At 34.8% G+C, this 57,671-nt stretch carries 62 protein-coding genes (2 of these 62 cut by a window edge); 50 read left to right on the forward strand and 12 right to left on the reverse strand.

The window, feature by feature from the left end; translation table 11 throughout:
• The 4 genes from OMO38_RS10650 to OMO38_RS10665 all read left to right on the forward strand — a co-directional run.
• Window positions 1-385: the final stretch of a PhoH family protein gene (locus OMO38_RS10650; protein WP_264750159.1), read on the forward strand. 572 nt of this gene lie to the left of the window's left edge; 385 of the gene's 957 nt are visible here — the last part of the coding sequence; its start codon lies off the left edge, out of view; the stop codon is at window positions 383-385.
• 98 nt (window positions 386-483) lie between these two features.
• A complete protein-coding gene (locus tag OMO38_RS10655; protein ID WP_264750160.1) occupies window positions 484-1,149 on the forward strand; it encodes a porin family protein in 666 nt (221 codons plus the stop codon).
• 128 nt (window positions 1,150-1,277) lie between these two features.
• Window positions 1,278-1,781, forward strand: a complete 504-nt coding sequence (locus OMO38_RS10660; RefSeq protein WP_264750161.1) for a hypothetical protein — start codon at window positions 1,278-1,280, stop codon at window positions 1,779-1,781.
• A 210-nt stretch (window positions 1,782-1,991) separates the two neighbouring features.
• A complete protein-coding gene (locus OMO38_RS10665) occupies window positions 1,992-2,648 on the forward strand; it encodes a porin family protein (protein WP_264750162.1) in 657 nt (218 codons plus the stop codon).
• 277 nt (window positions 2,649-2,925) lie between these two features.
• Here the strand turns inward: OMO38_RS10665 and ffh are convergent, their stop codons facing one another.
• The 4 genes from ffh to OMO38_RS10685 form a co-directional block, all read right to left on the reverse strand.
• On the reverse strand, window positions 2,926-4,287 hold the full coding sequence (ffh, locus tag OMO38_RS10670; protein ID WP_264750163.1) for a signal recognition particle protein: 1,362 nt from the start codon (window positions 4,285-4,287) through the stop codon (window positions 2,926-2,928).
• 270 nt (window positions 4,288-4,557) lie between these two features.
• Window positions 4,558-5,394: a hypothetical protein gene (locus OMO38_RS10675; RefSeq protein ID WP_264750164.1), complete on the reverse strand. Its 837-nt coding sequence runs from the start codon at window positions 5,392-5,394 to the stop codon at window positions 4,558-4,560.
• Window positions 5,395-5,472: 78 nt separating this feature from the next.
• Window positions 5,473-6,447 (reverse strand): hypothetical protein, encoded by a 975-nt coding sequence (locus tag OMO38_RS10680; RefSeq protein ID WP_264750165.1) that lies wholly within the window; start codon window positions 6,445-6,447, stop codon window positions 5,473-5,475.
• A gap of 44 nt (window positions 6,448-6,491) precedes the next feature.
• Window positions 6,492-7,505: a hypothetical protein gene (locus OMO38_RS10685; protein ID WP_264750166.1), complete on the reverse strand. Its 1,014-nt coding sequence runs from the start codon at window positions 7,503-7,505 to the stop codon at window positions 6,492-6,494.
• 304 nt (window positions 7,506-7,809) lie between these two features.
• On the opposite strand from OMO38_RS10685, the gene OMO38_RS10690 reads away from it, so the two are divergent.
• Window positions 7,810-8,895 carry a hypothetical protein gene (locus tag OMO38_RS10690; protein ID WP_264750167.1) on the forward strand — a complete coding sequence of 362 codons (1,086 nt, stop codon included), beginning with the start codon at window positions 7,810-7,812 and terminating at the stop codon, window positions 8,893-8,895.
• Window positions 8,896-9,047: 152 nt separating this feature from the next.
• Window positions 9,048-9,599, forward strand: a complete 552-nt coding sequence (locus tag OMO38_RS10695; RefSeq protein ID WP_264750168.1) for a hypothetical protein — start codon at window positions 9,048-9,050, stop codon at window positions 9,597-9,599.
• Window positions 9,600-9,728: 129 nt separating this feature from the next.
• On the opposite strand, the gene OMO38_RS10700 is transcribed toward OMO38_RS10695, so the two are convergent.
• From OMO38_RS10700 to OMO38_RS10710, 3 genes are read right to left on the reverse strand one after another with little or no spacing between them, the layout of a single operon-like run.
• Window positions 9,729-10,079 (reverse strand): hypothetical protein, encoded by a 351-nt coding sequence (locus tag OMO38_RS10700; RefSeq protein ID WP_264750169.1) that lies wholly within the window; start codon window positions 10,077-10,079, stop codon window positions 9,729-9,731.
• 38 nt (window positions 10,080-10,117) lie between these two features.
• On the reverse strand, window positions 10,118-10,927 hold the full coding sequence (locus OMO38_RS10705; RefSeq protein WP_264750170.1) for an XAC2610-related protein: 810 nt from the start codon (window positions 10,925-10,927) through the stop codon (window positions 10,118-10,120).
• Window positions 10,928-10,986: 59 nt separating this feature from the next.
• A complete protein-coding gene (locus OMO38_RS10710) occupies window positions 10,987-11,433 on the reverse strand; it encodes a hypothetical protein (RefSeq protein WP_264750171.1) in 447 nt (148 codons plus the stop codon).
• Window positions 11,434-11,708: 275 nt separating this feature from the next.
• Here OMO38_RS10710 and OMO38_RS10715 point away from each other — a divergent pair, with 275 nt between their 5' ends.
• The 36 genes from OMO38_RS10715 to OMO38_RS10890 all read left to right on the forward strand — a co-directional run bounded on the left by OMO38_RS10715 (window position 11,709) and on the right by OMO38_RS10890 (window position 43,793).
• Window positions 11,709-12,152 carry a hypothetical protein gene (locus OMO38_RS10715; RefSeq protein ID WP_264750172.1) on the forward strand — a complete coding sequence of 148 codons (444 nt, stop codon included), beginning with the start codon at window positions 11,709-11,711 and terminating at the stop codon, window positions 12,150-12,152.
• 185 nt (window positions 12,153-12,337) lie between these two features.
• Entirely contained in the window at window positions 12,338-12,709 is a 372-nt protein-coding gene (locus OMO38_RS10720; RefSeq protein ID WP_264750173.1) for a hypothetical protein, read from the forward strand.
• Window positions 12,710-12,768: 59 nt separating this feature from the next.
• On the forward strand, window positions 12,769-13,860 hold the full coding sequence (gene atpB / locus OMO38_RS10725; RefSeq protein WP_264750174.1) for a F0F1 ATP synthase subunit A: 1,092 nt from the start codon (window positions 12,769-12,771) through the stop codon (window positions 13,858-13,860).
• 37 nt (window positions 13,861-13,897) lie between these two features.
• A complete protein-coding gene (atpE, locus tag OMO38_RS10730; protein WP_027384648.1) occupies window positions 13,898-14,089 on the forward strand; it encodes an ATP synthase F0 subunit C in 192 nt (63 codons plus the stop codon).
• 87 nt (window positions 14,090-14,176) lie between these two features.
• Window positions 14,177-14,674: a F0F1 ATP synthase subunit B gene (gene atpF, locus OMO38_RS10735; RefSeq protein WP_264750175.1), complete on the forward strand. Its 498-nt coding sequence runs from the start codon at window positions 14,177-14,179 to the stop codon at window positions 14,672-14,674.
• 2 nt (window positions 14,675-14,676) lie between these two features.
• Window positions 14,677-15,216, forward strand: coding sequence for an ATP synthase F1 subunit delta (atpH, locus tag OMO38_RS10740; RefSeq protein ID WP_264750176.1), 540 nt, complete (start codon window positions 14,677-14,679; stop codon window positions 15,214-15,216).
• A gap of 17 nt (window positions 15,217-15,233) precedes the next feature.
• Window positions 15,234-16,811 (forward strand): F0F1 ATP synthase subunit alpha, encoded by a 1,578-nt coding sequence (gene atpA, locus OMO38_RS10745; RefSeq protein WP_264750177.1) that lies wholly within the window; start codon window positions 15,234-15,236, stop codon window positions 16,809-16,811.
• 84 nt (window positions 16,812-16,895) lie between these two features.
• The gene (gene atpG, locus OMO38_RS10750; protein WP_264750178.1) at window positions 16,896-17,765 is read left to right on the forward strand and encodes an ATP synthase F1 subunit gamma; all 870 of its coding nucleotides are present in this window, start codon (window positions 16,896-16,898) and stop codon (window positions 17,763-17,765) included.
• A gap of 252 nt (window positions 17,766-18,017) precedes the next feature.
• A complete protein-coding gene (locus OMO38_RS10755; RefSeq protein ID WP_264750179.1) occupies window positions 18,018-19,379 on the forward strand; it encodes a hemolysin family protein in 1,362 nt (453 codons plus the stop codon).
• Between the two features lie 13 nt (window positions 19,380-19,392).
• A complete protein-coding gene (locus OMO38_RS10760) occupies window positions 19,393-19,698 on the forward strand; it encodes an ATP-dependent Clp protease adaptor ClpS (protein ID WP_264750180.1) in 306 nt (101 codons plus the stop codon).
• A 119-nt stretch (window positions 19,699-19,817) separates the two neighbouring features.
• A complete protein-coding gene (udk, locus tag OMO38_RS10765) occupies window positions 19,818-20,432 on the forward strand; it encodes a uridine kinase (RefSeq protein WP_050380023.1) in 615 nt (204 codons plus the stop codon).
• 3 nt (window positions 20,433-20,435) lie between these two features.
• A complete protein-coding gene (locus OMO38_RS10770) occupies window positions 20,436-20,792 on the forward strand; it encodes an FtsB family cell division protein (protein WP_264750181.1) in 357 nt (118 codons plus the stop codon).
• A gap of 102 nt (window positions 20,793-20,894) precedes the next feature.
• Window positions 20,895-22,055 carry a methylmalonyl-CoA mutase family protein gene (locus OMO38_RS10775; RefSeq protein ID WP_264750182.1) on the forward strand — a complete coding sequence of 387 codons (1,161 nt, stop codon included), beginning with the start codon at window positions 20,895-20,897 and terminating at the stop codon, window positions 22,053-22,055.
• A gap of 81 nt (window positions 22,056-22,136) precedes the next feature.
• Window positions 22,137-22,520: a GxxExxY protein gene (locus tag OMO38_RS10780; RefSeq protein ID WP_264750183.1), complete on the forward strand. Its 384-nt coding sequence runs from the start codon at window positions 22,137-22,139 to the stop codon at window positions 22,518-22,520.
• A 14-nt stretch (window positions 22,521-22,534) separates the two neighbouring features.
• Complete coding sequence (locus OMO38_RS10785; RefSeq protein WP_406567312.1) at window positions 22,535-23,668, forward strand: class I SAM-dependent methyltransferase; 1,134 nt, start codon at window positions 22,535-22,537, stop codon at window positions 23,666-23,668.
• 130 nt (window positions 23,669-23,798) lie between these two features.
• On the forward strand, window positions 23,799-24,059 hold the full coding sequence (locus OMO38_RS10790; RefSeq protein WP_264750184.1) for a hypothetical protein: 261 nt from the start codon (window positions 23,799-23,801) through the stop codon (window positions 24,057-24,059).
• A gap of 134 nt (window positions 24,060-24,193) precedes the next feature.
• Complete coding sequence (locus OMO38_RS10795; protein WP_264750185.1) at window positions 24,194-25,573, forward strand: dipeptidase; 1,380 nt, start codon at window positions 24,194-24,196, stop codon at window positions 25,571-25,573.
• 112 nt (window positions 25,574-25,685) lie between these two features.
• Window positions 25,686-26,690 carry a T9SS type A sorting domain-containing protein gene (locus tag OMO38_RS10800; RefSeq protein WP_264750186.1) on the forward strand — a complete coding sequence of 335 codons (1,005 nt, stop codon included), beginning with the start codon at window positions 25,686-25,688 and terminating at the stop codon, window positions 26,688-26,690.
• A gap of 148 nt (window positions 26,691-26,838) precedes the next feature.
• Window positions 26,839-27,600 carry a T9SS type A sorting domain-containing protein gene (locus OMO38_RS10805; protein ID WP_264750187.1) on the forward strand — a complete coding sequence of 254 codons (762 nt, stop codon included), beginning with the start codon at window positions 26,839-26,841 and terminating at the stop codon, window positions 27,598-27,600.
• 79 nt (window positions 27,601-27,679) lie between these two features.
• On the forward strand, window positions 27,680-28,387 hold the full coding sequence (locus tag OMO38_RS10810; protein WP_264750188.1) for an SDR family oxidoreductase: 708 nt from the start codon (window positions 27,680-27,682) through the stop codon (window positions 28,385-28,387).
• 144 nt (window positions 28,388-28,531) lie between these two features.
• A complete protein-coding gene (locus OMO38_RS10815; RefSeq protein WP_264750189.1) occupies window positions 28,532-29,278 on the forward strand; it encodes an electron transfer flavoprotein subunit beta/FixA family protein in 747 nt (248 codons plus the stop codon).
• Window positions 29,279-29,383: 105 nt separating this feature from the next.
• Entirely contained in the window at window positions 29,384-30,331 is a 948-nt protein-coding gene (locus OMO38_RS10820; protein ID WP_264750190.1) for an electron transfer flavoprotein subunit alpha/FixB family protein, read from the forward strand.
• A 189-nt stretch (window positions 30,332-30,520) separates the two neighbouring features.
• Window positions 30,521-31,120 carry a bifunctional nuclease family protein gene (locus OMO38_RS10825; protein ID WP_264750191.1) on the forward strand — a complete coding sequence of 200 codons (600 nt, stop codon included), beginning with the start codon at window positions 30,521-30,523 and terminating at the stop codon, window positions 31,118-31,120.
• A 17-nt stretch (window positions 31,121-31,137) separates the two neighbouring features.
• Window positions 31,138-32,520, forward strand: a complete 1,383-nt coding sequence (locus tag OMO38_RS10830) for a nucleoside permease (RefSeq protein ID WP_264750192.1) — start codon at window positions 31,138-31,140, stop codon at window positions 32,518-32,520.
• Window positions 32,521-32,628: 108 nt separating this feature from the next.
• Window positions 32,629-33,183 (forward strand): RNA polymerase sigma factor, encoded by a 555-nt coding sequence (locus OMO38_RS10835; protein ID WP_264750193.1) that lies wholly within the window; start codon window positions 32,629-32,631, stop codon window positions 33,181-33,183.
• The gene (locus OMO38_RS10840) at window positions 33,149-33,847 is read left to right on the forward strand and encodes a hypothetical protein (protein WP_264750194.1); all 699 of its coding nucleotides are present in this window, start codon (window positions 33,149-33,151) and stop codon (window positions 33,845-33,847) included. Before OMO38_RS10835 ends, OMO38_RS10840 begins: the two co-directional genes overlap by 35 nt.
• Before the next feature lie 77 nt (window positions 33,848-33,924).
• On the forward strand, window positions 33,925-35,007 hold the full coding sequence (locus OMO38_RS10845; protein WP_264750195.1) for a hypothetical protein: 1,083 nt from the start codon (window positions 33,925-33,927) through the stop codon (window positions 35,005-35,007).
• Window positions 35,008-35,166: 159 nt separating this feature from the next.
• Complete coding sequence (locus OMO38_RS10850; protein ID WP_264750196.1) at window positions 35,167-35,550, forward strand: hypothetical protein; 384 nt, start codon at window positions 35,167-35,169, stop codon at window positions 35,548-35,550.
• The gene (locus OMO38_RS10855) at window positions 35,547-35,951 is read left to right on the forward strand and encodes a hypothetical protein (protein WP_264750197.1); all 405 of its coding nucleotides are present in this window, start codon (window positions 35,547-35,549) and stop codon (window positions 35,949-35,951) included. The genes OMO38_RS10850 and OMO38_RS10855 overlap by 4 nt, the downstream gene beginning before the upstream one ends.
• Window positions 35,952-36,028: 77 nt before the next feature.
• Window positions 36,029-37,207: an acetyl-CoA C-acyltransferase gene (locus OMO38_RS10860; protein ID WP_264750198.1), complete on the forward strand. Its 1,179-nt coding sequence runs from the start codon at window positions 36,029-36,031 to the stop codon at window positions 37,205-37,207.
• Window positions 37,208-37,214: 7 nt separating this feature from the next.
• Complete coding sequence (locus OMO38_RS10865) at window positions 37,215-37,424, forward strand: hypothetical protein (RefSeq protein WP_264750199.1); 210 nt, start codon at window positions 37,215-37,217, stop codon at window positions 37,422-37,424.
• A gap of 203 nt (window positions 37,425-37,627) precedes the next feature.
• Window positions 37,628-39,106, forward strand: coding sequence for an MFS transporter (locus OMO38_RS10870; protein ID WP_264750200.1), 1,479 nt, complete (start codon window positions 37,628-37,630; stop codon window positions 39,104-39,106).
• A gap of 73 nt (window positions 39,107-39,179) precedes the next feature.
• Complete coding sequence (locus OMO38_RS10875; RefSeq protein WP_264750201.1) at window positions 39,180-40,106, forward strand: mevalonate kinase family protein; 927 nt, start codon at window positions 39,180-39,182, stop codon at window positions 40,104-40,106.
• 11 nt (window positions 40,107-40,117) lie between these two features.
• On the forward strand, window positions 40,118-41,047 hold the full coding sequence (locus OMO38_RS10880; RefSeq protein WP_264750202.1) for a UbiA family prenyltransferase: 930 nt from the start codon (window positions 40,118-40,120) through the stop codon (window positions 41,045-41,047).
• 363 nt (window positions 41,048-41,410) lie between these two features.
• A complete protein-coding gene (locus OMO38_RS10885; RefSeq protein ID WP_264750203.1) occupies window positions 41,411-42,577 on the forward strand; it encodes a proline dehydrogenase family protein in 1,167 nt (388 codons plus the stop codon).
• A gap of 187 nt (window positions 42,578-42,764) precedes the next feature.
• Window positions 42,765-43,793 (forward strand): T9SS type A sorting domain-containing protein, encoded by a 1,029-nt coding sequence (locus OMO38_RS10890; protein WP_264750204.1) that lies wholly within the window; start codon window positions 42,765-42,767, stop codon window positions 43,791-43,793.
• Between the two features lie 50 nt (window positions 43,794-43,843).
• On the opposite strand, the gene OMO38_RS10895 is transcribed toward OMO38_RS10890, so the two are convergent.
• Window positions 43,844-44,380 (reverse strand): helix-turn-helix domain-containing protein, encoded by a 537-nt coding sequence (locus OMO38_RS10895; RefSeq protein ID WP_264750205.1) that lies wholly within the window; start codon window positions 44,378-44,380, stop codon window positions 43,844-43,846.
• A gap of 233 nt (window positions 44,381-44,613) precedes the next feature.
• Between OMO38_RS10895 and OMO38_RS10900 the strand changes: the two genes are divergently transcribed.
• Window positions 44,614-44,781, forward strand: coding sequence for a hypothetical protein (locus OMO38_RS10900; RefSeq protein ID WP_264750206.1), 168 nt, complete (start codon window positions 44,614-44,616; stop codon window positions 44,779-44,781).
• A 454-nt stretch (window positions 44,782-45,235) separates the two neighbouring features.
• A complete protein-coding gene (locus tag OMO38_RS10905; RefSeq protein WP_264750207.1) occupies window positions 45,236-46,345 on the forward strand; it encodes a M14 family zinc carboxypeptidase in 1,110 nt (369 codons plus the stop codon).
• A 54-nt stretch (window positions 46,346-46,399) separates the two neighbouring features.
• Here the strand turns inward: OMO38_RS10905 and OMO38_RS10910 are convergent, their stop codons facing one another.
• Window positions 46,400-46,906 carry a DUF4920 domain-containing protein gene (locus OMO38_RS10910; protein WP_264750208.1) on the reverse strand — a complete coding sequence of 169 codons (507 nt, stop codon included), beginning with the start codon at window positions 46,904-46,906 and terminating at the stop codon, window positions 46,400-46,402.
• Window positions 46,907-47,129: 223 nt separating this feature from the next.
• On the opposite strand from OMO38_RS10910, the gene OMO38_RS10915 reads away from it, so the two are divergent.
• From OMO38_RS10915 to OMO38_RS10930, 4 genes are all read left to right on the forward strand, one after another.
• A complete protein-coding gene (locus OMO38_RS10915) occupies window positions 47,130-47,954 on the forward strand; it encodes a GLPGLI family protein (protein WP_264750209.1) in 825 nt (274 codons plus the stop codon).
• Window positions 47,955-47,988: 34 nt separating this feature from the next.
• Window positions 47,989-49,404 (forward strand): APC family permease, encoded by a 1,416-nt coding sequence (locus OMO38_RS10920; protein ID WP_264750210.1) that lies wholly within the window; start codon window positions 47,989-47,991, stop codon window positions 49,402-49,404.
• A gap of 450 nt (window positions 49,405-49,854) precedes the next feature.
• Window positions 49,855-50,295: a GPW/gp25 family protein gene (locus tag OMO38_RS10925; protein WP_264750211.1), complete on the forward strand. Its 441-nt coding sequence runs from the start codon at window positions 49,855-49,857 to the stop codon at window positions 50,293-50,295.
• 19 nt (window positions 50,296-50,314) lie between these two features.
• Window positions 50,315-52,198: a type VI secretion system baseplate subunit TssF gene (locus tag OMO38_RS10930; RefSeq protein ID WP_264750212.1), complete on the forward strand. Its 1,884-nt coding sequence runs from the start codon at window positions 50,315-50,317 to the stop codon at window positions 52,196-52,198.
• 56 nt (window positions 52,199-52,254) lie between these two features.
• On the opposite strand, the gene OMO38_RS10935 is transcribed toward OMO38_RS10930, so the two are convergent.
• The 3 genes from OMO38_RS10935 to OMO38_RS10945 form a co-directional block, all read right to left on the reverse strand.
• A complete protein-coding gene (locus tag OMO38_RS10935; RefSeq protein ID WP_264750213.1) occupies window positions 52,255-52,554 on the reverse strand; it encodes a putative quinol monooxygenase in 300 nt (99 codons plus the stop codon).
• Window positions 52,555-52,569: 15 nt separating this feature from the next.
• Window positions 52,570-53,250, reverse strand: a complete 681-nt coding sequence (locus tag OMO38_RS10940; RefSeq protein WP_264750214.1) for a type 1 glutamine amidotransferase domain-containing protein — start codon at window positions 53,248-53,250, stop codon at window positions 52,570-52,572.
• Window positions 53,251-53,668: 418 nt separating this feature from the next.
• Window positions 53,669-54,238 (reverse strand): Crp/Fnr family transcriptional regulator, encoded by a 570-nt coding sequence (locus OMO38_RS10945; RefSeq protein ID WP_264750215.1) that lies wholly within the window; start codon window positions 54,236-54,238, stop codon window positions 53,669-53,671.
• A 196-nt stretch (window positions 54,239-54,434) separates the two neighbouring features.
• Here OMO38_RS10945 and uvrA point away from each other — a divergent pair, with 196 nt between their 5' ends.
• Entirely contained in the window at window positions 54,435-57,263 is a 2,829-nt protein-coding gene (gene uvrA, locus OMO38_RS10950; RefSeq protein ID WP_264750216.1) for an excinuclease ABC subunit UvrA, read from the forward strand.
• Window positions 57,264-57,338: 75 nt separating this feature from the next.
• Window positions 57,339-57,671: part of an NACHT domain-containing protein coding region (locus tag OMO38_RS10955; RefSeq protein WP_264750217.1), annotated on the forward strand (this coding region is incomplete at its 3' end). 686 nt of the annotated region lie beyond the right edge of the window; the window shows 333 of its 1,019 annotated nt.

Raw genomic sequence — 57,671 nt, forward strand, 5'->3', positions numbered from 1 at the left:
GCTTCGGGACATGATTCCGCATGAAAAACTGGAAGGTTTTATGGAAAAGAAAGTAATTGAAGTGGCTCCGCTTGCATTTATGAGAGGTAGAACGCTTGATGATGCTTTTGTTATTCTTGATGAAGCTCAGAATACTACCCACGCACAGATGAAAATGTTCTTAACGAGAATGGGGATGAATGCTAAATTTATCATCACAGGTGATCCTACACAGATTGATTTGCCACCAAAACAGCATTCTGGTTTAAAAGAGGCGATGCGAATTTTGAAAGATGTAAAAGAAATTGGTTTTGTGTATTTAACAGAAGAAGATGTGGTACGTCATCCGGTGGTGAAAAAGATTATCCTTGCATACAACGAAGAAGATAAGAAAACCCGGGAATAATTTATTTGATATGTTTTTGTAGAAAAGTTTAAAAATATTTGGTGAATCCATAAAAAGTGATATATTTGAAATCATAAAATTTGTTAAAACTTTAAACTATGAAAAAATTATTATTGGTTGCTTCTGTTATTTTAATGGGAGTTTCAGTGAGTGCTCAGGAAGTGAGATTTGGTGTTAAAGCCGGATATTCTATGTCTACAATTAAATATGAAAGTGATTTGGGATCTGAAAGTTCCGATCCGGTACATACTTTTTATGCTGGAGGTTTAGTAGAATATAAGATTAGTGATAAATTTGGTCTTCAGGGAGAATTATTGTATTCACCACTGGGAGGGAAATATGTAATTAAGGAAGAGGATGAGGATGATCCGGATACTTTTTTCAATTTAAAAACAAAAACCACTTTAGGTACCTTATTGATTCCAGTTTCTGCGAAATATTTTATAACTGAAAATTTATCGGTTTCCGCAGGTGCCAGTTTCGGAGTCATTCTTTCAGCTAAGCAGGAAACTGTTTTTGATGCAGGTTTTAATATTCCTGGTGTAGAAATAGGGACTGATAATGAAATAGATATTAAAGATCAGACAAATACATTAAACATCGCTCCATTTATTGGTGCAGAATATATGTTGGAAAATGGTTTGTTCTTTGATGCAAGATATAACTTAGGAGTTTCTAATCTTGCTAAAAATCCAGAATTTAATGAAACCGCTAAGAACAGCTTTCTGCAGATTGGGGTAGGTTTCAAGTTTGGAGGAAACTAAATCAATTACAGATTAAATATACAAGGCAGAACAATTTGTTCTGCCTTTTTTTATGATGTGGTATGCAGCGGCATCTATTTTGCTGTTTAGTGAAACATTAATTCATAATAAACTTTAAGTAAAAAGAAATGAAAAAATTAATGTTATTAGGTGCGTTCGCATTGTTTGGAGGGTTGGCAAATGCTCAGTCAGGTTTTAAGTTGGGTGGTCATATTGGAGCTCCTGTAGGAGATGCTGCAGATTATGCATCATTTACTTTAGGCGTAGATGCTGCGTATATGTGGAACATCACGAAAGGTTTGGATGTGGGTGTTGCTTCAGGATATTCACACTTTTTTGGGAAAGACCGATGGGAAGATTTCGGATTTATTCCATTGGCTGCTTCCGGTAAATACAGATTCAGTGGTTTACCGCTTTTCGTAGGTCTTGATTTAGGAGGAGCTATATCTACGAAGGATGGTATCGACAGTGGTTTATACGTATATCCGAAAGTAGGATTTCAGTTGCCGAAAGCTGAACTGTATTTAGGATATCAGAACATAGGAAGTGAAAGAAGAGATTTTGACAGAGACAGAAGAATAGATTCTAATTTTGGAGCAATTAACTTAGGTGTTAATTTCTTTTTGAAGTAAAATATTTTAAATATAGGTCATATAGAACTCCAATTGAAGAATTGGAGTTTTTTATTTGATATTATTGAATTTAAATTATTTATATCTCGTTACTGCGAGTTTAATCCGAAAAAGTCAATATCCATGGGTGATTTTTATCATGTTAACAAATTTTAATATTAGATTTGGTCACTCTACATTTGCACCCAAGAAAGTATAAAATTATTCAAAATGAAAAAATTATTAATTGCAAGTGCTGTTGCACTTTTCGGTTTATCAAACGCTCAGATCGCTAAAGGAACTGTATATTTATCAGGATCTGTTGGGTATTCTCAAGAAGAAACTAACAACGGAAACTTGAAAACTGAAAACTTCAATGTTCTTCCTACAGCTGGATTTTTCGTAGCTTCTAACTTCGCAGTAGGTTTAGGTGTTGGTTACCAAACAGAAAAAACAACAGCAGTAAGCACTACAACTATCGGAAACGTTACTACAGTAAATAGTTCAGTTGAAAAATATCCTGCATTTGTTGTAGCTCCTTTCGCTAGAAAATACTGGACATTGTCTGACAAATTATATTTCTTCGGTCAATTAGCAGTACCAATGCAGTTTGGAAAAGCTGAATCTGAAGTTTCTTCTGTATCTACAAACGGAACAACTACAGTTTCTACTTCTACATCTGCAGAATCTAAATACACTCAGGTTGGTGTAACTGTTAAGCCAGGTTTAGATTATTTCTTAAACAAAAACTGGACTATCGAAGCTACAATCGGTGAATTCGGTTACAACAACTTCAAACCAAAAGAAGGTGATGCTACAAACAACTACAGCTTCGGTTTAAACCTTGCTAACGTTGGTATCGGTGTTAAATATGTATTTTCTAAGTAATTAGACAATCATTCAATTGATATAAATCCTGAGATTTTTCTCAGGATTTTTTTTGCTTTAAACTGAAATTGTTTTTTTTAGTTTAAAATGAAATAATCATTGAGATTTCAACAAACTCAATCTGACAAACGTTATACATACAGTTGGTAGTAGAATACTTGTCAATCTTTACCTTTCGAAGACTTAAATATTGTTTGTAAGTGAACTTACATAAGCATAAAACATAAAAAAACTCTCAGAATATTTTCTGAGAGTTCAATATTTAGTAAATGTTTAGTTATTTTCCGAACATTCCACCCATTCCAGGCATATTTGGCATTTTGCTCATCATCTGCATCATCTGTTTTCCCTGAGGTCCCTGCATCATCTTCATCATTTTACCCATTTGGTCAAACTGTTTCATCAACGCATTCACGTCTTCTATTTTTCTTCCTGCTCCCTTGGCAATTCTGTTTTTTCTCTGCGTATTGATAATAGAAGGTCTTCTTCTTTCGTCAGGCGTCATCGAGTGAATAATCGCTTCAATATGTTTGAATGCATCATCACTGATTTCAACATCTTTAATGGCTTTTCCAACTCCCGGAATCATTCCCATCAAGTCTTTCATATTACCCATTTTTTTGATCTGATTGATCTGCTTTAAGAAATCATCAAAACCAAATTCATTTTTAGCAATTTTCTTGTGAAGTTTTTTCGCTTCCTCTTCATCAAACTGTTCCTGAGCTCTTTCAACCAATGAAACAACATCTCCCATTCCCAAGATTCTGTCTGCCATCCTTTCCGGGTAGAAAAGGTCTAAAGCTTCCATTTTTTCTCCTGTAGAGATAAATTTGATTGGCTTTTCAACTACTGAACGAATCGTTAGAGCAGCTCCACCACGCGTATCACCGTCTAATTTAGTTAAAACAACACCGTCAAAATTCAAAGCATCGTTAAACGCTTTTGCTGTATTCACCGCATCCTGACCTGTCATTGAATCGACAACGAATAAAGTTTCGTTCGGCTTAATGAAATAATGAACAGATTTAATCTCATTCATCATCTGCTCATCAATTGCCAAACGACCTGCCGTATCGACGATTACTACATCATGACCATTAGATTTAGCAAAATTAATTGCGTTTTCAGCGATTGTTGAAGGATTAGTTGCTCCTTCTTCAGTATAAACAGGAACACCGATTTGTCCACCGAGAACCTTTAACTGATCGATTGCAGCCGGACGGTAAACATCACACGCTACCAACAAAGGCTTTTTAGATCTTTTAGTTTTTAAATAATTAGCAAGCTTTCCTGAAAAAGTGGTTTTACCAGAACCCTGAAGACCTGCAATCAGGATGACAGAAGGTTTTCCCGAAAGATTGATACCTTCCTGAGATCCACCCATCAAACCTACCAATTCATCATGAACAATTTTTGTCATCAATTGTCCAGGTGTAAGAGAAGTCAGTACATTTTCTCCTAAAGCTTTATCCTGAACTCTTTTGGTTAAATCTTTCGCAACTTTATAGTTAACATCGGCATCTACCAATGCTCTACGAATCTCTTTTACGGTTTCCGCAACGTTGATTTCTGTAATTTTTCCACGTCCGGAAAGATTGTGAAGTGCTTTATCTAATTTATCCTGTAAACTATTGAACATATTAATTGTAAATTATAGATTGCAAAAATAGGGAATTTCAGTCAGCTATAAAAGTGGTATTGAATGTTTTTGATAGCCAATACAATATTGAATTTTAAATGATTGACGATTTAAAACAGATAACAGTAATTTAGTCTTGACTTAGGGTGAAATTATTGCGCATCTGACTGTTGATGATCGGTAAATATGGAAACCCTGCCAGCGTTTCAAACGCTGGCAGGGTTAAGCATTGAAAAAGAATAATTAAATGAATCTTGAAAAAAAATAATCTTACCAGCTGGTAACGAGAAGATTCCTCGCCGCCTTCTCACTGCACTTTTGATATTTAGAATATGCTTTTGCCGCTCTTGTTCTGATCTGCCCGTTGGATTCGTTTAATAAATATCCTGAAATGGCGTCGTGCAAAGTGTATGCTTCGGGAGCCATCAAATTGATCGTCCAAACCAAAGGATTGACGTTGGCTTTTGCTAAATGTGGCGAAAAATAGTTCTTGCTGTAGCAAGCCAGAATAATCACGTCACGCTTTACTTTATCGGTGTTTTCGAAGGTCTCATTCAACTGGAAATCCATCAAACCGTCGTGACCCACATAAGCCAACAATTTGGAATTTCCACCGATTCCGATGGTTGTTTTTCGTATTTTTAAAGTGTCTTTGTTATTTCCGCTGCTGCTATTTAGAAAATCAACCGTTGCTTCTTTGATGAATTTTCCGTCGTAGGCATCGGCAACGAGATAGTAATTCTTGGTGATGTGTTTGAAAATAATTCTCTCTAACTTTTCGGATTTTAATTTTCTGGTTTCCACCAATTTCCACTCTTTGCTTTTCTTGAAATACGATCTCACTCCGAAAGCGCTACCCCAATACAAATTGTTGTCTGGGTCTTGTCCGTTACCAATTTTATCGGGAACAGGCACGATTCCTTGGTATTTATTGTCGCACAAAGCCACAAAAATATGAATGGTTTTGGCATCAGATTCGAAAGGAATTGTATTTTTTTCCTTTGAATTATTTTTAGAGATTTTGGCTGCTTTTTGCGATTTATCATTGCTGCAGGCAAGCATCAGAAAGCAGAAGAGAAGAATGGGGAAGTGGAGGAGTTTCATCATTATTTATTTGTATTTTCTAGCGAATAAAAATCTATGCTGTTTTCATTAAATAGATCAAAGAATTTAATTTTTAACTGACTATTCTGTTATCAATTCCAATTCAATTTCACCCCAATATTTTTTTGGTAGAAATATGGTTTTAGTATGTACATCTGTGTAAAAAAGCAACTGAGTGAAAATACTATTATCAATTCGGGTAGACAATTCTACTTTGTTGTTAAAAGAATCATTAGAAAGTCTGAAATTCTTCTTTTTAAACTTAAAAAACTTTTGAAAATCATTTCTTGACTGATAAATATTGTACACGACAGATTCTCCTTCGATTACAGCATTAATATGAGGATAATTTGGTCCTGGTCCAATAATCGCTTCATCTATAGGATATGGTTCTTCATTAATTTTAATATTCTTGGTTGCTAAAAATTTCTGAATTTCCTTAAAATCTTTGAGATTATTCTTTGCTGAAAAAAGCTGATTCAGATTTTCATCCAAAAACAGAGTCGTCTTATTTTGATTCACAATATAAACTCTTTGATGGTCACCAGTCTCATAACTGCTGAAGTCTGTCATTGACTTGTATTCTTTGAGTATTTTAAAATCTTTTTTAGATAAAATATCTGCGTTATTCTCTGACACATTGCCAATCAAAAATTCTCCTTCCTGCTTTACATCCTGATATATTTTGGGTAGCGCTATTCTTTTATTTAAATCTAAAGTATTCATCAAAAACGATTTATCTTTATTGTAAGCATAAAAATATTTTTCATCTGCAATATTTACAAGATAAGTGTCATACATAAAATCAAATTTTTCAATTTTTCCAGTTTTTGTATTTATTATCAATCCGCCTTCTTCGTACGAGTTCAATGCGATAAACTGTGACTGATCATGTAAAGTGTAAACCGCCCAAAGGTATGTTGGCGCTACGATTTCTTGACCTATGTCATCAACAATGCCATATTTTTGTTTCCAGCCGAATTCATGATACTTGCGGTCCTGAGCCTGTGAAAATTGAACCATAAAAATCAGGAGAAGAAAAAACAGTTTTTTCATATTGAGAGTGTGCTTTATTTTAGTTCTAAATGTTGAGATTGTTATCAATGCCTGTTATCGCATTTGGTGTAAATTTCAGAATAATTTTGGTCCAAAAAATCAATCGACGGACAGCCAAAAGATTGAAAAACAAATCCGAAAATTACGGGAGGTTTACCTTTAAACAAATTTCCTGTCCATAGATAATTGGGATATTCCATGTTTTCGATGCCATTTAATGATGCAAATCCAGAACCTTCGCCCAAAGTATAATTTTTCTCAAAAATCAGTTTTCTGTTTTTCAAAACTGCTAATTGTCTTTCAGTAACTCCAAATTCCCCGATTAAATCTAAAATAAAATACTGCAAATCTTCTGTCTGATATAGATACGCATTTCCCGTTTTCAAAGTTTTGTGTTGCGTTTTTACAGGAAATTTATCCAGAGAAACTTTCTTCCATTGTATTGAAGTCAAAGGTTTTTCGTTAAATGGATTCTGGTTTCCGAAATATGCGAAAACAAAATTGGCTTTTTCCATTGCTTTTTCTTCATATTCTGTTTTATTTAATTGAAATCCAATCATATAATCATATTCAGAAATTTCGTCGCCTTCACTGGCGTAAACATGTAGATTGGCAACCGCTTTCAAACTGTTTATCGGGAATTTTTCCAGCATATTCGCTTTGTAATTGTAGAGATAAAGCGTGTCTTTTTCCATGAGCTTAGTTCTTTTGAGGAGTTTTTCGCGATAAGTTAAAGGAAGTTCAATATGCTTTAATTCATCAAACGACATATTCTTCTGGTTTGTAATAATCTCTGGAGGAAGAGATAGTGAATCATTGTAAATGTCTGATAATGAAATGAAAATATCATATTCTTTACCGTTATCTATAGGATTGATTTCAAAAATATTAAAATCATTCAGATTAATTTTCGGAGAAATTAGGCTGTCTTTTTTTATTTCTGTTGATGCAGGTTTTGAAAAGGTTTTTTGTTCTTCTTTTTTGCAACTCAAAAGAAGTATGGTTAAAAAAATCAATAGAGAAAACAAAGATTGGGGTTTGATGATTGAAATTTTCATTTGTATTTTTTCTTAATCAAATATATTTAAAAAAACCAGCAACTTTTTATATATCATTAACAATTCGCAGTGTTTTATTTACGATTTGTAGTGAATTGAGTGATTTTTCCTTTAAATAATTATCTTAGAAATAAAACAATAGATTTTTGGTCTTCTTAGCCTTATCAGGGTAAAAGTTTGACAAGGATTAGTAAAAGATGATATAGGATCAGACTATATTTTTCGCGGAGCTGCTGGAAATCTCATTTGTCTTTTTATAATTAAATATACCAAAAATTTATAAATTTATCCCACAATATTGAAAATGAATCTATTCCCTCAACTGTGTAAAAAGAAAAAACTCTGGTTTCTGGCAATCTTGTTTATTCCTCTGTTAATCTTTGGTAATATGGCAAGTCCTTATATGGAAGGATCTTATCAGTCTTCGATGTATTCCATTAAAGATTGCAGAGTAGTCAAGGAGAAAATCTCTGTAAAATTCCGGAATGCCGATAGAGAACATTACAATCATTATGCTCATTATCATGTGATATATCAAATTATTTCAGATGTGGAAAGAGAAGTTCCTTTGGTCTTTGTTGGGAAAGAGCTTTATGCCAATCAAAATGTATTGGTAAACAATATTGCCGTGCAGCAGCTTGCTATTGATGAAAATTCGAAATCATTTATTAAAAAAAATCTCAATCAATTTGAAATAAAATTTAGTGAGCGTGATTCTTACGAAGTTCAGCCAAACGAACTTATCTATTTCAAAGCAAAATTAAGGAAGGGTGAAAATTTGATTGTCGTTGATTATGATGCAGAACTTGCTCAAAATCGCTCAGGCTTTGAGAAAAAATTCACCTTAGAATATGCTCTGTATCCATCAAAATTTTGGAAGTCATTTGACAACGTAGAATTTTTATTGGAACCGTCAGATAAAATAAAAATAGAATCTAGCAATGCGGGCAACTTTACGAAAACAGACAAAGCGTATGTATGGAAAATCAAAAATTTTGATGCAGATTTGATCATTGAATTCTCACCCGAATACAATTTCTTTGAAAAAATTCTTTTACTGTTACAGCCTTTAGGCATTGCTTTGATTTTTTTTTCTATTTTTAGTTTAGTGCATTGGAAACTGCTTAAAAAGCGCAGAGAAAGATTTCCTGCGAAGTACAATTGGTTTGTTCCCTTAGGAATTTTGGTAGTCGGGATATTATTCTATGCAATTCTTATTATCTCATACGATTTTATAGACTGCGTTTTGAATCAAAATAGCAAACATGGATATGTCTTATTGGGAATAATTTTGTCGGTTCCTTTTTTCTATCTGGTGTATGGATTGTTGGTTTGGTTTGCCGATGCGGAGATTAAAAAAAGAGTCAATCGATTGAATGGGCAGAACTAATATTGGGCTTTAGTCGTCGAAATATTCATTTGTATATTTCTAAATTAAAAATATAAAAAATCCGTCAATTCCCGTTCAACATTACAAATCGTAGCCTTCATTTACAATCTAAAGTCAATTGAGTGCTATATTTATCCTAGAAATAAAGAAAAATGAATTTATCCACTCACAAAACTCTGCAGAAGACCACTCAGATTTTCTTTGTCTTTTCTTTATTAATAATTGCTTTCAGCGTTTTTGATGTTATTTTGCAATGGTATGAAGTGGTGGAGATCACTTTGTCATATTCCATAATTTGGTTGGCCGTTCTTGTGGTTTCGCTTTTGTTGTTGGGGATTTCAGGAAAGTGGAAGAAGTTTTCACTGATTTTATTTTTGGGAATTGGGAATTTTCTACTTTTCATATATGTTGCGTTTTCATTTCCGATTTCTGTGACAAAATCTGTAAAAAACAGTCAATATCTTTTAGAAGTAAATGCAAACGGTAAATATAAAATTTTGGAAAAAAATTGTTGCTTTAAAAGAAAAATTGCAGAAAAAGCATCAGGGATTTTTTTTACACCCTATTCAAAGATTGGAATTGTGCATGTTTTTGAAGCAAGACTAATTTCAGAAACACCCGAAATGATGGTTTTAGAAATTGAAACTTCTGGTTATCAATCTTTTCGGAAAGTACAAGACACCATACAGAAAATGAAAAATTAAGTTGTTGAAATTTTGATAAAGTGACTTTTTTCATCATAAATGTAAGTAAAGAGATAATCCTAGAATACCAAAGGTTTTGGTAGTTAGAATTTAAAGTAAATTTAGACAAATTATATTTGAAATATTCAACTACACATCAATTTCATTACAATCAAATTTAAACTTTTTCTCACGACAAAAATCTTCAATTTTATTTTTGATACTATTCAAGCTTCGGTTTTCGCTTCCCAAAGTGAAACCGAAAATTCCTTCGCCACCGCCACTTGAAAAGATTTCGAGCGTGTACTTCAGTTCTTCAAATTTCAAAAAAGCAGTAATCGCCAAATCTGAATCTGTTCCGAAACTATAATTCTGGCTTAAGAAAATATGAAGATTTCCTTCTATTCTTTCAAATCTGGGATGAATGATTTCTCTTAAAAATTCAAGAAAATCTTTATCATTTCTATTTTCTCCTGAAATTTTAATTTTGATTCCCTTCATAGTTATTTGGTTAGGAGGAAATTTAATAAACTTTAAAATTATTGTTTTTCCTGATAAGATTTCACCCATTTCAGTTTTCCATTTTCATATCGATATTCATTTTTCCACCAAGAAGCACCGCCTCTGCAAGATGTAGAAAGGATTTTCTTTTTAGGATTAAGTTTAATATCACACAAACAAGAACAGGTAGAATTTTTGGAATCTGGTTCAGATAATAGGTTAAATTTTTTAGTTTTTGGATTGTATAAAAAAACAGAATAATATTGATACACACCCTTTCCTGCATCGTAAACTGAAAAAGCAACATCATCATAGCCATCAAAATTATAATCTTCAATCCGGCTTTGTCTTGCTCCACTGGAGCTTTCTATAGATATTAAATTTATTTTTTGTGTGGTTTTATCTGGATATTTAAAAATTAATTGGTCATTGTAAAAATGATTGAATTTTATAAATGTTTGATGAAGAAAATATTCATCAGAACCATCATATTCTTCATTTTCCACCAACTCAAGTTTGAATTTTTTGTTGTCTTTTTTTCTGTTGTAATAGAGGTTACCAATATTTCTTGGCCATTCTGTAAGCTCATAAGTTCCGTTTATTTTTCCGTTTACAATTTCGTCCCAGATATAAGTGGTAAATGTTGGTTGCCCAGATTCAACTTCAGAGGAATCAATAGAAATGTTTTTTATTTTTAATGGAATGACATCTTCATGATTTTTATATTTCACAAAAGCACCTTTTCCACTGGAAGCAAAATAAATTTTGAGATGAAATTCCTTCTTTTCGCCGACGGATTTTAAATGAAAAGGCTGAGCAAAAAATGGTTTTACGAGAAAGAAAAACATTGAAAAAAATAATGTTTTAAGAAAATATTTCATAATAATTTAATAATATTTTTTACCTATTAAAAATCCGAACCTTGATCCCAAATATAATCCTGAATCGGAATCCGTTGTTGGTTTTTTCTTTCATACCAAACGGTGAGAAAATGGGTATCACTGATTTCCCAAGTCACTTCTTTGATGACAATATCTTTTTTCTCAATTTCTTCGGAAGTGTGAATTTCCATCAAACCTTGCCGAATTCCTGTAAGCCAACTGTCGTTATCACCCATAATGAAAGTTTCAGATTCTACCGGAAGATGCTTTTGGATGACACTATTTTTTGAGTATAAACTTTCGATAAAATCATCAAAATTTTTTCCGCGGATTTCTTCCGGCGTTATGAAACGATTGCTGTTGATGATTTTCGATTTTTCATTTTTCGAAATCAAAATTTTATCCCCTTTTTGGTCTTTGCATTGAAGCAGGAAAACGGTTGATAAAATTAGAATTGGGATTTTTATTTTCATTTTTTTGTGTTTTAATTTCAAATATATTCAAAACTCCTCAAATTTCCGTTCACCATTTATAATTCGTAGTATTTCATTTACGATTCGTAATGAATTGGGAGATTTTTTCTTAATATATTACTTATGAAAAAACATTTAAGAAAAATTTTAATCTTCACACCTTATTTTTAATTCTCTTTCTCATTGGGATTTTGTTTCTCGGTTTGGGTGGTTTTGTCAACTTTGGTCGTCATTATAGAAGTTCCCTTGGAAAAATCAATTTCAATTTTTTATTAATGGCGATTCCTTTTATTTTGCCCTATTTTGTCTATTCGGTTAGAGAAAGATTTTTCAGAAAAACCGAAAAAGAAATCTTTGTAGAACATTCAAAACAAAATAATGAAACCCTTTTTGAAGGAGAAAAACTAGAATTGATTTTCAAAAAATGCATTGTTTCAATGAGAGAGATAAAAGGCGAGCCCAACGCTTTTTCTGGTTTAATGGATGATTTGATGATTGACAGAATACAATTATCTGAAGCGCATCCAGATTTTTACACAATTGCAAATATAAAATACCACATCAACGGGCGAAATTATTTTAAAGAAATACTATTTCCATTTACGCTAAAAAATACAGAAATTTTCCTGAAAATGAATCCGTCAACGCATTTGTATTACCAGAAAGAAAACCCCGAAAATGCCAAAGTATATTTGCATTTTTTGAATGATTATCTGTAAAATACAAGTCTTTCCAAGGTTTAATCTATAACAGACCTTCTGAAAATAGAGATTGAAAAGAATGAATTTCTAGATAAACAAATCTTAAAAAAGATATTCCTTCTATATTTCTGAAAAAGACTATTTTTGCAAAAAACAAAAAATGACTTCGTTTTTTAAGTGAAAAGACGAAATAAAATCCGCACATGAAATCTAATCCAAACATTCTTATTGTTGTATTTTTCTTTTTAACATTTCTGATTCATTTTTCTTTGTGGAAATTTGTTTTTCATCTTGACGAAATCATTATCATCAAATTTTATCTTTTCCTGAGTGTAATGTTTATGATGATGATTACGATCATTATATTAATTAATAGAGTAGTACCTCAATTTTTAGGTCTGTCAGTTGTAGGTTTGGTACTTCTAAAATTTGCTTTAATGTATTTAATCCGTAAAAAACTCAATTTTGAGGTTATTCCTGGATATAAATTTCATTTTATAATTCCGTATTTTGTCTTGACGACGCTGTTGACTTATTATGCGATCACGCTGATTAATCATGACAAAAAACAGTAAAAATATTTATTGAAACTAGAAAAAATATTCTATTTTTGCACAACGAAAAAAACCTATCAATGTTAAAGAAATTTGCAGTTTTATTCTACAGTATTTTTATGTTAAGTCTTGTGTCTGCACAGCATGGTGAGGCTACTGCTGTAGCTGCTCCAGAAAAAGAGCTTTCAGAAAAAGATAAAGTTACTAAAGAAAACAAAGAGTTTATCGATCATCACTTGTTAGATGCTCACGATTTTACATTGATGGTAGATAAAGAAGGTCACCACATTGGTTTTCCTCTTCCTGTTATCTTTTATGATAATGGAATTCATTCTTTCATGAGTAACAGAGAAGGTTTCATGCACGGTGATGTGATAGAGAGCAATGGTTCTTACTATAAACTTCACCATGAAAAAATCTATAAGACAGATGCAGCTGGAACTTTAACTGACGATGGTCACGGTCACCCAACGAACAAGAAGCCTCTTGATTTGTCAATTACAAAAAGTGTATTGATTATTTTAATTGTTGCTATTTTTATGTTGGTGCTTTTCACTGGTATGGCTAGATCTTATAAGAAGTCTGTTGTTCCTACAGGTGCAACAAGATTTTTGGAGCCATTGGTGATTTTTGTTAGAGATGAAATTGCTTTGCCGAATATAGGTCACAAGTACAAAAGATTTATGGGATATCTTTTAACGGTATTCTTCTTTATATTATTTTTAAACGTATTAGGTTTAATGCCTTTCGGAATCAATGTTACAGGTAATATTACCATGACATTCTTCTTAGCAATCTTTACGTATTTAATCACAACATTTTCAGCAAACAAAGATTACTGGAAACACATCTTCTGGATGCCGGGAGTTCCTGTGCCAATGAAGTTTATTATGTTGCCAATCGAATTATTAGGTACCATCACTAAGCCTTTTGCATTGATGATTCGTCTTTTTGCTAACATGACAGCAGGACACATCGTTGTGATGACATTGATAGGTTCAATTTATATTTTTAATAATTGGATCGCGGGCGTTGCTTTCCCATTCTTAACTTTAGTTATTTATTTATTGGAGGTGTTGGTAGCATTTCTACAGGCATATATCTTTACAATGCTGTCAGCTTTGTTTATCGGTATGGCGGTAGAAGATCATGATCACGAGCACGCTCACTAATCAAAATTTTAAAACAATTTTTTAAATTATATTTATTATGGAAATCCCTAGAATTATTGGTGCTGGTCTTATCGTATTAGGTGTTGGTATTGGTCTTGGTAAAATCGGAGCTGCTGCTCTTGAGGCTATCGCTAGACAGCCAGAGCAGTCTGGAAAAATCCAAACAGCTATGCTTATTGCTGCTGCACTAGTTGAAGGTGTTGCTTTCGCTGCGTTATTCGCATCATAAGCTATTCAAACAAAAAAACATTGTTGTAGCGGTTGGCTGCAACAATGTTAATTTAAGAAAAAGTAATAATTATTTATACATTATATAATGGAATTAATTCATCAGTTCTCATCAGGATTATTTATTATCCAATCGGTTATTTTTCTTGCACTTTTATTCTTGTTAGGTAAATTTGCTTGGAAGCCAATTCTTACTTCAATTAACGACAGAGAGACTTCTATCGTTGATGCTTTGAATCAGGCTAAATTGGCTAAAAAAGAAATGGAAGATCTTAAAGCTGATAACGAAAGAATTATTCGTGAAGCTAAAATTGAAAGAGATTCTATCCTTAAAGAAGCTAGAGAAATTAAAGAAAGAATTGTAGGTGAAGCTAAAGATCTTGCTAAAGCTGAAGGAGATAAAATGATTGAGGCTGCTAAGCAAACGATCCAAACTGAGAAAAATGCTGCAATGTCAGACATCAGAACTCAAATTGGTGCTTTGTCTGTAAATATTGCAGAATCTATCTTGCAGAAAAATTTGGAGAAAAGCGAAGCTCAGGACGAGTTGGTTCAAAATTATTTAAACAAATCTAATCTTAACTAAGAATGCTTACATCTAAAGTAGCTAAAAGATACGCACAAGGTTTGCTGGATTTCACAAACGAATCCGGACAGACTAATGCTGTATTTTCTGAAATGAAAGATGTTAAGAAACTGATGTCTGAATCTGAGGATTTAAACAAATTTTTCAAGACACCTTACATCGATGCAAAAAAGAAAGAGGATGTTGCCAAAGAGATTTTCAAAAGTTTTTCACCGGTTTCTCAGAATTTGATTACTTTGGTGATCAGACAGGGGCGTGAAAATCATTTAAAAAATATCGCTCAGGAATTCATCAATAAAGTTGAAGATATCAACGGCGTACAGAGAATCACTCTTACTACAGCGACTCAGCTTTCTACAGAAAACATCGAACAGATTTTAAAATCTACAGATTTAGTTAAGGCAGGTTCAAACTTTGACTTAAATCTTACGATCAATCCTGATATTTTAGGAGGATATATTTTAAGAGTTGGAGATCAGCAGATCGATGCATCTGTAAAATCTAAACTTAATAATATCAAAAAAGATTTTCATTTAAATTAAGAAAAAAAAACCATATAATGGCAGAAATAAATCCGGCAGAAGTATCTGCGATCTTAAAACAACAGTTGGCCAACTTCGACACTCAATCAAATGTTGAGGAAGTAGGTACAGTTTTGACCATCGGTGATGGTATTGCTCGTGTTTACGGGTTAGAAAATGTACAGTACGGTGAGTTGGTAAAATTTGCTAGCGATGTAGAAGGTATCGTACTAAACTTAGAAGAAGACAACGTAGGTGTGGCTCTTTTAGGTGAAAGTAAATTGGTAAGAGAAGGAGATACAGTAAGAAGAACAAACAGAATCTCTTCTATTAAAGTAGGAGAAGGTATGCTTGGTAGAGTAGTTGATACTTTAGGTAACCCTATCGATGGTAAAGGACCTATCGCAGGTGAATTGTACGAAATGCCATTGGAAAGAAAAGCTCCAGGGGTTATCTACAGACAGCCGGTAACTGAGCCTTTACAGACAGGTATCGTTGCTATTGACTCTATGATCCCTGTAGGAAGAGGTCAGAGAGAGTTGATCATTGGTGACAGACAGACAGGTAAAACTACTGTTGCTATTGATACGATCATCAACCAAAGAGAATTTTTTGATGCAGGAAATCCTGTATATTGTATATATGTTGCGATCGGTCAAAAAGCGTCTACAGTAGCTCAAATTGTTAAAACTCTTTCTGATAAAGGAGCTTTGGCATATACTGTAATCGTTGCGGCTAACGCTTCAGATCCGGTTCCGATGCAGGTGTATTCTGCTATGGCTGGTGCTTCTATCGGTGAGTTCTTCAGAGACACTGGTAGACCTGCTTTGATCATTTATGATGATTTATCTAAACAGGCTGTTGCTTACCGTGAGCTTTCTCTACTATTGAGAAGACCACCGGGCCGTGAAGCTTATCCTGGAGACGTTTTCTATCTTCACTCAAGATTATTGGAAAGAGCTGCAAAAGTAATCGCTGACGATACTATTGCTAGCCAGATGAATGACTTACCAGAGTCATTGAAGCCAATCGTAAAAGGTGGTGGATCTTTAACTGCTCTTCCAATTATCGAAACTCAGGCAGGTGACGTTTCTGCATATATCCCAACCAACGTAATCTCGATTACTGACGGACAGATCTTCTTGGAGTCTGACTTGTTCAACTCAGGGGTTCGTCCTGCGATCAACGTAGGGATCTCTGTATCTAGAGTTGGTGGTAATGCACAGATCAAATCAATGAAAAAAGTTTCTGGTACTCTTAAATTAGACCAGGCACAATATAAAGAATTGGAAGCGTTTGCTAAATTCGGTTCTGACCTTGATGCTTCTACTTTAGCAGTTATCTCTAAGGGAGAAAGAAACGTTGAATTGTTGAAACAGCCGGTAAATTCTCCACTTCCTGTTGACAGCCAAGTAGCTATGATCTATGCAGGTACAGAGAACTTATTGAGAAATGTTCCTATCAACAAAGTAAAAGAATTCCAGATCGAGTATATCTCTTTCCTAAGATCTAAGCACCCTGAAACTATGGCTGCAATTAAAGCTGGGAAAATCGATAACGATATCACAGGTGTTCTTAAGCAGGCTGCTAATGATTTAGCTTCAAAATATAACTAAAATTAGTTGATGATTGTTGGTTGATAGTTGACAGAATTTTCTAAAACTAGCAACCAACAACCGACAACCAACAACTAACCCAATATGGCAAACTTAAAAGAAATACGAGGAAGAATCAGTTCAATTTCATCTACGATGCAAATCACACGTGCTATGAAAATGGTTTCGGCAGCGAAACTAAAGAAAGCACAGGATGCCATCGTAATGTTGAGACCGTATTCTGAAAAATTGCAGGAGATCATCCAGAATGTAAATTCTAGCTCAGATCCTGATCAGGTTTCTATTTATGCTCAAAAAAGAGAGGTTAAAAAAGTACTTTTCATCGCTGTTACTTCAAACAGAGGTTTGGCTGGTGCATTTAACTCAAATATTGTGAAAGAACTGAATATTCAGTTTCAGAATAATTCTCAGTACGAAATTGAAGTTCTTACCATTGGTAAAAAAGCTTATGATGCGGTAAGAAGAAGCCGTACAGTGTTTTCTAATGAGAGCAGTGTTTTTGATAAGTTAAGTTTTGATGTAGTTTCAAACGTTACCGAAACGGTAATGAGCAACTATAGAGAAGGTAAATTTGACGAAGTGTATGTAATTTACAATAAATTCGTGAATGCTGCCACTCAGGAAGTAATTACTGAAAAAGTTCTTCCCATCTCTATGTCAGAAGTTGATGTTAAAGAAACTCAGGTAGAAACAGATTATATTTTCGAGCCAAATAAAGCAGAGATTTTAGATAATTTGATTCCTAAATCTATCAAAACTCAGGTTTTCAAAGCAGTGTTAGACTCAGTAGCTTCAGAGCACGGTGCCAGAATGACAGCGATGCATAAAGCAACAGACAATGCACAGGAGTTGAAGAATGACTTGGTTATCTTCTACAACAAAGCAAGACAGGCAGCAATTACAAACGAAATCTTAGAGATCGTTTCAGGAGCAGAAGCTTTGAAAAATTCTTAAGAATTTATTCAAAAAAAATATTAGAGCATCGGTTTTTCCGGTGCTTTTTTCGTTAAGTCGCTCTGTTAAATGATGAATGGCAGATGATTGATGTCTGATTAGTGTCTTATTTGCAAATGATTTTATTTAAAACTGAGAACCCAAATTACAAAACTATACTGTCAATCAACCAGCATAAAATATCCAGTAACCAACCTTTGTCACAATTCAATATATTTTGTATATCTTTGTACAATAAATTATAATTTCTAAATGGACTCTGACATAGTCAGGCTTTTACTAGCCTTATTTCTTGTTTTATTAAATGGCTTTTTCGTAGCCGCTGAATTTTCAATTGTTAAAGTTCGTTATTCTCAAATTCAGCTGAAAGCTGCCGAAGGCGATTCGATGGCTAAGCAGGCTGAGCACATTATCAAACATCTTGATGAATACCTCTCTGCGACGCAGTTGGGGATTACATTAGCTTCCCTTGCTTTAGGTTGGGTAGGAGAAAGTGCAATGCACCACGTGATTGATAATCTGTTTCATTCTTTAAACATTAATTTCAGCGAATCGACGGTAACTACAATTTCACTAGTGATCAGTTTCCTGATTATTACGGTAATGCACATCGTTTTCGGTGAATTGATTCCTAAATCGATCGCAATCAGAAAGGCAGAAGCGACTACAATGGCAACCGCGGTTCCGTTGAGAGTTTTTTATACGGTTTTCAAACCATTTATCTGGTTGATGAACCTCATGTCAAACGGAGTTTTAAGATTGATGAAAATTCATCCGGCATCTGAGCAGGAAATTCACTCGACAGAAGAACTTCAGCTTTTGGTTAAACAAAGCGCTGACAGCGGAGAAATTGAAGAAGAAAACTACGAGATCATAAAAAATGCATTTGATTTTACAGACCACTCTGCAAAACAAATCATGGTTCCGAGACAGAATATTACGTCAATCGATTTTGCGGATGATTTAAATGAAATCATTACGAAAATCATGGACAGTGGATATTCCAGAATTCCGGTTTATGAAAATTCAATTGATAATATCATTGGAGTATTTTACACAAAAGAAATCATCAGAGAATTCGTTAAGAGAAAAGGAGTTTTGAGTCATGAGGATCTGAGCGAATTAATGCGTGAGTCGTTCTTTGTGGTTGGAAGCAAGAAAATTTCAGATTTATTGAAAATTTTCCAGCAGAAAAAGCAGCATTTAGCAATTGTAATTGATGAATTCGGTGGAACTGAAGGAATCATTACGTTAGAAGATATTTTGGAAGAACTGGTAGGTGAAATTCAGGATGAAGAAGATGATGAAGAAAAATTGGTTGATAAAGTCGGTCCCAACACTTTTTGGGTAAAAGCTACGCAGCCTTTAGATGAAATCAATGAATCTTTACCTAAAAAATTAACCGTTTCAGAAGAAAGTGAGTACAATACTTTGGCTGGATTTATCCTACATGCCTTAGAAGATATCCCTGAAGAAAATCAGGAATTCGACTTAGAAAATTATCATTTCAAAATCTTAAAAATGAATAACAAGAGCGTTGAAATGGTAGAATTGATTTATAATGAACCTAGCAATATCGTAGATGATATTATAGACAAATTAGGAGAAGATTAAAATTTTTTAAACAATGATTTTTTATAATAGCATAAAAGATTACGAAAATCCGAAACGTCAGTACGAAGAAGAAGTTCTGGTTTTGGATGAAACTGATGAAGTTTACAAATTGATTTTGCATAATGATGATATTCATACATTTGATGATGTTATCGAAGCTTTGATAGAGATTTGTAAGCACGACATAATACAGGCCGAACAGTGTACAATGCTCGTACATTACAAAGGTAAATGCACAGTAAAAACTGGTTCCATGGATGTTTTGAAACCCATGCATGAAAAATTAATTGGAAGAAGCTTAACAAGCGAAATCGTATAAAATAAACTCCGGCAATCACCGGAGTTTATTATTTTGAAATTCCATGATTTGAATGAATATTTTAATCTTTCAATTCTTAAATCTTTTAATTGTTTTATATTTGTACAAACTATATTAGAATGCTTGTAATAGGAATTGCGGGAGGAACAGGATCCGGCAAAACTACAGTTGTTGATAAAATCATTCAGCAGCTTGATATTGAAGGGATGAATATTTTGTCTCAGGATAATTATTATCACGATAATCACAATCTTACACTGACAGAAAGAGAAGCGTTAAACTACGATCACCCCAAGTCGATAGATTTTGAACTGATGCTTAAACATGTAAAAGCATTGAAGAATAACGAATCTATCGAGCAACCTGTTTACAGTTTTGTGACGCATTCCAGAACGGGCGATCACGTTACTGTTGAACCGAAAAATGTTTTGGTTGTAGAAGGAATTTTGGTTTTGACAAATAAAGAATTGCTGAAAGAATTTGATTTAAAAGTCTTTGTACACGCAGATTCAGACGAAAGACTAATCAGAAGGATCAGGAGAGATACACAGGAAAGAGGAAGAGATCTAAACGAGGTTTTACACCGTTACCAGACTACTTTGAAGCCGATGCATCAGGAGTTTATAGAACCGTCTAAAAACGATGCCGATCTGATAATTCCCAATATGAAGCAGAATTCTGTAGCGATAGACTTTCTAACAACGGTGATTAAGAATTCATTGAGAAAACACTAAAAAATGGCGGTAAAAGAATTAATTAAAGACATCAAACCAAAATCAGAAACCATCAGATTTCTGCAGCATTATGTATTGAATAAATATGTGATTGCAATATGTCTTTTCTTGGTATGGATGGTATTTTTCGACAAAACTTCGTTTTTGGTTATCAATGAACTTAACGGAGAAATCAATAAATACGAAGAGCAACTCGACTATTACAAATCAGAATATGAAAAGAATGACCAATTCTACAAAAAGCTGATGAATAATAAATCTGAGAAAGAAAAATACGCCAGAGAAAATTACTTTATGAAAAAACCTAATGAAGAAATTTTCATCTTGGTAGTTGACAGCGCAAATATTGCCAAAAAATAATTTCATGAACTGTCTGATGTTAATTTTGCTTTGTAAGTGAATTTAAATTGACACGCACAGCGAATTCACCTTTCACAACTCACCACTTCATACTCATAGTCTATGTCACAAAATACATTTGAAAGCTGGGAAAATCTCGTTAAGAAACAGCTGAAATCGGAAGATATTTACACCGTTCTGAAAAAAGAAAACTTGGAAGGAATTGATGTAAAACCTTTTTACGATGCTGTTGAAAAACCTTTAGTCAATCTTCCCAAAGTAGAAGAAAGTACGCATTTGGTAGCAACCTATCATGAAACGCTGGAGGAAGATGTCTTTGCGTTTTTATTAAATGAGAATGTTGAAAATCTGGTTGAGAAAACAATTTTTATCAACAATAAAGATTTGGCAGAACACATCAGTCCTGCCGATGAAGATCAGTATTTTTCATTAATTGATGTTTTTGATGAAGGTGAAGCTATGATTAATGATCAGCTGGTCAAAGAATTACAGGCAAAAAGTTTCAAAAGAAATTTATGTATTGATGTTGCACTTCACCAAAATGCCGGTGCGTCTATAGTACAGCAGTTGGGAATTGCTTTGGCTAAAACTAAAGAGTTGGTAGAAGTGTATGGAGAAGAAATTTTAGATAAAATATTATTCAGGTTAGCCGTAGGAGGAAATTACTTCTTTGAGATGGCGAAAATCCGTGCGTTTAAATTGGTTTTTAATCAACTTTCAAAAGAATATGGTTTAGATGATATTCCATATATTTTTGTCGAAACTTCTTCGAGAAATAAGTCGGTTTCAGACAGCGAAAACAATCTGATTCGCTCCACTTTAGAATTAGGCTCGGCAATGATTGGCGGCGCAGATGCGGTGTTCAGCACCAATTATCAAATTGGAAATAACACTGAAAATTCTGAGGAAATTTCATTTAAGCAGCAAATCGTTTTAGCGTACGAAAGCATCATCAATGTCTTTGAAGACGCCTCAAATGGAAGTTATTACGTTGAAGATATCACCCAGCAGATTGCAGAAAAATCTTGGCAGTTCTTTTTAGAAATTGAAGAAGCTGGAGGATATTTAGAATCACTAAAACAGGGAATTATTCAGAAAAAAATCTACGACCAGGCTGTTCAGGAGCAGAAATGGGTTGAGGAAGGAAGGATAAAACTGATTGGGGTGAATCTGTACCCAAAATTAAAGGTTAAAAAATCTGTTGAAGAATTATACAGCGAAAAAGAAATAAAAGCGGTGCGTTGGGCTGAGATGTTTGAGTGATTTGTCCCACAGATTGCACAGATTTTCACAGATTTTAGAGTTGAATATTTTGTAATTTAAAAATTGTAAAAACACATTACGATGAAAGAAAATGAAATAAGTTTCTTAATCCGAAAATCCATTTTTGATGTGTATAATGAGCTTGGGCCAGGTTTATTAGAAAAAGTGTACGAAAAAGTTTTAGCTTTTGATTTAAAAAGTAAAGGTTTAAGAGTTCAGACTCAAGTTCCAATTCCAATAAAATTCAAAGGTTCAACTATTGATTCAAGTTTTATTGCGGATATAATTGTTGAGGATAAAGTGATAATTGAAATAAAATCGATTGAGGAAATAGGTAATGTTCATCATAAACAGCTTTTAACTTATTTAAAACTTACTAATCTGAAGTTAGGAATACTTGTTAACTTTAATACAGATTATATCGACAAAAATATTTTTAGAAAAATTAATGGTTGCATCTCATAAAATCTGTGAAATCTGTGGGAGATAAAGTTCAACAGTTCATCAATGCAAATCTAAACACAGATCTGCATTCGCTATTATTAAAAAAGTCTCCATTTCCTGATGTTTCGATGCAGGAAATTGTTCAGCAGATTAAGGGAAAGCATGTTGCACAGAAAAAGTTTCCGTTTCTACTGAAGGATGGAATTATTTTCCCTCCGCAGCTCAACTTAGAGCAGTCTTCATCTGATAAAACTGCAGTTTATAAATCAAAAATTTTGGAAGGAAAGAAATTTATTGACCTGACCAGTGGTTTCGGGATTGATGCCTATTATCTTTCAGAAAATTTTGATGACATTACTTTGGTTGAACAAAATCCTGAACTTTTACAGACTGTAGAACATAATTGGACTGTTTTAGGAAAAAAAGCAAAGTTTATCAATCAGAAATTAGAGAGTTTTTTAAGTGAAAACACTGAAGATTTCGATGTCGTTTATCTCGATCCAGCGAGAAGAGACCATCAGAAAAATAAAGTTTTTTTGCTGGAGGATTTGTCGCCCAACATCCTTGAAATTCAGGAAAAATTACTTTCTGTTTCTCAACAGGTTGTGATTAAACTATCCCCTCTCATTGATCTAAAATATCTCGTTTCAGTACTAAAAAATATTTCCCGGATTGATATTATTGCGCTGAAAAATGATGTAAAGGAGATTGTAGTTTTTTTATCTAAAGAAAATTCAGAATCCATTCAATGTCACTGTATCAATCTTGAAAGTGGAGAATCTGACTTCCAGTTTCAGTTTGGTGATGAGGAAAATGCGTCTGCAGAATATGCTGGACCAGAAAAATTTATTTATATTCCAAACAATACCTTATTAAAAGCCGGAATTTTTAATTTGATTTCAGAGAAATTTAATCTTAAAAAACTACATCCCAACAGTCATATCTATACTTCAAATATAAGAATTGACAGTTTTCCGGGAAGAATATTTGAGATGGAAGTTATTGATGGAAAGCAGATTAAAAAGAAGGGGCAGTTTAATATTATTTCTAAAAATTACCCACTGAAGCCTGAAGAAATTAAGAAAAAGTATGGATTAAAAGATGGCGGAAATGACTATCTTATTTTTACACAATCCAAAAAAGGAAAATTAATATTAAAATCAGTCTGAAAATGTTGCTGAAAAATGCAATATTTCTTACTTTTGAGCAATCAAAAATTTTGGTACAGAATCGCAGTGCTTGTTAGTCAAGAACATTGAGCTATTGCAGATGACCGTTTAAAGAAAATAAATAAATCATATGAAAAAATTAATTATATGTTTGGCTATCGCAACAGTAGCAGTAAGCTGTAAGAAAATTCAGGCTGGCGGTAATAAGAATACTTTGAAACTTGAAGAAGGTGTAGAAAGATATTCTGACGATCACCAAGGTGGTCACGACGGTCACAGTGCTGAACCAGCTCACGCAACTCCTGCACATGGTGCTCACGAAACTGAAGCTCCAAAAGCTACCGACAGCGCAACAGCAAAACATGCGGATTCTGCAAAAGCCGGACACTAATTGTTCTCAAAAATATACATCAATCCTGCACATGTGCAGGATTTTTTGTTTTAATAATGACCTGAGAGATAAAACGCTCTTTTTGTTTGTTCAGGCAGTCCAATTTTTTTAAATTTAGCCAAATTAAAATGACAATGCAAGAGACATTAAATTACATCAACGAAAACAAACTTCGTTTCGTAGATGAATTATTTGAATTATTGAGAATCGCTTCCATTTCAGCTGATCCAGCTTACAAAAATGAAGTTTTGCTATGTGCAGATAAAGTAGCAGAACATCTTAAAAATGCAGGGGCTGACAATGTTGAAGTGTGCCAGACCAAAGGGTACCCAATTGTTTTCGGAGAAAAATTAATAGATAAAAACCTGCCGACTGTTCTGGTATATGGTCACTACGATGTTCAACCGCCAGATCCTTTAGAATTATGGAGAAAACCACCTTTTGAACCTTATATTGAGAAAACAGAACTACATCCGGACGGAGCCATTTTCGCCAGAGGTTCTGCAGATGATAAGGGACAGTTTTTCATGCAGATTAAAGCGTTTGAAGCAATGATGAAGACGAATTCTCTTCCTTGTAACATCAAGTTCATATTTGAAGGTGAAGAAGAAGTGGGTTCTGTAAGTTTAGGTGATTTTGTAAATGAGTTTAAAGAGAAATTATCTTGCGACTGCATTTTGATTTCTGATACCCACATTTACAGCAACGAACAGCCAACCGTAACGACCGGTCTGAGAGGTTTGAGCTATGTAGAAGTAGAAGTGGAAGGTCCGAACAGAGATTTGCACTCAGGACTTTATGGTGGCGCAGTACCCAATCCAATTCATATACTTTCTAGAATGATAGCTAAGTTAATTGATGAAGACGGGCAGATCACTATCGACGGATTTTATGACAATGTAGAAGACGTTTCTGATGCCGACAGAGCAGACATGAACAAACTGAAAGACAATCCTGAAGAATTCAAAAAATCTATTGGTTTAAATGGTGTAGAAGGTGAAGCAGGTTACACGACCTTGGAGAGAACATCCATTCGCCCGACTTTAGACTGCAACGGAATTTGGGGTGGTTATACCGGTGAAGGTGCAAAAACAGTAATTCCTTCAAAAGCTTCTGCAAAAATATCTATGCGTTTGGTTCCTTATCAGACACCTGAAGAAATTACCGAAAAATTCACCAGATATTTCGAAAAAATTGCTCCGGATAATGTAAGAGTGAAAGTAACTCCGCATCACGGTGGAATGCCTTACGTCTTACCTACGGATACTAAAGAATATTTAGCCGCAAAAAGCGCAATGGAAACTGCTTTCGGAAAAGAAGTTCTTCCTTACAGAGGTGGAGGAAGTATTCCGATCACGTCAATGTTTGAGCAGGTATTAGGAGCAAAGTCAGTATTGATGGGCTTTGGTTTAGATTCAGATGCAATTCATTCACCTAATGAACATTATGGTCTGTTTAATTTCTATAAAGGGATAGAGAGCATACCTTTATTTTTTGAGAATTATTCTAAATAACAATAATGAATCCTTAAGAAGTTTTCTTAAGGATTTTTTATATTTTAACATTATTTATAATTAAATATGTGAAACTTTATTATATTTACATTAAATAATTTAAATAAATATTATGAAAAAAATTCTATCTTCTATATTGTTGACTTCTGCAACAATGATGATGTTTGGTCAGGTTATCGATACGCAGAATTTTAATTCACTGACAGCTGGAAATGTAGGAACTAACTTTGCAGGAGCTACTGCTGGTCAGGGTGGTTACTATTTGGTCAATGGCGTTGCTACCGATTATCAAATTGCAACTATTGACGCAGCACATGGAAACTCTCTCAAAATTACAGCAGGTTCTGGATTTGCTGCAACCTCAGATCCAAATAATCATTCAGCTGTAAAGCTGGTTGCTGTTGATCCATCAATAGGTAATAATGTGATCAAAGCGACTTACAGTTTCTACACTGGTTCCGCGAATGGTACGGGTTCTATCTATTTTACATTGATTGATGATGGTACAACGCCTGCAGTTATTGCTGGTGCTGTGTATAATGTTGTAACCAAAACAATTTCGGCAGCAGGTGCCCGTCTAAACGGTGGAGTTAGACAATTTGCCTTATTTAAAGCTTTAGATGGCACTTATCCTGCAAACACATGGGTAACGATAGGTATTGCTTATAATATGACTACAGGAGCATCTACATTTTATACTCCGCAAGAAACATATTCATATAATGCTCCAGTAGCGCCCATAGCACTTCTTCCAGGATTAGATATTGGGCAGTATCGAAGTTATAATTTTAATGCAACCGGTAATACAACTGCTTACAACTGGGCAATTGATGATGTTAATCTTTTATATACAGATAATATGAATTTTCTGGCAACAAGTGAGTCAGAAATTCAAAAAACTAAAAGTACGATCTATCCAAATCCAACATCAGAAGTTTTAAATATTAAAACAGACTCAAAAATAAACGGAGTATCTGTGGTTGATCTTTCAGGTAGAAAAATTAATGTAAAATTGGAAGGTGATAAAGTCGATGTTTCAACTCTTTCGGCCGGAACTTACTTGATTAACGTAGAAACTAAAGAAGGTATTTCTACAGAGAAGTTCATTAAAAAATAATTTTCATTTATAACTTAAGAAAACGCTTTATTTTGAGCGTTTTTTTTATAATTAATTATTAAAAAAAAATTAAAAACTCACATTATCTGAAGATAATTTTTGTTAGATTATATAATTTTTTATAATTTTAGATAAAATAAAAATAGTTATGAGAAAAATTTTACTTACAGGACTAATTGCTATAAGTTCTATGGTATTTAGTCAAGCTACAACAAATATTGCTACAGCGACTTATACAGGAGCTTCATTTGGAATTTTGTATAATGGTGCTCAATTATCAGGTACATTAACGAGTGCTACTATAAACGCTACACTATCTGCTCAGACAGGAACAACATGGGCGAATGATCTGACTATTATGGTTCTACCAACTAGTGCTATAACCGGTACACCTCTTCTTCAAGTAGGAGGTGATTCTAATTTTGGCGCTACTGAAACTGGTGCATGGCCAAATGGAGGAGCTAGTACTGCCGGTACAGTTGTTAATGGTTCTTATTCCTTAACAACACCGATTAATTTCACTGCTAATCCTGCATATACAGTTAGAATTGGCAATGGATATGCAAACGCCAATCCACCAACAAATTCCGGGACTTGGACAAATATAACTGTTACATTAACTGGGGTAACTGCATCGGTATTAGGTACCACGGAGATAACTGCAAAATCTGGTGTAAACGTAAGTGTTTATCCAAATCCAGTAGTCGATGTCTTAAACGTGATGACAAAAGACTCTAGGATTAATCTTGTAAGTATTACTGATATTTCTGGAAAGGCAATTAAAACAGTATTGAGCTCCGACAAAAAGAATGAAATTTCTATAGATGTGACTGAGCTTACAGCAGGAAACTATTTGTTAATTATTGATTCTGAAAAGGGTAAGTTTAGCAAAAAATTCATCAAAAAATAAATACTGATAAATCTTAGTATATTTAAAACGCTCCGATAGGAGCGTTTTTGTTATTTTAGAGAAATAAATTTAAAATATTATGATAGAAAATAAAGTAGCCTACATAACTGGTGGAACGAAAGGTATCGGCTTTGGTATTGCTGGAATATTACTTCAGAATGGGATTTCTCTTGCATTTTCAGGGAGAAATAAAGAAGATGTAGAAAAAGCTGAAACCCAATTGAAAAAGTTTTCGGAAAATGTTTTAGGATTGGTTTCTGACGTTAGAAGTTTAGAAAGTGAGCAAAAAGCGGTTGAAAAGATTACGGACAAATTCGGAAAGCTAGATTTTGTTATTGCCAATGCAGGATTAGGGATTTTTAAACCGGTTGACGAATTAACTTCAGAAGAATGGAATTCGATGATTGAAACGAATTTGACCGGAGTTTTTCACACATTAAAAGCATCCGTTGAAGAATTAAAAAAGACGGAAGGATACTATATCACCATCTCAAGTTTGGCTGGTGCCAATTTCTTTGAAAACGGAACAGGGTACAATGCTTCAAAATTCGGTGTTGTCGGGTTTACGCAGGCTGCAATGATTGATTTGAGAAAATATAATATTAAATCGACCGTGGTGATGCCGGGCTCAGTGGCAACACATTTCAACGGAAATGAACCTTCGGAAAAGGATAATTGGAAAATTCAGCCCGAAGATATGGGGAATTTAATCTTAGATATTTTAAAAATGAATCCACGTGTTTTGCCAAGCAAGATAGAGTTTAGAGCAACAAAACCAAAGAGTTAGAAACTTATAATGCGCTGAATAATAATTAAATAAGTATTATGCATGCATAATATATTTTTTATTTATATTTACAACACTTAACAAACAAAATCACTTCTTCAGTTTTATCATCTGATGAAGTAAAAAGAAAAATATATAGTACATATGAAAATATTAGTTTGTATTAGTAGTGTTCCTGATACTACTTCTAAAATTAACTTTACAGCAGATAAATCTGCATTCGACAAAAACGGAATTCAGTGGGTAATCAATCCGCTAGACGAATTTGCTTTAACAAAAGCAATAAAATTACAGGAATCTCAGGGTGCAACTGTTACCGTGATGAATGTAGGTGATGCTGGAACAGAGCCGGTAATCAGAAAAGCATTGGCCATAGGAGCAAATGATGCAGTAAGAGTAAATTTAGATCCTAAAGACAGTTATTCTACAGCAAAAGAAATCGCTTCCGTAGCTCAAAATGGCGGTTATGATTTGGTTCTTTGCGGAAAGGAATCAATCGATTATAATGGTGGTTCTGTACCTGGAATGGTTGCACAGTTGTTAGGTCAGCCTTTCGTAAATGCTTCGGTAGGTTTAGATGTAAACGGAAGTGAAGCGACTGCTGTGAGAGAAATCGAAGGAGGTAAAGAAACAATTTCTGTGAAATTACCTGCTGTAATCGCTGGTCAGAAAGGTTTAGTTGACGAGAAAGATCTGATTATCCCAAACATGAGAGGAATTATGTCTGCAAGAACAAAACCTTTGCAGGTTGTTGAGCCTACTTCTTCTGAAGTAAAAGTTCAGGGTGTTTCTTATGACTCTGTACCGCCAAGAGCAGCTGTAAAAATGGTTTCTCCAGACAATTTAGATGAGTTGGTAAGATTACTTCACGAGGAAGCGAAAGTTATCTAATAAGATTCAAGTAAAAAGTAAAAAGATTCAAGTAATGTGATTCGAAGTTTAAATCTCAAATTTCAAAGCTTGAACAAAAAACCTTAAACTTTAAACAAAATTAAAATGGCAGTATTCGTATACGCAGAAAATATAAACGGAGTTTACAAAAAAGCAGCTTTTGAAGCAGTTTCTTATGCTAAAGCAGCGGCTGATCAGGCTGGCGAAACAGTTACAGCAATCTCTGTAAACCCTACAGATTCTTCAGATTTATTGTATAAATATGGAGCAACAAACGTAATCAACATTAAAGACGAAGGTCTTAAAAATTTCTCAGCAAAAGCTTATGCGCAGGCATTGAGTGAAGTGGCTGACGGAAATATTCTTGTTTTTCCTCATACTACAGATGCTTCTTCTGTTGCACCAATGTTGGCAGTGATGAAGAATTTTTCTTTAATTACCAATGTCTTGGAAGCGCCGGAAAGCCAGTCTCCATTTCAGGTAAAAAGAAAAGCATTCTCAGGAAAAGGTTTCATGCATGCAAAAGCTGAGGGAGCTGGAGTGATTCTTACTGTTTCTCAAAACGCTTTCGGTGTAAAGGAAAACGCAGTTTCAGGGTCTGAAGAAGTCAAAAATCTTTCCGTGGCAAATGAAGATACGAAAGTAATTTCTCACGAACAGAGTTCAGGTAAATTAGACTTAAAAGAAGCCGAAGTTGTAGTTTCTGCAGGTAGAGGGATGAAAGGTCCTGAAAATTGGGGAATGGTGGAAGACTTGGCAAATACTTTGGGTGCAGCAACGGCGTGTTCAAAACCGGTTTCCGATATTGGATGGAGACCTCATACAGAGCACGTAGGACAGACAGGTAAGGCAATTTCTCCAAACTTATATATTGCCATCGGTATTTCTGGAGCTATTCAGCATCTGGCTGGAGTAAACTCTTCTAAAACAATCGTGGTCATTAACAGTGATGCTGAAGCTCCGTTCTTCAAATCAGCTGATTACGGTGTGGTAGGAGATGCTTTCCAGATTCTTCCTGCATTAAATGAAAAAATTAAAGCACTTAAAGGATAAGAATGTGAAGTGTGAATGGTCAATTCGCTTCGCTTGTCAATTTTTAAAATAATAAATTCACTTGCGAAGCAAAATTCACGACTGACCTTTGACAAACATCAACAATATAGATAAAAGCTCGGCTTCCGGGCTTTTATTTTTGTTTAAAAAGTAAAACCTACAATAAAAAATTAATTTATATTTGTAGTCATGGATTATAAACAGCTAATCATTCGCGGAATATCGTACAGCCAGACCCAATCGGGGGCGTACGCATTGTTATTGGAACATGAAGAAACACACATTAAGTTACCCGTTGTTATCGGGAATTTCGAAGCACAATCCATTTCATTAGGCTTAGAGAAAGACATTCATCCGCCACGTCCGCTCACCCACGACTTATTTTCGAAATTTATAGTATCTGCTCAGTTTGAGTTGATATCTGTTATCATTTATCAGATTGTTGACGGCGTATTTTTCTCAAATATCAATTTCAAAAATAAACTGAACGAAGAGGAGTTGATCTTAGACGCCAGAACATCAGATGCTGTTGCAATGGCAGTAAGATTCGATGCACCAATTTTCACTACTCAACAGGTATTGAATGAAGCCGGAATTTTACTGGAATTGGAAGATACCGCCAAGGAGGATGATGTTTTTTCTGAAACTGTTCAGGAAGGAGACAATCTGAAAAATGTTTCTATGGAGGAATTGCAGAAGTTGCTGGACGACGCTGTAAAAGAAGAAGATTTTGATACTGCTCTTGAGATTCAGGAGGAAATCAAAAGAAGAAAAAAGAAAATTGATTAAGATATTATAAAAACACAATGAGTTTAAAATTACGATTGACCATTCTGAGCTTTCTGCAGTTTTTTGTTTGGGGAGCCTGGCTTATAACGATGGCGAATTTCTGGTTCGGTACAAAGCATTGGGATGGTACTCAGTTTGGAGCAGTTTTCGGAACAATGGGTATCGCGTCTATTTTTATGCCGACCATCACCGGAATTATTGCTGACCGTTGGATTAATGCTGAGAAAATATTTTCGGCACTTCAAATTCTTTACGGAATCACCCTTTTCATATTGCCACACAGCGAAAATCCCAACTCATTCTTTTCAGTGATGTTGGTTGCCATGTGTTTTTATATGCCAACAATCGCTCTGGCGAATTCTATCTCATACACGGTTCTTAAAAACAGTAATTTGGATGTGGTAAAAGACTTTCCGCCCATCCGTGTTTGGGGAACTATAGGATTTATTGTTGCAATGTGGATCACCAACCTTACCGGTAATAAAGCTACTGAGGGACAATTCTACATCGGAGGTATTGCTGCAATTATCCTGGGAATCTACGCACTGACATTACCGAAATGTCCGCCACAGAAATTAATTGATAAAAGCACACCGTTATCTGAACAGTTAGGTTTAAATGCCTTTAAGCTATTCGGGAATTACAAAATGGCACTTTTCTTTCTGTTTTCAATGCTCTTAGGTGCGGCCTTACAGCTGACCAATGCTTACGGAGATGTTTTTCTAAGTGAATTTGCTCAATTTCCGAAATATGCAGACTCATTTGTAGTACAGAGATCAACCATTATCATGTCGATTTCTCAGGTTTCTGAGACCCTGTTTATTTTGGCAATTCCATTTTTTCTAAAAAGATTTGGGATTAAAAGAGTGATGTTATTCTCAATGTTTGCCTGGGTCCTGAGATTCGGATTTTTCGCTTACGGAGTTCCTACAGGATATGGATTGGGATTGATCATTATGTCGTGTATTGTTTATGGGATGGCATTTGACTTCTTTAATATCTCAGGTTCATTATTCGTTGAAACGACGACTGACAAGAAGATTCGTTCTTCTGCACAGGGTTTATTTATGATGATGACCAATGGTTTCGGAGCAGTTTTTGGCAGTTATGCAGCAGGTTGGGCGATTGACAGATTCTTTACTCACAGGTTTACCACGGCTTCAGATTTATCAACCTATTTAGATACAACACCAGACAATGCATCATTTTTAAATATTCTGAAAAACAGTTTTAATTCTGCTGTTAATCCAGACGGAACTCTATCAACGGTAGTGATGGTGAAAGACTGGCAGCAGATCTGGCTTTACTTTGCAGCGTATTCTCTGATATTGGCAATACTTTTCTGGGTGCTGTTTAAGCACAAACACGATCCTAAAGCGGTAGCCAACATTAATCACTAATCTCAAATATTCTTAAATAACAGATTGCACTTTAAATAAAAGTGCAATTTTTTTTATTTTCAGACAACCATTTTAAACTTTTGACGTCTTACAGTTAGAAACTGATACATGAAGAATTTAGAAGAGAATTTTAAACTTGCCAAAAAACAGGATCGGAGAGCCCAGAAAGCTCTTTACGAATTGTTTTCAGCTAAAATGCTGGCGGTTGCAAATTCTTACACAAATAATATTCATGATGCTGAAGATATTTTATTAAATGCTTTCTTAAAGTGTTTTAATAAAATTGAAGATTGCAAAGAATGGAAAAGTTTTCCGTTTTGGCTGAGAAAGATTGTAGTCAATGACTCCATCACCTTCGTCAGGAAAAATAAAAATATTCTCTATGCAGATATTGAAATTGCTGATGATTACCCGGAAGATGAGTCGGATGAAAATCTCAACGAAATTAATATCGAAGAAATATTTTCTCAAATGCCTGCAGGCTATCGACTGATCTTCAATCTTTATGTTTTTGAAGAAAAAAAGCATCAGGAAATCGCTGAGATGATGAACATTTCAGAAGGCACCAGCAAAAGCCAATTAAGCAAGGCCAAAAAATGGATTGCTGATTATTTAAAAGCAAAAGAAAATGGACAAAAAAATACTGAAACAGTTAAAATCTGATTACGAAGAGCTTGAAATAAAGCCTTCTTCAGATCTGTGGGATCAGATTGATGCTTCATTGGAAAAAAAGCCTGAAGTTATCCTTCAATCCGCTACTTCATTTCAATGGTGGAAATATGCAGCGGTTATTTTATTACTGATTTCTGTGGGAACATTGATTTTCTACAACCGAGATTTCAACGCTGAAAAAGCAAATTATGCTGTTAAGAAAAATGTTGAGAAAGAAGTATTGAAGAATGAAAATCGTTCAGAATTAATTACTGACAAAGAAAGTTTAAATGAGAATATCAGTCCGAAAATTGTAAAGGAAGAGGCCCATCAGAAAATTTTACATAAGTACTCTCAGAATTTAAAAATTACAAAAGAAAATTCTCCCAGCCACATTTCTGAAAGAACAGAAACAAAAATAGTACTTAATAAATCTGAAATCAATGATGATAAACAGGAAAAGGTCGAAAACCACAGTCTGCCTCTTGTTTCAAATACCCCAAAAGTAAGTTATGTAACTGCAAACGATCTGTTATTGGCCAGAGAACTTGATGTGTCCCGTGAAAAAGCTAATGAGGACGCACGAAGATTCGGGGTTATTCCTATTGATAAAGTAATTCCAAAATTGGGCAATGTAACAGTTCTGGGTGTTACCGTTTATGTAGACCCAAAATAACTTAGCAACTTCTTTTAAAATTTGCTGTCACACAGGTGTACAGAAGTAAAATAATGTCTAAAAATAACTATCTAAACATGAAAACAAAAATTGCTTTACTCTTAGCTATCATTGCTTTTTCTTACACTCAGGCTCAGGAAAAACCTTATACCGACATCCAGATGAGAAATTATGCTAAAAAGATCGACAGCATTATCGTTTCTGAAAAAGGTAAAATGAACGGTGAGCTGGATGCTTTGGATAAAACTTTTAAAGAAAATAAATTTTCTACAGAAGAAAAGCAGAAAATGAAAACAGAAGTTGCTCAAAAGTACGAGAAGATTATCAATGAAAAAGTTGACAGTCAGAAAGAGAATCTAGAGGAGGCGACAAGAGTATTGGTTAAAAGCTCTCTGATGGGGAAAGGGAATGTTTTTGATCAGATTGGTTTTGCACAGAATAATGCACTTCTAAGTTTTAAAGATTTAAAAAAGACTAAAAAAGAACTGTTGAAGCAAAATGATATAAATATATCGTTTGCGTATTCAAATCTTACAAAATCTGCCGGTTCTTTAGATTTAGCAAACAGGTCTTCAGAAATGAAATTTGGCAGATCGTCATCTTACGTTTTCGAATATCGCGCAACTCGGCAGTTTGGTGCGCTCACATCGCCCGTTTTTTATAGGATAGGACTGGGTTTGCGAACTGATACTTACAGACTTGATGATTCCAAAATTTTTGTTCAGCAGAACCGTCAGATTTCTCTTTCTGACTTTACAGCAGGTAATTTAATAAATTCAAGAATTTTTAATTATTATTTTACGGTACCGGTTGATTTTGTTTTTGTTCTGAATCCGAAGTATACTACTGAAAATGGTGAAAAAATGCTCGATAATTCAAAAGGGAATTTCAGAGTTTCGGCTGGAGTTTATGGCGGAGTAAGATATTTAAGCCAAAACCAAATCATTTATAAAAACTTTGAAGACAATAGAATAAGCAACAGAGAAAACATACGTGGATCTGTAAATAATTTTCTGATGGGTGGTAAGATTTCTGTCGGTTATGGTGCTTTAAACGTGTTTGTTAAAAAAGATTTCACCCCGATTTTTAATGATAATGCCAAGATTAATAACAAATATGGGATTCAGATTGGTTTGGAATTACTGTATGTTAATTTTTAATTGTATATCAAAAGTTAATTTCCATTACATAATAAATAATTTTTCGTGAATTTTTTTGTCGATCATTATTGTTAATATTCAAATATCTGATTTTAAAAACACACTCATTGTAAGTGTGTTTTTTTTCGTACTTTGGCATTTTAAGAATGAAATTAAAAGATGAAAAATATACAGTTGGTCGGATTAATTTTAGTGGTTGTAGGAAGCTTCTTACCACTCGTTCACGTTCCGATTATCGGAAACTGGAACTACTGGCAGGTTGATCATTCTTTAGCTTTTGCATGTTGGATTTTCTCAGCTATTGCATTGTTTGGAATCTTGAACAACAGTCAGAAAATCACTAAAATATTCGGTATTTTACTAATTCTGCTGTTTATCTTCACTATTTTCGCAACGAAATATCAGGCATTCAGCTACTTCAGTTTTCTTCCGTTTAAATCATGGACGGAAACTTTAGCCGCAACAGTGAAGCTGAAATGGGGTTGGGCTGTCGAATTTTTGGGAGCATTAATCATGCTGTTTGCAACTAAGAAAAAAATATGAGAGCAAACTCACTTCTGATAATTCCGTTTATTTTCTGCACTTCCAACGTCATCGCTCAGGAACATTTTCTTCTTCCGGATAACCCTGCAAAATGCCATCTGATGAAAGAAGGAAAGTTTATCAAAGAAGGAGAACCTGCAAAAAAATGGAATATCGTTATTAAGAAAGATGCTCAGCGGGAATATACCAACAACGGTAAAGATTACATCAAATATAAAGTCGAGTTTATCGATAACTGTACATACAAAACCACAGTTACAGGAAAATCGGACGGTAAAAATCCGATAAGAATAGGCGATGTAATTACCAATAAGATTGTAGAAACAGATCATCAGTTCATCAAAATTTCGTCTCAGTATTTTAACAAAATAGAAGAAATTATTCTTGAAAAAGTAGAGTGAGAAACACTTCACAATTTGGCATCTTGCTTTGATTGTGAAATAAATTATTATACATACTAATTAAATTAATTAAACATATGAAAGAAGTATTCATCGTTTCCGCAGTAAGAACTCCAATGGGAAGTTTTATGGGAAGCCTTTCAACAGTTCCGGCTACAAAACTGGGAGCAGCAGCAGTAAAAGGAGCATTAGATAAAATTAATCTTGACCCGAAAAATGTTCAGGAAATATACATGGGCAACGTTTTGCAGGCAGGTGAAGGACAAGCGCCGGCACGTCAGGTTGCATTAGGAGCGGGTCTTTCAAACGAAACTCCTTCTACGACTATCAATAAAGTTTGTGCTTCAGGTATGAAGGCTGTTACCATGGCTGCACAGGCCATTAAAGCTGGTGATGCAGACGTTATTGTTGCTGGTGGGATGGAAAATATGTCTTCAGTTCCACATTATTATAATGCAAGAAATGCCACCAAATTAGGTGATGTGAAAATGCAGGATGGAATGGTTTTAGACGGTCTTACAGATGTTTATAACAAAGTTCATATGGGTGTTTGTGCAGAAAAATGTGCGACAGATTATCATTTTACAAGAGAAGATCAGGATAATTTTGCTATCGAGTCTTACAAGAGATCTGCGAAGGCATGGAGCGAAGGGAAATTTGCTGACGAAGTAGTTTCTGTTTCTATTCCGCAGAGAAAGGGTGATCCTATTATTTTTTCAGAAGATGAGGAGTACAAAGCAGTTAATTTCGACCGACTTCCTACACTTCCTACCGTTTTCAAAAAAGAAGAAGGAACGGTTACAGCAGCCAATGCATCTACTTTAAATGATGGAGCATCTGCTTTAATTCTTGTTTCTAAAGAAAAAATGGAAGAATTAGGATTGAAGCCTTTAGCAAAAATCGTTTCTTACGCTGACGCGGCTCATGAGCCTGAAAACTTTACAACAGCACCTTCAAAAGCATTACCGATCGCTCTTAAAAAAGCTGGTTTAGAAATTTCTGATATCGACTTTTTCGAATTTAACGAAGCGTTTTCTGTAGTTGGTTTGGCAAATAATAAAATTTTAGGGTTAGATGCTGCCAAAGTAAATGTAAACGGTGGTGCAGTTGCACTGGGACATCCACTTGGAAGTTCAGGTTCGCGAATTATTGTTACCTTGATCAATGTTTTAAAGCAGAACAACGGTAAATACGGTGCTGCAGCCATCTGTAATGGTGGTGGTGGTGCATCTGCTATTGTTATTGAGAATATGTAAGAAACTCATGAAAACAAAATACGCCATTGCAGTCTTCTTAGCAGGTTTTCTAATTAATATTTTAGGCGCCTGGCTTAAAATTACGCACATTTCGTTAGGACTTCTGAATGGAAATTTATGCCTAACAATTGGATCTTTGATTCAGGGGCTGGGTCTTTTAATGATTATCTTTAAAATTCTGACCAATAAAGAATCTAAAGATTTTTTCAATAAATAATTTTTGTTTGCAGATAAATTAAAACCAAAAGCAGTAATGTTTTTGGTTTTTTTTTTGACTGCAATTTAACCGATTCACTCCGACGCAACTTGCGACAGAGTCAGCATTAAGTTAAACCAAACAATAATATTTCTCCGAAACAAAATAAAAATCACTGAATGTTCAACGGTTTTTCTATTTTTGTGCAACTAATACATTTTAAAATGTCTGAAACTGAAATTCAACCTTCACAAAACATAAAGAACAACCCAAAGATCATGAAAGCCTGGGCAGTCTACGACTGGGCAAACTCTGTATATTCTCTGGTAATTACCTCTGCAATTTTTCCTATTTACTATACAATTCTGACCACTGCGTACAACAAAAAAGAGTATGTAGCAGCAGCGAATGAAGTGCAGGAAATTCCGGTGAGAAATATGATTAAAGTTTTTGGGGAAACGTACGAGCCGGAAGCGGTTCTAAGTTTTTCTTATGCTATTTCTTTCTTTTTGGTTGTGCTTCTGTCTCCATTTTTATCATCATTAGCCGATACTATCGGAAATAAAAAATCATTCCTGCAGTTCTTCTGCTATCTGGGAGCAACATCTTGTATGGGATTGGCCATGTTTACGGGAATGGAAAATGTGTTCCTGGGATTATTGTTCAGCATCACAGCGAGTGTCGGTTTCTGGGGAAGTTTGGTATTTTACAATTCATTTTTACCGGATATTGCCACGCCGGAAAAGCAGGATTCACTTTCTGCAAAAGGATATATTTATGGATATTTAGGTTCTGTGGTTTTACTGATTATCTGTTTGGTATTAATTCAGGTAGTTGCGAAAGGTCCTGAACAGACCAATATCTATATCAGAGTCAGCTTTCTGTTAACAGGAGCATGGTGGTTTGGTTTTTCACAGTACACGTTCAAACATTTGCCTCAATTTGGCGATGTAAAAGAAAAGTTGCCAAAAGATTTGGTTTTACTGAACTATAAAAATCTTTTTAAAAGACACGACGAGCAGGGCGGTTTTTTTGAAGTTTTAAAAGACAACATCAGTTTCTATAAAGATATCGCCAAAGAAAGTTTCAGAGAATTATTCAGAGTGGGAAGCAAACTGTTTGCTGATAAAAGTCTGAAATTCTTTTTATTGAGTTTCTTCTTCTACAGCGTTGGGATGCAGACGATTTTCCTGATGGCTGTACCTTTCGGAAGTACAGATATTTTCCCGAAGCAGGCAGATAAATACAAATTAATTATTACTATTTTGGTAATTCAGATTATTGCGATTTTTGGAGCTTTCTTATTCTCAAGATTATCAAAAAAAATTGGAAACAAAAATGTGATTACGATCGCCGTTGTGATCTGGATCGTATGTTGTATTTCTGCATTCTCTTTAAACAAAGAAAATCCTAATCTTCAGCTTCAGTTCTATGCTTTGGCAGGTCTTATTGGTTTGGTAATGGGAGGTTTACAGGCGATGTCCCGTTCTACTTACTCAAAGCTTTTACCGGAGAATTCTATGGAAAACACAACGTATTTCAGCTTCTATGATGTGCTCGAGAAGATAGCGATCATCTGTGGAATGCTTATTTTCAGTGTGATCATTCAGAAATTCGGGAATATGCAGTATGCATTTATTGCAATGTCTACATTTTTTGCTGCCGGTGCAATCACTATCAGATTCTTAAAATCTAAGGTTTAAATTACGTTATTGGCTTAAAATTTGTTAATATTCAGCAGAATATGTTAACTTTGCACCATAGAATAATTACACAATGACGAACCCTCTATTTTACGCTAAAATCCTTCTCTTTGGAGAATACGGAATCATTGAAGATTCACAGGGCTTAACACTCCCATACAGCTTTTATAAAGGGACTCTGAAATTCTCGTCATTGGATTCAGACTTTGAAAAAAAGTCTAATGGTCATCTCATTAAATACGCAGAATATCTACATAATTTAGAACTTCCAGAAGGTTTTGAATTAAATGTTTCTGAATTTCAGAAAGAAATTTCCCAGGGTTTATTTTTCGACAGCAATATTCCTCAGGGATATGGTGTGGGAAGTTCTGGAGCTTTAGTGGCTGCCATTTTCGAAAGATATTCTTTTACTAAATATATTCCTGACAACATTTCTAAAGATGAACTTAAAAATCTGAAAAAGGTTTTTGGTTTAATGGAAAGCTATTTTCACGGAAGAAGTTCAGGTATTGATCCGTTAATCTGTTACATGAATCTGCCGATTCTTATCGAAAATAAGGAAAGCGTAGATAAAGTTTTAATTCCTAAGAGTGAAGAAGGTAAAGGCGCTATTTTCCTGATTGATTCGGGAAGTATAGGAGAAACGGGACCGATGGTTCAGATTTTCTTTGAAAAAATGAAGACTGAAGGTTTCCGCAAAACTTTGAAAGAAGAATTCATCCGTTATAATAATGCCTGCATCGATTCATTCCTGAAAAAAGATATGAATCCTTTCTTCAGAAACCTTAAAAAACTTTCTCACTGGGCCTACGAACATTTTCGTCCGATGATTCCTGAAAGCATCTTTAACGTGTGGAAAAAAGGTTTGGATTCCAATGCTTACTACCTTAAACTTTGCGGAAGCGGAGGTGGTGGATATATTTTAGGTTTCACCAAAGATTACGATAAAGCTGAAAAAATGCTTGACGGTTTTCATAAAGAAGTAATTTACAGATTCTAAAGCGGCCCGGAATGAATTCTGAAAAAGAAACTTTCCAGGAAAAGAATTTTATTTCCAAATCTCTGTTTTACAGACTTTCACAATTTGTCGGTTTTCTTTTAGGAGCACGGTTTTTCGTTGCTATCCTTCTGACTTTTGCATTATATGTTTCTACATTTTTCCTGTTCAATCAGGAAGAATCTTTCAGAAATTTCGTCTTCGATTTTAAAGTTCACGGGATTATTTTCTGTACCGTTCTGTCCATACTTTCCGGCGGAATCATTAATCAGTTCTACGATTTTGAAAAAGATCATATTGTAAAACCGTTCAGAACAAGAATTCAGAGCTTTATTAAGCAAAAGTATTTTCTGTATGCTTACCTCGCTCTCACTGTAATTTCTTTGGGAGTTGCAAGTTTTATATCTTATAGAGTCCTTATTTTCTTTATTATTTACCAGTTTTTTATGTGGTTTTACAGTCACAAACTGAGCCGGATTTTAATTTTGAATAATCTCACATTCGTTAGCCTTACATTATATCCTTTCTTTGGAATGATGGTGTACTATGAGACGTTTTCAAGAAAAGTTCTGCTGATGGCCATCTTTTTATTCCTGATTCTGTTGTGCATTGATATTGTAAAAGATACCTTAACGAAAAGCGTGGATAAGACATTTGGCTATGTTACTATTCCAAATTATTTCAAGAGTAAAACCACCAAAATCATCATTATTTCTCTGCTGATGATTACAATGGCCGTTTCGATGAAACTTATTGCAAAGACAGGAATTTCAGGTTTTATGGCTTACTATTTTGCGTCAGGACTGTTCATTATGATTTCCTGCATTTATTTACTTCTCAATTCTTCTAAAAAGTCTAAATTTTTCACACTCAATATTTTACGTTTTTGGGTTTTTGTAGGCATTATCGCAATGTTGCTCAATGGAATCGAGGGCAAATTATAGGTTGATTTTACCGCAAATCGAAGATTCAACGAAGTCAAAAGACATAAAAAGGACTTCTTAAAAAGGATTCAAAAGATGAGAAGATGTTATATGCTTCAATTTTGAATATCTGAAAGATAAACTCGGTGTTCTTTGCTTAGTGAAACGCCCTTGCCTCAATTTAAAATTATATTTATTTGAATCAGCGAAACTGCGTTTTGCGAACTTAAAAGCAGTCTGCAGTAAAAAAAAATATCTGTGAACTTTGCGACAAAAATACACCAATTTCAAGGTGAGAATAGGCATTAAAAAAACTGAAAAAATATATTTTAAAAACATTCAGGTTATTCTTACATTTGCCAAAATCAAAACTTAATAAAAAGGATGCCCATTTTTAACGATACTAAAGTCGCATTTGCCGATAAAACAGATGCTCAGTTGAGAAAAGCGTATTGGATGTTTAAAATGATTGAACAGCCGGCTTTGACCAATATCGGAACTTCTCTGCTTAATTTCACAGTACATAATAACTTTCCATTTGTCAACGGAATTGTAAAAAATACCTTGTTTGAACAGTTTGTAGGTGGTGAGACTCGTGAAGAAAGCATGAAGGCGGTGAAGCAGCTTTTCAAAAGAGGCGTTGGAAGTATCTTCGATTACTCGATTGAAGGGAAAGAAGATGAGGAAACTTTTGATGCCGTTTGCCAGGAAATTAAAGACATCATTAAATTTTCTGTGGGAAATCCTGCAATTCCTTTTATCGTTTTTAAGCCTACCGCTTTCGGAAGAATTGATTTATATGAGGCAGTCGGAAAAAATGCAGAACTCACTTCAAGCCAGAAAGAAGAATGGGCGAGAGTGGTAAAGAGATTTGATGAAGTCTGCAAACTTTGCCATGAACATAGTAAGAAAGTGATGATCGATGCCGAAGAATCGTGGATGCAGGATGCAGCTGATCAGCTTTGCGAAGAGATGATGGAGAAGTATAATCAGGAGAAACCGATTGTATGGAATACTATTCAAATGTACAGAACGCACCGCTTAGAATATATGGAGGCGAATCTTCAGAGAGCAAGAGAAAAGAATTATTTCATTGGTTACAAGATTGTACGTGGTGCATATATGGAAAAGGAAAGAGCGAGAGCTGCAGAAAAAGGTTATGCAGATCCTATTCAGCCAACGAAAGATGCTTCAGACAAAAATTATAATGCTGGTATTGATTTTATATTGAATCATTTGGATAAAGTTTCTGCTTTTTTTGGAACACATAATGAAATCTCTTCGGAGCTTGTTATGGATAAAATGATAGCGAAAGGTCTCGAAAATAACAATCCTCACATCTATTTTGGTCAGCTTTACGGTATGAGTGATAATATCAGTTTCTATCTGTCTGATAAGGGTTATAATGTGGCTAAATATCTTCCATACGGACCGGTGAAAGATGTTGTTCCGTATCTTACGAGAAGAGCCCGTGAAAACACTTCTGTTGCAGGGCAAACTGGAAGGGAACTTGGCCTGATTAAAAAAGAGCTTGAAAGAAGAAAAGCTTAAAAAAACATATTTTTAAAAACAATTTAACTCCGTGAAAACGGAGTTTTTTTTGAATCATATTATTTATAAAATAAATGGTTTGTTAATGGATTATTTATTTTAATGATAATCATTAAATTTTTATGTCAATTTAATATAAATATTATATTGTTTATTTAATTTTGATAAGAATTTAAAAAATATGTATATGACTAAAAATTTCCTTTCTGCTATCATTTTATTAGCGAATCTTACAACTGCGCAAACCACTTATACTAATGGAGGTCTGAGCACAGGAGCAACAGCAAACGCAGGTACCGCAGCACCTGCTGGATATACCTGGTCTGAACTTCAGAATAATACAGGTAATACAACAGAAGCAAATACAAGTTCAGGATTTTCTGCAATGTACAGCAGTGCAACTGCAAATTATTTTCTGGCTGATGATTTTGTAGTTCCTGCCGGAACGCAATGGCAGATTTCGGCGATCGACTTTTTTGCATACCAGACAAATTATGCAGGAACTACAAATCCCTTTACAACAGTCAGAGTTAATATTTACAGTTCAGATCCTTCAGTTGCAGGAGCTGTCAGCGTTTTTGGTGATGACACCACAAACAGGTATGCATCAGGAGTAGATTCCAATATGTACCGAATCTTCAACAGTGCAGTTCCAAATGCTTTAAACATTCCAGGTACTACCCGTAAGATTTGGAGAATAAAAGCAAATACTGTTGCTACCCTAAATCCAGGCACCTATTGGTTAAAATATCAACTTCAAAATGCAACAATTGCGAGCGCAGGATTTTCTCCAACAGTTACCATTCCGGGAAGTAGAGGATTAGCCACTTTCAATGCTAAGCAGTTTAATGCAGGGGTAAGTCCACAGGTATGGACCACTTTAATTGATGACGGAACTCCTGCAACAGCGCCAGATTTTAATGTAGATATACCGTTTATCATTACATTCACAACATCAACGTTGGGAACAGATGAAGTAATGCAGTATGACAACAGAGTACAGATTTATCCAAATCCTGTGAAAGAATCTTTCCAGATAAACAATCCCGGGAAAATGATTATCAGCAGTGTGGACGTTATAGATACTTCAGGTAAGCTGATCAGAACATTAAAAGGGGCACAGGAATACAATGTCTCAGATTTACCTAAAGGAAATTATATTCTTAAAATAAAAAGCAACGAAACAACGAAAATAACAAAGATGGTAAAGCAATAAATTTTACTTTATCTTATTAAAATCTGATCTTTAATCTGGATCAGATTTTTTTATGGCTCAAAACTTTCAAATTTTCCGTTTTCGTAAAACAGAACGATTCGTTTTATTTTATGAGTCTGATTTTCAATAGCTTGATTAATTAAATATTCTTTAGATTTTTCTAATGGCTGAGAATCGGATATTTTTTCTTCTTCTTTACTTTGATGGGAAATAATCGATTCTCGCACTGCCTGAATTTCGTCGGCTTTTCTTTCCTCCGTTCCAAAATCATCATCGTCATTCATCATTGTAAATAAATCGGGAAGAGAAGTCGGTTTTGTTCTCTCCTCCAAACTTTCGTGTTCCGAAATTTTTTCATCATCTGGCAAATCAGATTTCAACATTTCACCATCACCAGTTACGAGCCAATCCCAGAGAATTTCAGGAAACCTCGATTTAATTTTAATAATAAATTCTAGAGAGGGTTTATTTCTTCCGGAAGTAATATGTGAAATAGAAGAACGCTGTACATCGATTTCGTCTGCAAACTCAGAAGAGGTCAGTTTAGAGTATTCGATAACCTTTGAAATTCTCTCATTTAAACTCATAGAAATAAGCTTTTAATCTAATTACAAATGTAAATATAAAATTTACAATTGCAAAATACAAAAGTAAACAATTGAACTTGCTCCTAATATACAAAAGTAAATAGACTTAATTGATTAATGATCAGATATTTAGATATTTATTAAATAAAAAATAGAACGTTATCCACAAAATAATAAACACCTGATAACTGACGCAGTTTCCACTTAAAGTATAGCTGGAGATAATATTTTTAATGGAAAATTTCAGCGATAAGGTTGACAGCAAAACACCGTTAAATCTCTGTGATCTGCTTGCTGTCGGTATTTTGGAGCGAGACCACGCGATATGGAGTGGGAGAGAGGCTATCTCGTTGGTTTTACAGTTAATTACGGTTTTTCTCAATACCTGTTTATATTCATAACGCTTATCAGACCTGTATATATAGATGTTTTAACAAAATATTATGAAACTAACCTGGAGTATCAATAAAAATTTGTGTGACGATTTTAGATATACTACCTCAACCAAAATTTTAAATCAAAATGAGTGTGGAAAAATCAAGAATTTAACATGTTTACAATTGTATATTGTAGAAAATTCACAGTGTAATCCCCATTTTACATGTTTAGGATAATAACACTCAAATGACTGAAAATCGACTTATCCACACTTAAAGCAGATGTAAATAATCTATTTACTTAAAGTATATAAATGTTTGAATTTTAGTAGTTTAAATATGTTTAATTAAATTATTAGCAATCCACAATTTAACTAACAGAGTTTTTGGCAATTTACATCGTTTGACGATGTTACAAATGTTAATTTCTTTTTATCCTTTAAAATCATTATTTTTGACTCATGTAAATTACTGCAGAATGAATTTTGAACATTTGTATACTCCAAATCCTGATTTCCCAAACCGATATATTTCCCCTGAGAAATTATTTACTTACCTACAGACTAATCTCAGCGATTACATTCAGGAGATCGGAAGATCGTATTTAGATAAGCCTATTTATAAATTGAGTATTGGAAGTGGAGCCACGAATGTGTTAGCATGGTCACAGATGCACGGGAATGAATCCAACGCTACGCATGCTATGCTGGATCTTTTAATTACACTCGATCAGCATCAGGAATTAAAGGAAGATCTTTTCAGTACAATTACTTTAGATTTTATATTTATGCTGAATCCTGACGGATCTGAAAGATGGACGAGACTTACTGCTGCCGAAATTGATCTGAATCGGGATTTTCATAATGAGTCAAGTACAGAAATTAAGTTTTTAAAGAATCTTGTTTCGTCAAAGAAGTATGATTATGCCCTAAATCTTCATGAGCAACGTACGATTTTCACAACAGATGGAGTACACCCGGCAACACTCTCCTTTCTAGCACCTTCTGAAAATGAAGAAAGAACAGTTACTGAAAACCGAAAAAAATGTATGGCGGTGATCGCAAAGGTGTATGAAGCTTTAAAAGAATCCATTCCCTATCAGATCGGAAGATATACGGATGAGTTCTATCCTACCTCCACAGGTGATAATTTCATTAAAGCGGGAATGCCTACTATCTTATTTGAAGGCGGACATTTTATTGATGATTATACAAGAAAGGGAACAAGAAAATATTATACAGTTGCTTTGTATTATGCTTTAAAAGCTATCAGCGAATTGAAATCTGATACAAAAGGCTGGGAAAAATATTTGGAAATTCCAGAGAATCAGGAGACGCATTATGACATTATTTACAGAAATGTAAAACTGAATACCGATCATGAGTGTATTCTGGATATTGCCGTCCAGTACAGAGAAATATTTGAAGAAGGCAAAGACGAAATATCATTTGTGCCTTTTGTGATAGAAGCGGGCGAGGTAAAGAGAAAAAAAGGCTGGCTGGAAATAGACTGCACCGGAAAAAGATTTGTGAGCGACACAAAATATCCAAAGCTGGATGCCGAAGTCAGTTTTAAAATAGAAGAATAAAAAAAAGCGGAACAAATTAATTTGTTCCGCTTTTATTTTAAATAATATCGAATTTTAGTTAACGACTTTAATTCCGTTCGCCACAAATCTGATTTCTTCTTTTGGTTTTGTAATCGCGTCAATTTCTGACTGAGGCTTTTTAGCATCTTCTGCGTAGTGTTTCTGCTCGTCAATTGAAGTTACTTTTCTCTCCGCATTACCTTCCAAAACTACATTTTTACCTTTCAAAGCTGTTGGTACGAAAAAACCGTAATCTTTCATTTTCACGAAAAACTGAGTGTCATCTTCAGTTTGAATAGTTAACCAGCAACCTTTTTTGTCGCAAACGTCAACCACTTTTCCTTTGATGGCTACATTTTCAACTTTTTTGTTGTCTTTCTTAAGTTTTTTAGCCAATTTTTCAACGCTCATCGCTTTAGATTCTGTTGAAACAACGGTAGAACCATAGGTATCACCTACGATTGCGTTTCCTGCCGGAGGTCCGAATTTCTTTCCTTCCTGAGCAAATGCGAATGTTGATGCACTTACTGCCACTAGAAATAATATGGATTTTAATTTCATTCTTAATATTTTTTCCAAAATTAATAATAAAATTTGAATTTAGAATGATTATAAACTTGATAAAATACAGGTGCTTCTCAAATTCAAAACAAAAAGCAATAATAACTGCTTATTTAGCTATATTTGAAAGGTTAACTGTAAGATATTTTTAGTTGCAGAAGAAAGACAAGTTTATTAGCGGTCTAATATTTCTAAAAGTGAACAGATAAAGGTGATACAAATTATGAAAAAGAATATAATTCTAAAGGCATTTTTGTTTTTTTACTTTATAATATTTTATAACCATGTCATTGGTCAAAATCAATTATTTAAGTATGATCTGGAATATAAACCCAGTCCCTTGCAAAATAACACGATTGTAGAAAAGATGGTCTTAGACGTTGAAAATACAAAATTATCAATTTTCAGAACAGAACATGAAAAGAAATCTGACTCTCTTACTGCAAAAACGGGTTTGGGCTTGGGTAGAAAACCAACATTTGAAAGTCAGTTTTATATTGTAAAAAAGCTTGCTGATAATGAAGTGAAAAAAAGTATCAAGACAATGTATTCAGAGATATTTTCTGTCAATATCAATGAAAAACTTAATTGGGAAATTTTCCCGGAAAAAAGTAGAATTAGAACTTTTGAAGTTCAGAAAGCAACTGTAAATTATGGTGGAAGAAATTGGATAGCATGGTTTGCAAGTGAAATTCCTATTCAGGATGGACCATATATTTTTCATGGTTTACCCGGATTAATAATTAAAATTTCAGATAATGAAAATAATTATATTTTTAGTCTGACAGAAATTAAAGCCTCAGAAGGAGATATTACTTACAGACCCAAAAGCTCAGAATTAACCTGGGAACAATTTGAAAAATTATCTGAAAATTACTATTCAGATCCTTTCGCCACACTAAAATCTATGGGAATACCCATTAAAGTAGATGATGGTAACGGTAATGGTGTTACGCCAGACCTGAAAATTCTTTCAGATCAAATGAAAAAAAAGATAAAAGAAAATAATAACCCAATAGAACTTAATCATAAAATTGATTACAGATAAATCTCTTGTGCAAAAGCCACTTTAATATTTGAATATGCAGAAAAAACTAAAACTTTGGGACGCCACCATGCTCGTGATGGGTTCGATGATCGGTAGTGGAATTTTTATCGTAAGCGCCGACATGATGCGAAATCTTGGTTCGGGCTACTGGATGATCGTAGTTTGGATGATCACCGGAATTATGACGGTTGCAGCAGCAATTAGCTATGGTGAGCTTTCTGCTCTGTTTCCTAAAGCGGGAGGGCAGTACACATATCTCACAGAAATTTTTGGTAAAAAGATGGGTTTCCTCTATGGTTGGGGATTATTTACCGTCATTCAGACCGGAACAATAGCGGCAGTTGCCATGGCATTCGGGAAATTTACCGCTTATCTCGTTCCTTCGCTCAACGACGCGGCTCCTATCTTTCAGAGTGGGGAATTTCAGATCACCTGGATTCAGATTTTAGCCATCGCCATTATTCTCCTTCTGACTTACATTAATACCAGAGGTGTGGAAAGTGGTAAAATTCTTCAGAACGTCTTTACAGGTTCAAAAATATTAGCATTGTTAGGCTTAATTGCTGCAGGTTTTATCTTCGTTGATTTCTCGCATCTTGCAGAAAATTTCAGTTTCGGAACGAATGCATTCAATAATACAGACAAAGACGCAACAGGAAATTTCCTGAAGATCGGCTGGGAATCCATAGACGGAATGACTTTAATGGGCGGAATTGCGGCGGCAATGGTAGGCTCAGTTTTCAGTTCTGTTGCATGGGAAAGTGTGACTTTTGTTTCAGGTGAAATTGAGAATCCTAAGAAAAATGTGGTTAAAGCAATGATCTTAGGAACTTCGGCGGTGATGCTTTTATATATTGCAGTGAATTTCGTGTATTTAAATGCCATCGACCGTGATTCCATCGCATTTGCAGCCAATGATCGAGTAGCCGTTGCCGCTTCGCAGAATATCTTTGGAAGTGCAGGAACGGTGATTATAGCAGTTCTCGTTATGGTTTCTACATTTGGTTGTAACAACGGGTTGATCTTAGCCGGAGCAAGGGTTTTCCAGACAATGGCAAAAGACGGGCTGTTCTTCAAATCAGCGATCGATAATAATAAAAATGATGTTCCGTCAAATGCACTCTGGATGCAGGGAGTTTGGGCTTCCGTTCTCTGTCTGAGCGGACAGTACGGAAATCTTCTGGATATGATCTCATTCGGTATCGTATTGTTTTACATGATCACTGTCTTTGGAGTGATTTATTTAAGAATAAAACAACCCAATCTTGAAAGACCTTATAAAACATGGCTTTATCCTGTAACTCCTATTATTTATCTGATTATAGGAACCGTTTTCTGTCTTCTCCTTTTAATTTATAAACAGCAATATACGTGGCCGGGCTTTTTGATTGTTTTACTCGGACTTCCCGTCTATTACATCATTAACCGTAAGAAAACTACGGATTCATAATTTTGTAGGGAGCTTTTTCCCGCTTTCACTACTCGCTTTTTCATGTTTAGGGCGGCGACCCTGCCGCCGCCCTAAACATGAAAAGAGCTCAGACAGGCCGTTCAATCGGGGCTAGGAACATGGTATCCATTCAGATTTTGTCGTTATAAAGGTTTTAGTCAATTGCAATCTTGCCGAATAGGAGCACTTTAAATATAATATAGCTTTCTCAAATTTAATTAAGATGACTGACGAAAAACCTGATGATCTTTGATAAGCAGATTAACTTTGTCAAACTTAAAACAGCTGGAGGCCAAAAAATTCTTCTCGAATTTTACATTTAAAATAATTATAGCATTAAGATCAACAAAGTTTCAAAAGAATATCATAAATTATTTCCCGAAAATGATTAATTTGGTATTTCATTTACATAATGACACCAAAAAAAATTAAAATAGAGAACACCAATCTATGGACACACCAAATTACAGAATGCCTTTTGTGCCATCAACGCTGATGTCTGAGGGTGGAAGTATTGACACCTGCGACATGGGTGAAAGTATCGCCCACAATATTATGTTGCTTATCACAACAAAGAAGGGCGAAAACAGATATGATGAAAATTACGGAAACGATGTTTGGAATCTGGAATTTGATAACGGAGTTACATCAGCCGTATGGGAAAATGTTTTTATTAAAAGTCTGAAAAGACAGATTCAGGAGTTTGAACCCAGAATCGTTCATCCACAGGTCGATGCTCATGTAGAAATTGTTGAGCACAACTACGATACGAAGGAGCATACAGAAATCAAGAAAAAAGTAAGAATAGCCATTAATGCAAAGATGGAATCCACAGGAGAGCGTTTCAGCTTTTCTACCGAGCTGTTTCTGAGCCCAATGTCAATAGATTAATTACCACCTTATCACAAATATGAATTTAGATCAGAATATTTATTCGAAAGAATCTGTAAAAGCAAGGATGCTTCAAAATGCAACCAAAGTATGGGGATTGAAAAGTCCACAGTCGTTGGATCCTTTTGTTAAACTTTTAATAGATGCTTTCAGCACGGAAGTTTTTAAAGCTAATAACGAAATTCAGACTGTTAACGCCAGAATTTTAGAAAAGCTGGCTAAGCTGTTAACACCGTCAATCTACACGCATCCGATTCCTGCGCACGCAATTGCCTACACTGCACCATTTGAATCTTCCGAAGTTCTGTTGGATCATACCGAATTTTTCTTCAGAAAACAGATGAATTCAACAGTAAAATCGGAATCGGATAAACAGCTTAATATTCCGTACACACCAATTGGCAGTGTTAGAACCAATAAGGCGCAGACGGCCATTATGTTTGTCGGTAATACCTGCTACAGCATTGATGACCGCTTAAACAAAATCCCGATTTCAAGGTTTCAGGGAAGACCTTCAGATTACCGAAAAGTTACAATCGGAATTAACGTTTCGAAATATAGCAACGAAAAGTTCCCAAGAGCTCTTGGACTATACTGTTCTAATCCTGCGTTTGAGCATTTGGATTTTGTATACAAACTGCTTCCCTACGTTACGGTTTCAAGCAACGGAAATCCCCTTTTTGTAAAAGAAGGTTTAACCTACCTTAAAAAAGAACAGGCTGAAGGATATGAACAGCTTTTTCACGAACAGTCAATTCGCACGAAAATCATTGAAGATATTAAAAGTATTTATCACCATAAATTCATTGAAGTAACCGGACTGTCAAGAGATTTGTTTTCAGAATCGGGAACTTTGCCTCAGGATTTAGATTTTTTAAACGGAAGAGAAGAAATCCGAAAGTACATCGACGGGAAAAGCTTTCTGTGGCTGACTTTTGAGTTTCCACCACAGTTTTCGGCCGAGATTTTAGATAATTTCACTTTTGTGCTCAACGCGTTCCCCATTTATAACCGAGGCTGGAAAAAGACAGAATACAGTTTAGACATTATGGGAAATAATATCCCACTGATCACAGAAGAGGGCGAACATTTCCTTTACGTGGATGAAGTTCAGGATGGAGACGGTCGGAAATATACCGAAATCCCTTTTACTCCTTCAGATGATCTTAAAAAAGGTCTGTACACGGTAAGAAAAGGCGGTATGGAAAGATTCAACAACAGAAATGCTGTGGATATGATTTCAAATGTCCTGGAATTGACGAGAGATGAAATCGCAGCATTCTCATTATTGAACCGCGACAACGTAAAAGGAATGCTGAGCGAAATGTCTGACAAGATGAAATCAATGGTGCAGAAAGTAAACAACGCTAAAAGAACAATTAAGCAGGAACTCAACTACGTTATCATGGAACCTGTTGAAAAAACAGACCACACATACGCATCATTCTGGATTACCCACTGTACTTTTGCTAATCACATGCGCCCAGGAACTGAACTTTCAAACCAGTTAAAATCACAGTCTTTGATACTTTTGACGGAAACCATCGGTGGTGCGGAAGAACAGAAAGGTTCAGACAGCATTCAGGCTTACAAATATGCATTGACGACCAGAGATAAAATTATTTCCCTGGAAGATGTAAAAAACTATGTAAGAATGGTTTTGAAGGATGAATTAAAAGATGTCCGGGTAAGAAGAGGAACCATGATCAGCAACAAGCCCAAAGAAGGTTTCGTTCGTACCGTTGACGTAGAAGTGATCCCCCAAAATTATTCTTTCTATGGAAGAGTATACTGGGAGAATATGGCGAATATTCTGAGAAATCAGATTATTTCTAAAGCCATCGACGGAATAGAATACCGCGTCATGATCAGCAACGAAGATGTAGATTTTTTTGAAAACTAAATAAAACAAAATTCTGGAAGATTAATTTTTTCCGGAATTTTGTTATAAAACTGAGATTAAAATACCTGATCCATTAAAATCACTTCTCGGCTTTCCAATAGTGGAACAATCTCTTTCACCACCAGATTCTGATAATTCTCTGAGTTTTTATGAAATTCCAAGGCTGTTTCATTTTCATAACCTTCAAATAAAATCAATGTATTCTGATCGCTTTTGCTTTGATGAATTTTGTAAAATAAATTTCCTTTTTCTTCAGAACTTTTTTTTGCTGCCTGTGTCAGAATTTGCAAAACTTCATCCAGTTTTCCTACTTTAACATTCCATTGGGCATAAACGTAAATTGCCTGTTCGCTCATCTTTTTAGTTTTAATTTATAAATTTTTAGATTCCAGAATAGCGACCATTTTTTCGCCCAAACCCTTTGCAGATGCCGGGTTCTGTCCGGTTACCAAATTACCATCAGCAATACTGTTGGCAGACCAGGCTTCAGCAGCGTGAAAAATTGCACCTTGCTCAGTCAACGCAGTCTGAAGATCGAAGGGAACGTCAGCTCTTGCGTAGTTATCTTCTTCCTCAGTAGTAAAAGAAACTATGTTCTTACCACTGACCAGATAAGTTCCGTCACTTAATTTTACATTAAGTAGTGATACCGGACCATGACAGACAGCTCCTACAACTGCATTTTTTTCATAAACTTCAGCGATGATTTTTTTAAGTTCAGCATCTTCCGCCATATCGACCATAGGAGCCAAACCGCCGGGAATGAAAACCGCATCATAATCATTGACATTTACCTCTGAAAGTTTTGACGCACTGTGCATGTCTTCCCAGCCTTTTCCTGTTAGAAATTTTAAATTTTCCGGATCATCGGCTAAATTTAGCGCATCTAAAAATGGTGATTCGCCCGTCAGACTTGCAAAATCAATTTGATAACCTGCATTTTTAAACTCTGCGTAAGGATGGGCAACTTCGGATAAAAAAGTTCCTGTTCTTCTGTTATTCGGGCCGATTGCGTTGGCATTGGATACGATGATTAATACTTTTGCTTTCATATGTAACAATTTTAATTGATTTTTATTTAGTTTAAATTTCTACAGCAAATGTATGTCGCCTCAAAGCCTCAATTGAAGGAGGAAAGTCACAAAAAAAGTGTGACCGAAATCACACCAATCTTTCAATATTTTAAATCATTAAAATTTATAAATATCGGTTGTGCATTGTAAAAAGGTAATTAAGGGTTTTTAAAATTAACGCAATGGTATTTCTTTGCTAAATGAAATGCCTTTGTTTGTCTTAAAAAAGAATTTAGAGTAAAATCCTTGTCTTACTTTGCGATTAAAAAACGCAAGGAAAGACAAAGAATTATAAAATAACATTTAATAGTGTAAACAAAGGCGTTTGACTCCGTCGAATCTTCGATTTCACTTATTTTTGAAAGACAAAGATTTAAATGCAAAAAGGTTTAAATAATTATTTGTTATTCGAATAAAGTCTGCTTAAAGTTTCTCTGCTCACTCCGAGGTATTCCGCAATATATTTTTTAGGAATTTGAATCATGAGATCGGGATATAATTTTGAAAACTCTTCATAACGTTGCTGAGGTGTGCTTGATAGCAAAATCTTTATTCTGTCCTGTAACGCAACATAACCATTCGTCAGCTTTACTCTGAAAAAATGTTCCATGGTGTGAAATTCCGCAGACAGCTTTTCCCGGCCTTCCAAAGTAAGGCAAAAAACTTCTCCTTCTGACAGACATTCTACAAACATCGTCGATTTTTTCTGTTTAAAATAGCTGCTGTAATCGGTCATCCACCAGTTTTTTTTGGCAAACTGCACAATGTGCTCTTTTCCACTTTCGTCAAGATAATAGACTTTGTAAATTCCATCTACAACCAAGAACTCAAATTGCACATCATCACCTTCATGAAGCAGAAACTGATTTTTTCTGACGTTTTTGTGGGTGAAAAATGTTTTTATAGATTCAAATTCCTCGTCGGTAACGGAAATTATTTCTTCGATATGTTGCCGTAATCTGTTCATGAATGTTGATTAATACGGTGTAAATTTAAATAAAATTAAGGAAGAGAGAAGACGATGATCTGATAAGATTTAGATTTAAAATTTATAAAAATTTATATCGCTTTCATCTAAAATCGGAACTATTTTTAACTCAATAAATTCCATAAAATTCCGTAATTTTGCAAATCGTGATTTTCATGTAAGGTCACCCCAAATTATGAGTGAATCAAAAGAATATATAGAAGTTTACGGAGCCAGGGAACACAATCTTAAAAACATTGATGTCAAAATTCCGCGTAATGAACTGGTGGTCATCACCGGGCTTTCCGGAAGCGGAAAATCGTCATTGGCTTTTGATACCATTTTTGCCGAAGGTCAGCGTCGTTATATAGAAACTTTCTCTGCGTATGCACGTCAGTTTTTAGGTGGTTTGGAACGTCCGGATGTCGATAAAATTGAAGGATTGTCTCCCGTCATTGCGATTGAGCAGAAAACAACCAATAAGAATCCACGCTCTACAGTAGGAACGGTGACTGAACTTTACGATTATCTCCGTCTTTTGTTTGCAAGGGTTTCTGATGCCTACTCTCAGACGACGGGAAAGAAACTGGTAAGCTACACTGAAGATCAGATTTTAGAGACCATTAAAGAAAACTACAAAGGCGAAAAGCTCATGTTGATGGCTCCGGTTGTGCGTTCAAGAAAAGGTCATTACCACGAACTTTTTGTTCAGATGGCCAAAAAAGGATACGGACAGGCAAGAATTGACGGAGAGCTTCAGGATATTGAGTATGATTTAAAACTCGACCGTTACAAAACCCACGATATCGATATCGTTATCGACCGTTGGATCATTGGTGAATCTGCCTCTGAAGCCAGAATGGAGAAATCATTGAGAACTGCCATGGAAATGGGGGAAGGGGTCATTGGAATTCAAAAGCTTGGAAGTACAGAGATCGAATATTTCTCGAAAAATTTAATGGATGCCGAAACCGGTCACTCATTAGCTTTACCTGAGCCAAATACGTTTTCTTTCAACTCTCCGAAAGGAAGTTGCCCAAGCTGTAAAGGTTTAGGGACTATTAAAAAAATCAACACCGATTATTTTGTTGAAAATCCTAAATTATCAATTAATCAGGGAGGTTTGCTGCCTTTGGAAGATATTAAATCGAACAAGTGGATTTTAGCGCAAATCAAAAATATTCTTGAAATCTTCGGTTTGGGATTGACGACTCCCTTTAAAGATATTCCTGCAGAAGCGTTGGATTATATGTACAACGGATGTCACAAAGAATTTAATAAAGACCTGAAATACGCAGGAATTACCAAAAAAATAAAAATCAGTTTTGATGGTTTGATTCCTTTTATGGAGGAAATCATTGATGAGAAAGAATCTTATGAAGGTGTTTTGCTTGAAAGACATTTCACTACCGAAGAAACCTGTCCTGAATGTAAAGGAACCCGTCTTCAGCCTGGAAGTTTAAGTTTTAAAATTGACGGAAAAAATATCGCTGAGATTAACGGTTTAAGTTTGTCTGATTTAAAAGATTGGCTGAGAGACGTAAAAGATAAATTTTCGCCGAAAAATGCGATTATCGCTCACGAAATTTTAAAGGAAATAGAAACCAGACTTCAGTTTTTGCTTGATGTAGGTTTGGAATATTTAAGTCTGAGCAGAAGTTCAAAAACGCTCTCCGGTGGAGAATCCCAGAGAATCCGTTTGGCAACGCAGATTGGATCTCAGCTTGTGAATGTTTTATATATTCTGGATGAACCAAGTATCGGTTTGCACCAGAGAGATAATGAACGACTGATTAATTCATTAAAAAATCTTCGTGACATCGGAAACTCAGTGTTGGTGGTAGAGCACGACAAAGATATGATTATGGAAGCCGATGAGGTTTTGGACATTGGTCCGAGAGCCGGAAAATTCGGTGGAGAAATTCTTTGGCAGGGAAAACCTGCAGATTTACTGAAAGCAGATACGATTACAGCAGATTATATCAACGGAAAGAGAAAAATTGCCATTCCGGAAGTAAGAAGAGAAGGGAATGGGAAAAGTATTGTCTTGAAAGGCGCTACAGGAAACAATCTTAAAAATGTTACGCTTGATATTCCTTTAGGAAAACTGGTGGTTGTGACCGGAATTTCAGGAAGTGGAAAATCATCTCTGATTAACGGAACTCTGTACCCGATTCTGAACAAGCATTTTTACAGAGCCGTTCAGGAACCTTTACCGTACAAGAAAGTTGAAGGTCTTGACAATATCGATAAAATTGTAGACGTTGATCAGACTCCGATTGGAAGAACACCACGTTCAAATCCCGCAACCTACACCGGAATGTTCACCGATATCAGAAATCTTTTTTCTGAACTGCCTGAATCTAAAATCCGTGGTTATAAACCCGGAAGATTTTCTTTTAACGTGAAAGGAGGAAGATGCGAAACCTGTCAGGGAGGCGGTTTGAAAGTGATTGAAATGAACTTCTTACCCGATGTTTACGTTCATTGTGAAACCTGCAACGGAAAACGCTTCAACAGAGAAACGCTGGAAGTCCGTTACAAAGGAAAATCGATTTCTGATGTTTTGGATATGACGATTGATGAAGCGGTAGATTTCTTCCAGCCGATTCCTAAAATTTTTGCAAGAGTGAAAACTTTGCAGGATGTTGGTTTGGGTTACATCACCATGGGACAACAGTCGACCACACTTTCCGGCGGTGAAGCGCAGCGTATCAAACTGGCAACAGAACTCGCAAAAAGACAGACTGGAAATACTTTATATATTCTTGACGAACCGACAACCGGACTTCATTTTGAAGATGTGAAAATCCTTATGGATGCGATCAATAAATTGGTAGAATTAGGAAATTCATTCATTATCATCGAACATAATATGGATGTTATCAAACTGGCAGATCATATTATTGATGTCGGTCCGGAAGGTGGAAAATACGGCGGTGAGATTATTGCGAAAGGAACACCGGAAGAGATTATTAAATCGAAGAAGAGTTTGACAGGGAAGTATTTGAAAAAGGAGATGTAAAAGAAATCAATTTAGAAAGAGAAAAGAATTTGCGAAAGCAGATTCTTTTTTTATTTTTATATAAACTAATGATTAATGGACAAGTTAAGAGAAATTATAGATTTTGACACTTTAGATATTTCAAAGTTTTATTTAGGTAAAATTTCAGAAAATTACTATCATGAAAAAAGATTTATTAAAGATAAAATTGAAGGTGATACACTTGATATAAACTTTTATTTAAATAGTAAAAAGGAAGAAAAACAATTGATAGATATAGTATTAAATCAAGACAAAACAGTTTTATTAGGAAATCCAGGAATTGGAAAAACTAAAGAATTAGAGGTTTTATTTAAAACATTATGGGAGAGAAAAAATGAACTAGAAATAATCCCTTTTTTTATAAATATTAATATTTTTCGAAATTCT

The organism is Chryseobacterium kimseyorum (genome assembly GCF_025971945.1).
GTDB lineage: Bacteria > Bacteroidota > Bacteroidia > Flavobacteriales > Weeksellaceae > Chryseobacterium > Chryseobacterium kimseyorum.

Coding starts and splice junctions, on each gene's coding strand:
- OMO38_RS10655 (WP_264750160.1), top strand. CDS start 484: ATGAAAAAATTATTATTGGTTGCTTCTGTTATTTTAATGGGAGTTTCA.
- OMO38_RS10660 (WP_264750161.1), top strand. CDS start 1,278: ATGAAAAAATTAATGTTATTAGGTGCGTTCGCATTGTTTGGAGGGTTG.
- OMO38_RS10665 (WP_264750162.1), top strand. CDS start 1,992: ATGAAAAAATTATTAATTGCAAGTGCTGTTGCACTTTTCGGTTTATCA.
- ffh (WP_264750163.1), bottom strand. CDS start 4,287: ATGTTCAATAGTTTACAGGATAAATTAGATAAAGCACTTCACAATCTT.
- OMO38_RS10675 (WP_264750164.1), bottom strand. CDS start 5,394: ATGATGAAACTCCTCCACTTCCCCATTCTTCTCTTCTGCTTTCTGATG.
- OMO38_RS10680 (WP_264750165.1), bottom strand. CDS start 6,447: ATGAAAAAACTGTTTTTTCTTCTCCTGATTTTTATGGTTCAATTTTCA.
- OMO38_RS10685 (WP_264750166.1), bottom strand. CDS start 7,505: ATGAAAATTTCAATCATCAAACCCCAATCTTTGTTTTCTCTATTGATT.
- OMO38_RS10690 (WP_264750167.1), top strand. CDS start 7,810: ATGAATCTATTCCCTCAACTGTGTAAAAAGAAAAAACTCTGGTTTCTG.
- OMO38_RS10695 (WP_264750168.1), top strand. CDS start 9,048: ATGAATTTATCCACTCACAAAACTCTGCAGAAGACCACTCAGATTTTC.
- OMO38_RS10700 (WP_264750169.1), bottom strand. CDS start 10,079: ATGAAGGGAATCAAAATTAAAATTTCAGGAGAAAATAGAAATGATAAA.
- OMO38_RS10705 (WP_264750170.1), bottom strand. CDS start 10,927: ATGTTTTTCTTTCTCGTAAAACCATTTTTTGCTCAGCCTTTTCATTTA.
- OMO38_RS10710 (WP_264750171.1), bottom strand. CDS start 11,433: ATGAAAATAAAAATCCCAATTCTAATTTTATCAACCGTTTTCCTGCTT.
- OMO38_RS10715 (WP_264750172.1), top strand. CDS start 11,709: ATGGCGATTCCTTTTATTTTGCCCTATTTTGTCTATTCGGTTAGAGAA.
- OMO38_RS10720 (WP_264750173.1), top strand. CDS start 12,338: ATGAAATCTAATCCAAACATTCTTATTGTTGTATTTTTCTTTTTAACA.
- atpB (WP_264750174.1), top strand. CDS start 12,769: ATGTTAAAGAAATTTGCAGTTTTATTCTACAGTATTTTTATGTTAAGT.
- atpE (WP_027384648.1), top strand. CDS start 13,898: ATGGAAATCCCTAGAATTATTGGTGCTGGTCTTATCGTATTAGGTGTT.
- atpF (WP_264750175.1), top strand. CDS start 14,177: ATGGAATTAATTCATCAGTTCTCATCAGGATTATTTATTATCCAATCG.
- atpH (WP_264750176.1), top strand. CDS start 14,677: ATGCTTACATCTAAAGTAGCTAAAAGATACGCACAAGGTTTGCTGGAT.
- atpA (WP_264750177.1), top strand. CDS start 15,234: ATGGCAGAAATAAATCCGGCAGAAGTATCTGCGATCTTAAAACAACAG.
- atpG (WP_264750178.1), top strand. CDS start 16,896: ATGGCAAACTTAAAAGAAATACGAGGAAGAATCAGTTCAATTTCATCT.
- OMO38_RS10755 (WP_264750179.1), top strand. CDS start 18,018: ATGGACTCTGACATAGTCAGGCTTTTACTAGCCTTATTTCTTGTTTTA.
- OMO38_RS10760 (WP_264750180.1), top strand. CDS start 19,393: ATGATTTTTTATAATAGCATAAAAGATTACGAAAATCCGAAACGTCAG.
- udk (WP_050380023.1), top strand. CDS start 19,818: ATGCTTGTAATAGGAATTGCGGGAGGAACAGGATCCGGCAAAACTACA.
- OMO38_RS10770 (WP_264750181.1), top strand. CDS start 20,436: ATGGCGGTAAAAGAATTAATTAAAGACATCAAACCAAAATCAGAAACC.
- OMO38_RS10775 (WP_264750182.1), top strand. CDS start 20,895: ATGTCACAAAATACATTTGAAAGCTGGGAAAATCTCGTTAAGAAACAG.
- OMO38_RS10780 (WP_264750183.1), top strand. CDS start 22,137: ATGAAAGAAAATGAAATAAGTTTCTTAATCCGAAAATCCATTTTTGAT.
- OMO38_RS10790 (WP_264750184.1), top strand. CDS start 23,799: ATGAAAAAATTAATTATATGTTTGGCTATCGCAACAGTAGCAGTAAGC.
- OMO38_RS10795 (WP_264750185.1), top strand. CDS start 24,194: ATGCAAGAGACATTAAATTACATCAACGAAAACAAACTTCGTTTCGTA.
- OMO38_RS10800 (WP_264750186.1), top strand. CDS start 25,686: ATGAAAAAAATTCTATCTTCTATATTGTTGACTTCTGCAACAATGATG.
- OMO38_RS10805 (WP_264750187.1), top strand. CDS start 26,839: ATGAGAAAAATTTTACTTACAGGACTAATTGCTATAAGTTCTATGGTA.
- OMO38_RS10810 (WP_264750188.1), top strand. CDS start 27,680: ATGATAGAAAATAAAGTAGCCTACATAACTGGTGGAACGAAAGGTATC.
- OMO38_RS10815 (WP_264750189.1), top strand. CDS start 28,532: ATGAAAATATTAGTTTGTATTAGTAGTGTTCCTGATACTACTTCTAAA.
- OMO38_RS10820 (WP_264750190.1), top strand. CDS start 29,384: ATGGCAGTATTCGTATACGCAGAAAATATAAACGGAGTTTACAAAAAA.
- OMO38_RS10825 (WP_264750191.1), top strand. CDS start 30,521: ATGGATTATAAACAGCTAATCATTCGCGGAATATCGTACAGCCAGACC.
- OMO38_RS10830 (WP_264750192.1), top strand. CDS start 31,138: ATGAGTTTAAAATTACGATTGACCATTCTGAGCTTTCTGCAGTTTTTT.
- OMO38_RS10835 (WP_264750193.1), top strand. CDS start 32,629: ATGAAGAATTTAGAAGAGAATTTTAAACTTGCCAAAAAACAGGATCGG.
- OMO38_RS10840 (WP_264750194.1), top strand. CDS start 33,149: ATGGACAAAAAAATACTGAAACAGTTAAAATCTGATTACGAAGAGCTT.
- OMO38_RS10845 (WP_264750195.1), top strand. CDS start 33,925: ATGAAAACAAAAATTGCTTTACTCTTAGCTATCATTGCTTTTTCTTAC.
- OMO38_RS10850 (WP_264750196.1), top strand. CDS start 35,167: ATGAAAAATATACAGTTGGTCGGATTAATTTTAGTGGTTGTAGGAAGC.
- OMO38_RS10855 (WP_264750197.1), top strand. CDS start 35,547: ATGAGAGCAAACTCACTTCTGATAATTCCGTTTATTTTCTGCACTTCC.
- OMO38_RS10860 (WP_264750198.1), top strand. CDS start 36,029: ATGAAAGAAGTATTCATCGTTTCCGCAGTAAGAACTCCAATGGGAAGT.
- OMO38_RS10865 (WP_264750199.1), top strand. CDS start 37,215: ATGAAAACAAAATACGCCATTGCAGTCTTCTTAGCAGGTTTTCTAATT.
- OMO38_RS10870 (WP_264750200.1), top strand. CDS start 37,628: ATGTCTGAAACTGAAATTCAACCTTCACAAAACATAAAGAACAACCCA.
- OMO38_RS10875 (WP_264750201.1), top strand. CDS start 39,180: ATGACGAACCCTCTATTTTACGCTAAAATCCTTCTCTTTGGAGAATAC.
- OMO38_RS10880 (WP_264750202.1), top strand. CDS start 40,118: ATGAATTCTGAAAAAGAAACTTTCCAGGAAAAGAATTTTATTTCCAAA.
- OMO38_RS10885 (WP_264750203.1), top strand. CDS start 41,411: ATGCCCATTTTTAACGATACTAAAGTCGCATTTGCCGATAAAACAGAT.
- OMO38_RS10890 (WP_264750204.1), top strand. CDS start 42,765: ATGACTAAAAATTTCCTTTCTGCTATCATTTTATTAGCGAATCTTACA.
- OMO38_RS10895 (WP_264750205.1), bottom strand. CDS start 44,380: ATGAGTTTAAATGAGAGAATTTCAAAGGTTATCGAATACTCTAAACTG.
- OMO38_RS10900 (WP_264750206.1), top strand. CDS start 44,614: ATGGAAAATTTCAGCGATAAGGTTGACAGCAAAACACCGTTAAATCTC.
- OMO38_RS10905 (WP_264750207.1), top strand. CDS start 45,236: ATGAATTTTGAACATTTGTATACTCCAAATCCTGATTTCCCAAACCGA.
- OMO38_RS10910 (WP_264750208.1), bottom strand. CDS start 46,906: ATGAAATTAAAATCCATATTATTTCTAGTGGCAGTAAGTGCATCAACA.
- OMO38_RS10915 (WP_264750209.1), top strand. CDS start 47,130: ATGAAAAAGAATATAATTCTAAAGGCATTTTTGTTTTTTTACTTTATA.
- OMO38_RS10920 (WP_264750210.1), top strand. CDS start 47,989: ATGCAGAAAAAACTAAAACTTTGGGACGCCACCATGCTCGTGATGGGT.
- OMO38_RS10925 (WP_264750211.1), top strand. CDS start 49,855: ATGGACACACCAAATTACAGAATGCCTTTTGTGCCATCAACGCTGATG.
- OMO38_RS10930 (WP_264750212.1), top strand. CDS start 50,315: ATGAATTTAGATCAGAATATTTATTCGAAAGAATCTGTAAAAGCAAGG.
- OMO38_RS10935 (WP_264750213.1), bottom strand. CDS start 52,554: ATGAGCGAACAGGCAATTTACGTTTATGCCCAATGGAATGTTAAAGTA.
- OMO38_RS10940 (WP_264750214.1), bottom strand. CDS start 53,250: ATGAAAGCAAAAGTATTAATCATCGTATCCAATGCCAACGCAATCGGC.
- OMO38_RS10945 (WP_264750215.1), bottom strand. CDS start 54,238: ATGAACAGATTACGGCAACATATCGAAGAAATAATTTCCGTTACCGAC.
- uvrA (WP_264750216.1), top strand. CDS start 54,435: ATGAGTGAATCAAAAGAATATATAGAAGTTTACGGAGCCAGGGAACAC.